Annotated in this window: 53 protein-coding genes and 1 riboswitch (2 of these 54 only partly in view); of the genes, 26 read left to right on the top strand and 27 right to left on the bottom strand. The window is 64.6% G+C overall.

Annotated elements, in window-relative coordinates; translation table 11 throughout:
• A protein-coding gene (locus tag ABB29_RS02300) for a DEAD/DEAH box helicase (RefSeq protein WP_057656996.1) crosses the window boundary here: on the top strand, positions 1-2409 show its 3' portion. It extends 1962 nt beyond the left edge of the window; only the last 2409 of its 4371 coding nucleotides appear in the window; its start codon lies off the left edge, out of view; its stop codon occupies positions 2407-2409.
• A 119-nt stretch (positions 2410-2528) separates the two neighbouring features.
• Positions 2529-3008: an EF-hand domain-containing protein gene (locus tag ABB29_RS02305; protein ID WP_057656997.1), complete on the top strand. Its 480-nt coding sequence runs from the start codon at positions 2529-2531 to the stop codon at positions 3006-3008.
• A gap of 88 nt (positions 3009-3096) precedes the next feature.
• Here ABB29_RS02305 and ku read toward each other — a convergent pair whose 3' ends face one another.
• Positions 3097-4044: a non-homologous end joining protein Ku gene (gene ku, locus ABB29_RS02310; RefSeq protein WP_057656998.1), complete on the bottom strand. Its 948-nt coding sequence runs from the start codon at positions 4042-4044 to the stop codon at positions 3097-3099.
• 240 nt (positions 4045-4284) lie between these two features.
• Between ku and ABB29_RS02315 the strand changes: the two genes are divergently transcribed.
• A complete protein-coding gene (locus ABB29_RS02315) occupies positions 4285-4776 on the top strand; it encodes a pyridoxamine 5'-phosphate oxidase family protein (protein ID WP_057656999.1) in 492 nt (163 codons plus the stop codon).
• 83 nt (positions 4777-4859) lie between these two features.
• Here ABB29_RS02315 and cydX read toward each other — a convergent pair whose 3' ends face one another.
• The 3 genes from cydX to ABB29_RS02325 are packed head-to-tail and all read right to left on the bottom strand — an operon-like array spanning position 4860 to position 7747.
• Positions 4860-4994: a cytochrome bd-I oxidase subunit CydX gene (gene cydX / locus ABB29_RS16010; protein WP_083487368.1), complete on the bottom strand. Its 135-nt coding sequence runs from the start codon at positions 4992-4994 to the stop codon at positions 4860-4862.
• Between the two features lie 11 nt (positions 4995-5005).
• A complete protein-coding gene (gene cydB, locus ABB29_RS02320; protein ID WP_057657000.1) occupies positions 5006-6154 on the bottom strand; it encodes a cytochrome d ubiquinol oxidase subunit II in 1149 nt (382 codons plus the stop codon).
• A 12-nt stretch (positions 6155-6166) separates the two neighbouring features.
• Positions 6167-7747: a cytochrome ubiquinol oxidase subunit I gene (locus ABB29_RS02325; RefSeq protein ID WP_057657001.1), complete on the bottom strand. Its 1581-nt coding sequence runs from the start codon at positions 7745-7747 to the stop codon at positions 6167-6169.
• Between the two features lie 209 nt (positions 7748-7956).
• On the opposite strand from ABB29_RS02325, the gene cydD reads away from it, so the two are divergent.
• Together cydD and cydC are read left to right on the top strand one after the other, a co-directional pair.
• Positions 7957-9747, top strand: coding sequence for a thiol reductant ABC exporter subunit CydD (gene cydD, locus ABB29_RS02330; protein ID WP_425414713.1), 1791 nt, complete (start codon positions 7957-7959; stop codon positions 9745-9747).
• A complete protein-coding gene (gene cydC / locus ABB29_RS02335) occupies positions 9744-11414 on the top strand; it encodes a thiol reductant ABC exporter subunit CydC (RefSeq protein ID WP_057657002.1) in 1671 nt (556 codons plus the stop codon). Before cydD ends, cydC begins: the two co-directional genes overlap by 4 nt.
• Before the next feature lie 3 nt (positions 11415-11417).
• Here the strand turns inward: cydC and ABB29_RS02340 are convergent, their stop codons facing one another.
• Positions 11418-12191 (bottom strand): Crp/Fnr family transcriptional regulator, encoded by a 774-nt coding sequence (locus ABB29_RS02340; protein ID WP_057657003.1) that lies wholly within the window; start codon positions 12189-12191, stop codon positions 11418-11420.
• A gap of 393 nt (positions 12192-12584) precedes the next feature.
• Here ABB29_RS02340 and ABB29_RS02345 point away from each other — a divergent pair, with 393 nt between their 5' ends.
• The 3 genes from ABB29_RS02345 to ABB29_RS02355 all read left to right on the top strand — a co-directional run bounded on the left by ABB29_RS02345 (position 12585) and on the right by ABB29_RS02355 (position 14985).
• Complete coding sequence (locus ABB29_RS02345; protein ID WP_057657004.1) at positions 12585-13982, top strand: DEAD/DEAH box helicase; 1398 nt, start codon at positions 12585-12587, stop codon at positions 13980-13982.
• A gap of 58 nt (positions 13983-14040) precedes the next feature.
• A complete protein-coding gene (gene queD, locus ABB29_RS02350) occupies positions 14041-14397 on the top strand; it encodes a 6-carboxytetrahydropterin synthase QueD (RefSeq protein ID WP_057657005.1) in 357 nt (118 codons plus the stop codon).
• Between the two features lie 195 nt (positions 14398-14592).
• Entirely contained in the window at positions 14593-14985 is a 393-nt protein-coding gene (locus ABB29_RS02355; RefSeq protein ID WP_057657006.1) for a phasin family protein, read from the top strand.
• Between the two features lie 129 nt (positions 14986-15114).
• On the opposite strand, the gene bioD is transcribed toward ABB29_RS02355, so the two are convergent.
• A complete protein-coding gene (gene bioD / locus ABB29_RS02360; RefSeq protein ID WP_057657007.1) occupies positions 15115-15783 on the bottom strand; it encodes a dethiobiotin synthase in 669 nt (222 codons plus the stop codon).
• An 87-nt stretch (positions 15784-15870) separates the two neighbouring features.
• Between bioD and ABB29_RS02365 the strand changes: the two genes are divergently transcribed.
• The 3 genes from ABB29_RS02365 to btuB all read left to right on the top strand — a co-directional run bounded on the left by ABB29_RS02365 (position 15871) and on the right by btuB (position 19027).
• A complete protein-coding gene (locus ABB29_RS02365) occupies positions 15871-16371 on the top strand; it encodes a GAF domain-containing protein (protein WP_057657008.1) in 501 nt (166 codons plus the stop codon).
• Positions 16372-16381: 10 nt separating this feature from the next.
• A complete protein-coding gene (locus tag ABB29_RS02370; protein ID WP_057657009.1) occupies positions 16382-16762 on the top strand; it encodes a TfoX/Sxy family protein in 381 nt (126 codons plus the stop codon).
• Positions 16763-16791: 29 nt separating this feature from the next.
• A riboswitch (cobalamin riboswitch) is annotated at positions 16792-17020 on the top strand.
• 132 nt (positions 17021-17152) lie between these two features.
• Complete coding sequence (btuB, locus tag ABB29_RS02375; protein ID WP_057657118.1) at positions 17153-19027, top strand: TonB-dependent vitamin B12 receptor; 1875 nt, start codon at positions 17153-17155, stop codon at positions 19025-19027.
• 119 nt (positions 19028-19146) lie between these two features.
• Here btuB and dinB read toward each other — a convergent pair whose 3' ends face one another.
• A complete protein-coding gene (gene dinB / locus ABB29_RS02380; protein WP_057657010.1) occupies positions 19147-20214 on the bottom strand; it encodes a DNA polymerase IV in 1068 nt (355 codons plus the stop codon).
• A 206-nt stretch (positions 20215-20420) separates the two neighbouring features.
• Positions 20421-21533, bottom strand: coding sequence for a PLP-dependent cysteine synthase family protein (locus tag ABB29_RS02385; RefSeq protein WP_057657011.1), 1113 nt, complete (start codon positions 21531-21533; stop codon positions 20421-20423).
• Positions 21534-21745: 212 nt separating this feature from the next.
• Here ABB29_RS02385 and ABB29_RS02390 point away from each other — a divergent pair, with 212 nt between their 5' ends.
• From ABB29_RS02390 to ABB29_RS02400, 4 genes are all read left to right on the top strand, one after another.
• Complete coding sequence (locus ABB29_RS02390) at positions 21746-22117, top strand: DUF1622 domain-containing protein (protein ID WP_245622515.1); 372 nt, start codon at positions 21746-21748, stop codon at positions 22115-22117.
• 53 nt (positions 22118-22170) lie between these two features.
• Positions 22171-22689, top strand: a complete 519-nt coding sequence (locus tag ABB29_RS02395) for a MarC family protein (protein WP_057657013.1) — start codon at positions 22171-22173, stop codon at positions 22687-22689.
• Positions 22689-22850: a hypothetical protein gene (locus ABB29_RS16250; protein WP_157062459.1), complete on the top strand. Its 162-nt coding sequence runs from the start codon at positions 22689-22691 to the stop codon at positions 22848-22850. Before ABB29_RS02395 ends, ABB29_RS16250 begins: the two co-directional genes overlap by 1 nt.
• A 133-nt stretch (positions 22851-22983) precedes the next feature.
• Positions 22984-23889: a formylglycine-generating enzyme family protein gene (locus ABB29_RS02400; RefSeq protein ID WP_057657119.1), complete on the top strand. Its 906-nt coding sequence runs from the start codon at positions 22984-22986 to the stop codon at positions 23887-23889.
• A gap of 20 nt (positions 23890-23909) precedes the next feature.
• On the opposite strand, the gene ABB29_RS02405 is transcribed toward ABB29_RS02400, so the two are convergent.
• From ABB29_RS02405 to glmS, 3 genes are all read right to left on the bottom strand, one after another.
• Complete coding sequence (locus tag ABB29_RS02405) at positions 23910-24338, bottom strand: YidH family protein (protein WP_057657014.1); 429 nt, start codon at positions 24336-24338, stop codon at positions 23910-23912.
• Between the two features lie 89 nt (positions 24339-24427).
• The gene (locus ABB29_RS02410; protein WP_083487372.1) at positions 24428-26032 is read right to left on the bottom strand and encodes an arylsulfatase; all 1605 of its coding nucleotides are present in this window, start codon (positions 26030-26032) and stop codon (positions 24428-24430) included.
• A 407-nt stretch (positions 26033-26439) separates the two neighbouring features.
• Complete coding sequence (glmS, locus tag ABB29_RS02415; protein WP_057657016.1) at positions 26440-28266, bottom strand: glutamine--fructose-6-phosphate transaminase (isomerizing); 1827 nt, start codon at positions 28264-28266, stop codon at positions 26440-26442.
• A gap of 194 nt (positions 28267-28460) precedes the next feature.
• Here glmS and ABB29_RS02420 point away from each other — a divergent pair, with 194 nt between their 5' ends.
• From ABB29_RS02420 to ABB29_RS02445, 6 genes are all read left to right on the top strand, one after another.
• On the top strand, positions 28461-29732 hold the full coding sequence (locus ABB29_RS02420) for an efflux RND transporter periplasmic adaptor subunit (protein ID WP_057657017.1): 1272 nt from the start codon (positions 28461-28463) through the stop codon (positions 29730-29732).
• A gap of 36 nt (positions 29733-29768) precedes the next feature.
• Positions 29769-30497, top strand: coding sequence for an ABC transporter ATP-binding protein (locus ABB29_RS02425; protein ID WP_057657018.1), 729 nt, complete (start codon positions 29769-29771; stop codon positions 30495-30497).
• 12 nt (positions 30498-30509) lie between these two features.
• Positions 30510-31811, top strand: coding sequence for an ABC transporter permease (locus ABB29_RS02430; protein WP_057657019.1), 1302 nt, complete (start codon positions 30510-30512; stop codon positions 31809-31811).
• Positions 31812-31825: 14 nt separating this feature from the next.
• The gene (locus ABB29_RS02435) at positions 31826-33052 is read left to right on the top strand and encodes an ABC transporter permease (protein WP_057657020.1); all 1227 of its coding nucleotides are present in this window, start codon (positions 31826-31828) and stop codon (positions 33050-33052) included.
• Between the two features lie 158 nt (positions 33053-33210).
• Positions 33211-34548, top strand: a complete 1338-nt coding sequence (locus ABB29_RS02440; protein WP_057657021.1) for a sigma-54-dependent transcriptional regulator — start codon at positions 33211-33213, stop codon at positions 34546-34548.
• Positions 34545-35873, top strand: coding sequence for a sensor histidine kinase (locus ABB29_RS02445; RefSeq protein WP_057657022.1), 1329 nt, complete (start codon positions 34545-34547; stop codon positions 35871-35873). Before ABB29_RS02440 ends, ABB29_RS02445 begins: the two co-directional genes overlap by 4 nt.
• Positions 35874-35998: 125 nt before the next feature.
• Here ABB29_RS02445 and glmU read toward each other — a convergent pair whose 3' ends face one another.
• The gene (glmU, locus tag ABB29_RS02450; protein ID WP_057657023.1) at positions 35999-37363 is read right to left on the bottom strand and encodes a bifunctional UDP-N-acetylglucosamine diphosphorylase/glucosamine-1-phosphate N-acetyltransferase GlmU; all 1365 of its coding nucleotides are present in this window, start codon (positions 37361-37363) and stop codon (positions 35999-36001) included.
• 58 nt (positions 37364-37421) lie between these two features.
• Here glmU and ABB29_RS02455 point away from each other — a divergent pair, with 58 nt between their 5' ends.
• Genes ABB29_RS02455 through ABB29_RS02465 form a run of 3 tightly spaced genes read left to right on the top strand, consistent with a single transcriptional unit; the run spans position 37422 to position 40807 of the window.
• A complete protein-coding gene (locus ABB29_RS02455) occupies positions 37422-39437 on the top strand; it encodes a hypothetical protein (RefSeq protein ID WP_157062460.1) in 2016 nt (671 codons plus the stop codon).
• Positions 39434-39814: a GtrA family protein gene (locus ABB29_RS02460; RefSeq protein WP_057657025.1), complete on the top strand. Its 381-nt coding sequence runs from the start codon at positions 39434-39436 to the stop codon at positions 39812-39814. The genes ABB29_RS02455 and ABB29_RS02460 overlap by 4 nt, the downstream gene beginning before the upstream one ends.
• Positions 39815-39823: 9 nt before the next feature.
• Entirely contained in the window at positions 39824-40807 is a 984-nt protein-coding gene (locus tag ABB29_RS02465) for a glycosyltransferase family 2 protein (RefSeq protein WP_083487406.1), read from the top strand.
• A gap of 57 nt (positions 40808-40864) precedes the next feature.
• Here ABB29_RS02465 and ABB29_RS02470 read toward each other — a convergent pair whose 3' ends face one another.
• The 9 genes from ABB29_RS02470 to ABB29_RS02510 form a co-directional block, all read right to left on the bottom strand.
• On the bottom strand, positions 40865-41287 hold the full coding sequence (locus ABB29_RS02470) for a F0F1 ATP synthase subunit epsilon (protein WP_057657120.1): 423 nt from the start codon (positions 41285-41287) through the stop codon (positions 40865-40867).
• Between the two features lie 118 nt (positions 41288-41405).
• Positions 41406-42812: a F0F1 ATP synthase subunit beta gene (gene atpD / locus ABB29_RS02475; RefSeq protein WP_057657027.1), complete on the bottom strand. Its 1407-nt coding sequence runs from the start codon at positions 42810-42812 to the stop codon at positions 41406-41408.
• Between the two features lie 52 nt (positions 42813-42864).
• Positions 42865-43728 carry a F0F1 ATP synthase subunit gamma gene (atpG, locus tag ABB29_RS02480; RefSeq protein ID WP_057657028.1) on the bottom strand — a complete coding sequence of 288 codons (864 nt, stop codon included), beginning with the start codon at positions 43726-43728 and terminating at the stop codon, positions 42865-42867.
• 111 nt (positions 43729-43839) lie between these two features.
• Complete coding sequence (gene atpA / locus ABB29_RS02485) at positions 43840-45387, bottom strand: F0F1 ATP synthase subunit alpha (RefSeq protein WP_057657029.1); 1548 nt, start codon at positions 45385-45387, stop codon at positions 43840-43842.
• Between the two features lie 73 nt (positions 45388-45460).
• On the bottom strand, positions 45461-45985 hold the full coding sequence (locus tag ABB29_RS02490) for a F0F1 ATP synthase subunit delta (RefSeq protein WP_057657030.1): 525 nt from the start codon (positions 45983-45985) through the stop codon (positions 45461-45463).
• Between the two features lie 3 nt (positions 45986-45988).
• Positions 45989-46459 carry a F0F1 ATP synthase subunit B gene (locus ABB29_RS02495; protein WP_057657031.1) on the bottom strand — a complete coding sequence of 157 codons (471 nt, stop codon included), beginning with the start codon at positions 46457-46459 and terminating at the stop codon, positions 45989-45991.
• Positions 46460-46549: 90 nt separating this feature from the next.
• Positions 46550-46825: a F0F1 ATP synthase subunit C gene (gene atpE / locus ABB29_RS02500; protein WP_057657032.1), complete on the bottom strand. Its 276-nt coding sequence runs from the start codon at positions 46823-46825 to the stop codon at positions 46550-46552.
• Between the two features lie 85 nt (positions 46826-46910).
• Entirely contained in the window at positions 46911-47735 is an 825-nt protein-coding gene (atpB, locus tag ABB29_RS02505; protein ID WP_057657033.1) for a F0F1 ATP synthase subunit A, read from the bottom strand.
• 10 nt (positions 47736-47745) lie between these two features.
• Positions 47746-48114 (bottom strand): ATP synthase subunit I, encoded by a 369-nt coding sequence (locus ABB29_RS02510; RefSeq protein WP_057657034.1) that lies wholly within the window; start codon positions 48112-48114, stop codon positions 47746-47748.
• Between the two features lie 452 nt (positions 48115-48566).
• Between ABB29_RS02510 and ABB29_RS02515 the strand changes: the two genes are divergently transcribed.
• Positions 48567-49376 carry a hypothetical protein gene (locus ABB29_RS02515; RefSeq protein ID WP_057657035.1) on the top strand — a complete coding sequence of 270 codons (810 nt, stop codon included), beginning with the start codon at positions 48567-48569 and terminating at the stop codon, positions 49374-49376.
• Positions 49377-49555: 179 nt separating this feature from the next.
• Positions 49556-49789: a DUF2061 domain-containing protein gene (locus ABB29_RS02520; RefSeq protein ID WP_057657036.1), complete on the top strand. Its 234-nt coding sequence runs from the start codon at positions 49556-49558 to the stop codon at positions 49787-49789.
• 63 nt (positions 49790-49852) lie between these two features.
• Here the strand turns inward: ABB29_RS02520 and ABB29_RS02525 are convergent, their stop codons facing one another.
• The 6 genes from ABB29_RS02525 to ABB29_RS02550 all read right to left on the bottom strand — a co-directional run.
• On the bottom strand, positions 49853-50524 hold the full coding sequence (locus ABB29_RS02525; protein ID WP_057657037.1) for a DUF6624 domain-containing protein: 672 nt from the start codon (positions 50522-50524) through the stop codon (positions 49853-49855).
• 86 nt (positions 50525-50610) lie between these two features.
• Entirely contained in the window at positions 50611-52422 is a 1812-nt protein-coding gene (gene lpdA, locus ABB29_RS02530) for a dihydrolipoyl dehydrogenase (protein WP_057657121.1), read from the bottom strand.
• Complete coding sequence (locus tag ABB29_RS02535) at positions 52422-53534, bottom strand: mechanosensitive ion channel family protein (RefSeq protein WP_245622517.1); 1113 nt, start codon at positions 53532-53534, stop codon at positions 52422-52424. Before ABB29_RS02535 ends, lpdA begins: the two co-directional genes overlap by 1 nt.
• Positions 53535-53607: 73 nt before the next feature.
• Entirely contained in the window at positions 53608-55050 is a 1443-nt protein-coding gene (locus ABB29_RS02540) for a dihydrolipoyllysine-residue acetyltransferase (protein ID WP_083487374.1), read from the bottom strand.
• Between the two features lie 154 nt (positions 55051-55204).
• Entirely contained in the window at positions 55205-55978 is a 774-nt protein-coding gene (locus ABB29_RS02545; protein WP_170185837.1) for a DUF2884 family protein, read from the bottom strand.
• A gap of 113 nt (positions 55979-56091) precedes the next feature.
• On the bottom strand, positions 56092-56233 hold the end of the coding sequence (locus tag ABB29_RS02550; RefSeq protein WP_057657039.1) for a DNA-deoxyinosine glycosylase. 383 nt of this gene lie beyond the right edge of the window; 142 of the gene's 525 nt are visible here — the last part of the coding sequence; its start codon lies beyond the right edge, outside the window; its stop codon occupies positions 56092-56094.

Genomic DNA, 56233 nt, shown 5'->3' on the forward strand with positions numbered 1-56233 from the left:
CCCTATGGCAGCCGGCTCAACCGGGCCTGGGGGCTGGCCCTGCGCAAGCGCTTCTGCCGCAAGTTCAATTTCGAACTGCAGGCCGCCGCCACCGAGGACGCGATCATCCTGTCGCTGTCGACCAGCCACAGTTTCCCGCTGCTTGATGTGTCGCGTTACCTGCACTCCTCCTCGGCACGCGATGTCCTGATCCAGGCCTTGCTGGATGCGCCGTTGTTTGCCGTGCGCTGGCGCTGGAACGCCACCACCGCGTTGGCGCTGCCGCGCTTTGTCGGCGGCCGCAAGGTGGCGCCGCAACTACAACGGATGAAGTCCGAGGATCTACTGGCCACGGTGTTCCCGGATCAGGTCGCCTGCGCTGAGAACCTGGTCGGCGAACGCGAGGTGCCGGACCATCCGCTTGTCGCGCAGACCGTCGATGACTGCCTGCATGAGGCGATGGACACCGAAGGTTGGCTGCAACTGCTGCGCAAGCTGGAGACTGGCCAGGTGCAGGTGGTGGCAAGGGATTTGCCGCTGCCCTCGCCGCTGGCCGCGGAAATCCTCAACGCACGGCCGTATTCGTTCCTGGATGACGCGCCGTTGGAGGAGCGCCGCACGCAGGCCGTGCAGAGCCGGCTCTATCGCGAGGCCGAATCGGCCGATGAGCTCGGCCGGCTGGATCCCGCCGCCATTGCCGCCGTGCGCGAGGAAGCCTGGCCGCAGCCGCGCAACGTCGACGAAATGCATGAAGCATTGACCTGCATGGGCGTGGCCAGCGACGAGGAGGCCGGCCAGCAGGCGGACTGGCGCTCGTGGCTGCAGGCTTTGATGCAGCAAGGTCGCGCCAACTGCCTGCAGGCAACCCCGTTGCACCACGAGCAAGCCGGGCAACGGTTGTGGGTGACTGCCGAACAGTTGCCGATGCTGCGCGCCATCCATCCCGATGCCACCTGCACGGCTGAAATCGAGGTGCCGGCCGAATATGCGCGACAGACCTGGTCGGCCGAGCAGGCGTTGCGGGATCTGTTGCGCGCGCGCTTGACCGTGCTCGGACCGGTGCCGGCGGCGGCGCTGGCGCAATCGCTGGGGCTGCCGGTGGCCGCGGTCGACATCGCCCTGCTGGCGCTGCAGACCGAAGGCTACGTGATGCAGGGCGGCTTCACCGCGCCCGATGCGGATGAGTGGTGCGAGCGGCACCTGCTGGCGCGCATCCATCGCTACACGCTCAAGCAGCTGCGCCGCGAAGTGGAACCAGTCGAGCCGCGCCAGTTCCAGCGCTTCCTGTTCCAGTGGCAGCAGCTGGACGAAGCAGGCCGCGGCACCGGCCCGGAAGCGTTGGCCGCGGTGTTGGCCCAGCTGGAAGGATTCGAGGCACCGGCGGCCGGCTGGGAAACCGACATCCTGCCGGCGCGGATACAGGGCTACACCAGCAGTTGGCTGGATGATCTATGCACCTCCGGGCGGGTGCTGTGGACGCGCCTGCGTCCGGCCGCCAGCGATGCCGGCGGCCGTGGCAATGCTTCGTTGCGTTCAACCCCGGTAGTGCTGCTGCCACGCCGCCAGGCAGCGCCGTGGACGGCATTGGCTCAGGCAAACCACGATAGCGGTGCGCTCAGTTCACGCGCGCAGAAGGTCGCTGATTTCCTTACTGCGCGTGGCGCATCGTTCTTCGATGACATCGCCGATGACGTGCATCTGTTGAAGACCGAACTGGAAGATGCCCTGGCCGAGCTGGTCATGCGCGGCTGGGTCCACTGCGACAGCTTCAGTGGCCTGCGCACGTTGCTGGTGCCGGCCTCCAAACGCGACGGCAAGCGTCGCCAGCCGCGCCGCCGGCATGGCATGGCGGCCAGTGGCTCGGCCTTGGCCGATGCCGGCCGCTGGGCGTTGATCCGCTCCGGGCAGGCGGCACCCGCGCCAGACAATCGCGCCGAGCTCATCGAACACATCGCGCGAGCGTTGTTGCGGCGCTATGGCGTGGTGTTCTGGCGACTGCTGGAGCGCGAGGCCGGCTGGCTACCGCCGTGGCGCGAACTGGCGCGCGTGTACCAGCGGCTGGAAGCGCGCGGCGAGATCCGCGGTGGACGCTTCGTCCGCGGCATCGCCGGCGAGCAGTTCGCCCTGCCCGAGGCGGTCGCCCAGCTGCGCAGCATCCGCCGCGCCCCGGCCGCCGATGAGTGGATCACGGTAGCGGCCACTGACCCGGCCAATCTGCTGGGCGTGGTGCTGCCGGGGGAACGCGTGGCCCGCGTGCCCGGCTACCGGGTGCTGTATCGCGATGGCTTGCCGGTGGCGACCTGGGCCGCTGGCCAGATCGACTGGTTGCAGCCGTTGTCGGCGGATGAGCAACAAAGCGCCGGCCGCCGGCTGCAGCGCACCGATGCGCTGCGGGTGCCGGCGCTGGGGCTGGAGGTTGCACTGCCCTGACGCTGGGCAGATGTCCGCGTCGCGTGTGTTCATCGGCGGTTGCTGAATGCGATGACGATTTCACCCGTTGGTCACCGCCGCCGGCGCAGGCTCTGCCCGCTGCCTGCAGGAGACCGCTGATGACCACCACGACCCGACACCATGCACTGGCCGTTGCCATGCTGGCGGTAATCGCCATTGGCAGCGCCATCGCCGGCAACCAGGCCCGCAACGCCCATTTCGCCAGCATGGACGGCAACGGCGACGGGGTCATTTCGGCCAGCGAGCACGCCGCGGGTGCGGCGGCGATGTTCACCGCAATGGACAGCGACAAGGATGGCACGGTGACCGCGGCCGAAATGGACGCGATGGCTGCCGGCGGACACGTCGGCAAACATGCGGGCAAAACACCCGCGGGCGACGCGGGCGAGGCCGGCAGTGAACTGTCATCGGCGGAGAAGATCGCGATGCTGGATCAGGATGGCGACGGCAAGCTGAGCCGGGCCGAGCATGAAGTCGGAGCCAGAAGCATGTTCGCCAAGTCCGACACCAACCTGGACGGCAACCTCAGCGCTTCGGAAATGGCCGCGGCGCGCGCCTCGATGATGCAGCACGACTGACACAGGCGGAATCTGCCCGCTTGATTCGGTAGCCGAGCCGGTTCTGCGCCTGACGGATTGCACGACGTCAGCGCTGCCAACCCCAACATCAACCCGCCTTGCGTTTGCTGGCCGCTTTCCTGGTGCTCTTGCTGGCTTTTGTCGTCTTGGTCGCCTTGCTGGCTTTCTTGCTTTTACTGGTCGAGGTGGACCTGCCGGCGGCTTTCTTGGTCGCGCTCTTCTTGGCCGGGGTGCGCTTGTTGCTGGCCAGGCTTTTTTCCAGCAAGGACATGAAGTCGACCACGTTGGTCGCCACTTCCTCGCCACTGTCGGCATCGTCGTCTTCAACCGTCGCGGTTGCACCCTTGGTCTTGATCCGTTTCTGGATCAGCGCCTGCAGGCGCTCACGGAATTCGTCGTGGTATTCCTCCGGCTGCCACTTGCCGGCCATCGAATTGACCAGCTGCTCGGCCATCTCCAGCTCTTTCGGCGAAATGCGGTAGGACGATGCGGTGCCGGTCGGCAGCTTGTAGTCCTGCGGGTCCACCAGCTCCTGCGGGTAGCGCAGCAGCATCATCAGCAACGCATCGTCCAATGGCATCACCGCGCACAGGTATTCGCGGGTACGGATGACGACCCGGCCGATGCCGACCTTGCGCGCCGATGCCAGGGTGTCGCGGAACAGCACGTAGCCTTTCTCGGCCTTCTTCCCGGGTACCAGCACGTAGGGCTTTTCGAAATAGCGCGGATCAATGCTGTCGATGTCGACGAAGGTTTCGACCTCGACGGTTTCATGGCTCTGCGGCGCGGCGGCCTTGATGTCCTCCTGATCCACGACCACGTAGTTGCCCTTGTCGTATTCGTAGGCCTTGATGATCTCCTTCCACGGCACTTCCTCGCCGGTTTCGGCATTGACGCGCTCGAAACGGATCGGCTTGCGGTCGCGCGAATCAAGCATGCGGAAGTGCAGATCCACCTTGCGTTCGCCCGACATCAGCGACACCGGGATATTGAGCAGGCCGAATGACAGGTTGCCTGTCCAGATGGGGCGGGCCATGGGGTGCTCCTGGCTGTGGTCATGACGCCACGGGCTGGTCGACTGCGCCGCGGCGGAAGCCAGACGATAGTGCGGCGGTACATTACCGAAGCGTGAAATAAGACCGGCGCCGCGCTGTGGCATGGTCGGCAGGCACCAAGTCGTTAGCATCAGGCCAAATTGCTGGCCCCGTGGCCACACATCGCGTTTACCCCACTTGGCCTACAAAGGAGTCAATCCCAAAGTCGAGGAAGGCAACCGATGGCCGACAACACCGCCGAAGAACTTGAAAAGAAATTCTGGAAAGCACTCAAGTCCGATCGCACCATGATGCTGGGACTGGATGGCTGCGAAAACGGGCACGTGCGGCCGATGACCGCGCAGTTCGAGGATGACCGCAGTCCGATCTGGTTCTTCACCTCGCGCGACAACGCACTGGTGCAGAAGCTCGGCGCCGGCAAGGCCGCGGTCGCCGCGTTCTCTTCCAAGGGCCATGACCTGTTCGCCACCGTCGAAGGCCAGTTGCTGATGGACAACGACCGGGCCACCATCGATCGCCTGTGGAACCCGTTCATCGCCGCCTGGTTCGAAGGTGGCAAGGACGATCCCAACTTGGCCCTGCTGCGCCTTGATGCGCGCCACGGCGAGGTCTGGCTCAACGAAAACAACATGCTGGCCGGGGTCAAGATGCTGCTCGGCATCGACCCGAAGAAGGATTACAAGGACAAGGTCGCCGACGTCAATCTGGGCTGATCACCAAGGTCGCTTTGGCCAGCGCCCGCAAAAAAGAAAAGCCCGCGCAAGCGGGCTTTTCATTACCCCACGCGAAGAGCGATTCAGCGACCAACGCGCTCGTCATCGGCGCGTTCGGCGTTCTGGCGATCGTTGTCGCGCAGTTCGTACCACATGCCGTTGAGCACCGCGAAACTCGCGGCCAGTCCAACTCCCAGAATCCAGGCGAAATACCACATGTGTCGGCTCCTCAGTAAGCGTTGTGGTTGTCTTGCAGGCCGGCATCGGTGACCTTGCCACGCAATACGCGATAGACCCAGCTGGTGTAGGCCAGGATCAGCGGCAGGAAAATGCAGACTGCAATCAGCATGATGAACAGGGTCAGATGGCTGGACGAGCCGTCCCACACCGTCAGGCTGGAGGCTGGATCCGAGCGCGATGGCAACAGGAACGGGAAGGTGGCGAAACCTTCGGTCAGGATGATCGCGCTGATGGCCACGGTCGATCCGGCGAACGCCAGGCCGGCACGTCCTGTGCGCAACAGCCATGCGCAGGCCAGGGCGCCAGCCACGCCCAGCAGCGGGAACAGCCAGGTCCATGGCATCGCCTGGTAGTTGGCCATCCATGCGCCTGGCGCACGGATGGCCTGTTTCAGCAGCGGATTGGACGGACCGGCAGGGTCGGCGGCCATCACGATGCTGTAGCCCTGGATGCCGGTGGCCAGCCAGATGCCCGCCAGCACGAACAGCACCGCCGTGGCCAGCGCCGCCCAGCTGCCGTAGCGGCGCGCGCGGATGGCGATATCGCCTTCGGTCTTCATTGCCAGCATGCCGGCGCCGTGCATGACCAGCATCGCCACGCTGACCAGTCCGCACAACACCGCGAACGGCGACAGCAGCGCCCAGAAACCGCCGGTATAGATCGGCCGCAGATCCTGGTCAAAATGGAACGGTGCGCCCAGCAGTACGTTGCCCATCGCCACCCCGAACACCAGCGCCGGCACCACGCCGCTGAAGAACAGGCTCCAGTCCCACACGGCACGCCAGCGCGGATCCGCTACCTTGCTGCGGAACTTGAAACCGACCGGGCGCAGGATCAGCGCCAGCAGGATCAGGAACATCGCCAGATAGAAACCGGAGAAGCTGACCGCGTACAGCAGCGGCCAGGCGGCGAAAATGGCACCGCCACCGAGAATCAACCAGACCTGGTTGCCTTCCCAGACCGGGCCGACCACATTCAGCACCACCCGGCGCTGCGCGTCGGTGCGCGCCACCGCCGGCAACAGAGTGGCCACGCCCAGGTCAAAACCGTCCATTACCGCAAAGCCAATCAGCAGGATGCCCAGCAGCAACCACCACAGCAGGCGCAGGGTCTGGTAATCCAGGGGAATGCTATCCATGGGAGGCTCCTGTTACGCCGAGAACGGCGCGTTGGCGGGATTGGCGGCCGGTGGCGCCGACGGCTGCGGCTCGATCAACGCCTCCGGTCCTTTCAGGATCAACCTGCGCATCAACCAGACCTCGACCACCGCCAGGGTGGTGTACAGCAGCACGAAGCCGATAATTGTCAGTACCACTTCGTGCACCGGCAGGCCGGAGGCGGCGAAGAATGTCGGCAGCACGCCATCGATGATCCACGGCTGCCGGCCATACTCGGCAATCAGCCAGCCCGCCTCGATCGCCAGCCACGGCAGTGGCAGGGTGTAGAACGCCAGCTTGAGGAACCAGCGGTACTTGTCCAGGCGCTGGGTCGTCGCCAGCCAGAACGCGGCCATGAAGAAACCGATGAAATAGAAGCCCAGCCCGGCCATCAGGCGGAAACTCCAGAACAGCGGCGCCACCCGCGGCACTACGTCGTTGGCCGCGCGCGCAATCTCTTCGTCGCTGGCGTTGCTGATGTCCTCGCGATAGCGCTTGAGCAACAACGCATAGCCCATGTCGCGCCAGTTGGCCTCGAAGGTGGCACGCGCCTGCGGATCTTCGCGATTGGCGCGTAGCGCCTGCAACGCGTCGTAGGCGACCAGTCCGTTGCGCACGCGTTGTTCGGAGCGTTCGACCAGTTCGCCAATGCCCGGCATTTCGGTATTGAACGAGCGGGTACCGATGATGCCCATCACGTAGGGGATGTGAATCGCGTAATGGTTGGTGCGGGTCTCCTGGTCCGGGATGGCGAAGGCATTGAAGCCCGCCGGCGCCGGCTCGGTTTCCCACATCGCTTCGATCGCGGCCAGTTTCATCTTCTGGTTTTCGCCGGTGACATAACCACTCTCGTCACCCAGCACCACCACCGACAACGATGCCGCCAGACCAAAACTGGCGGCCACCGCCATCGAACGCTTGGCGAAGTCACGGTTGCGACCGCGCAGCAGGTAGAACGCGCTGATCGCCATGACGAACACCGCGCCGCAGACGTAGCCGGCGCTGACCGTGTGCACGAACTTGGCCTGTGCGACCGGGTTGAACAGCACCGCGGCAAAATCGCTGACTTCCATGCGCATGGTGTCGGTGTTGAACACCGCGCCCACCGGGTGCTGCATCCAGCCGTTGGCAATCAGGATCCACAGCGCGGAGAAGTTGGCGCCCAGTGCCACCAGCCAGGTCACCATCAGGTGCTGTACCTTGCTCAGCTTGTCCCAGCCGAAGAAGAACAGGCCGATGAAGGTCGCTTCCAGGAAGAACGCCATCAGGCCCTCGATGGCCAGCGGCGCACCGAAGATATCGCCGACGTAGTGGCTGTAATACGACCAGTTGGTGCCGAACTGGAACTCCATCACGATGCCGGTAGCCACGCCCATCGCGAAGTTGATGCCGAACAGCGTGCCCCAGAACAGGGTCATGCGCCGCCAGATGTCGCGCCCGGTCATGACGTAGACGCTCTCCATGATCGCGATCATGAAGGACAGGCCCAGGGTCAACGGGACAAACAGGAAGTGGTAAAGCGCGGTCAACGCGAACTGGAGTCGCGACAGCTCAACAACAGTCATATCCGGCATGGCGGCGGGCTTCCCGGTGGAATAGAAGTAGTCTGCAGCAAGACATACGCTTGCGAATGCGACGGCTTGTCGCATGCCACCAGTCTATCCCTGGAAAATCAGCGCGCGCCTTGATTCAAATCAATGCGAGCGTGCGTTACCCGGACACACTGGTGCCAACGAGTCAAAGCATTCCTGGCCCTACAATAGCGCGAATTCCTTTTCGTGTCGTGACCTCGCTGAGCACTGTTACCGCCCCCGCCGCACCCCCGCTTGATGGCCCAGCCGACACCGGCGAGGCTCCGCACGACGCACGGCTGCACGCGCGCACGCGCCTGCGGCAGTTGGGCCAGCCGGGGCGTCCGGCACTGCGCAAGGCCATGGCAGCTTCGGTAGTGGCCGGTTGGCTGCTGGTGCCGCAGGCCGCAGCGGTGGCGTGGGTGGTGCAAGCCGCGTTCATCGACCACACGCCGCCGGACAGCTGGCGCCTGCCTTGCGCGCTGATGGCGGTGGCACTGCTGCTGCGGGCGCTGCTGGCATGGTCCAGCCGCCGGCATGCCGATCAAGCGGTGGAAACCATCCGTATTCAAGTGCGCCACCAGCTGGTGCGCAGCATCGCCGCGCGCGGGCCGTTGTGGCTGCGGCGGCAACGCAGTGGTTCGTTGAGCGAAATCACCGCCAGCCATGTCGATGCGCTGGAGGGTTACTTCGCTGGCTTCATGCTCGCGCGCGCCGAAGTGATGCTGGTACCGCTGGCGATCGTGATCGCGGTGTTCAGTGTCGACGTGGTGGTCGGCACGGTATTGCTGCTGACGATGCCGCTGATCCCGGTTTTCATGATGCTGGTCGGCTGGGGCGCGGAAGCGGCCAGCCGCCGGCAACTGCAGGCGCTGGCACGGATGGGCGGCCACTTTGCCGACCGCCTGCGCGGGCTGGGACTGATCCGGCTGTATGGCCAGGGCCCGGCCGAACTGGCCGGGGTCGAGGCCGCCGCCGAAGGCTTGCGCACGAGCAGCCTGAAGGTCCTGCGGATTGCGTTCCTGTCATCGACGGTGATGGAATTCTTCGCGTCGATCAGCGTGGCGATGATCGCGGTCTATCTGGGCCTGAGTTATCTCGGCATGTTGTCCTTTCATTGGACCCAGCCCAGCCTGGCCACGGGGGTGTTCTGCCTGCTGCTGGCGCCGGAGTTCTATGCGCCTTTGCGGCGCCTGGCCACGCACTACCACGACCGTGCCAGCGCCTTGGCCGCAGTCTCGGAAATGGATGAGTTGCTGGCCGAAGACGCGCAGCCGAATCCGGCTTCAACGCCGGCTGCCGGCTGCGGGCCCGATACCAGCGTCGCCGACCCGGCCAGCCAGCGCGCACCGGCCATCCATGCCGCCGGCGTGAGCGTGCGACCGCTGGGCAGCCAGCACCCGGTGATCCAGCAATTGGATTTCGAACTCGCGGCCGGCCAGCGGCTGGCGCTGGTCGGTGCCAGCGGTGGTGGCAAGAGCACGCTGCTGGAAGCACTGGCCGGCTGGTTGCCGCTCGAACACGGCACGCTGCAACTGCAGCCTGCGCGAGCGGAGCTGTGCATCGGCTACGCCGCGCAGCGCCCCTACCTGTTCCACGGCAGCATCGCCGACAACCTGCGCATGGCAAGACCGACTGCAAGCTGGAGCGATATCAAGCGCGCCGCCGATGCCGCCCAGGTCAGCCGCTTTGCCGAACGATTGCCGCAGGGATGGGACACCGCCATCGGCGAGCGCGGCTTTGGCCTGTCCGGCGGCGAGGCCCGCCGCATTGCGCTGGCGCGGGTATTCCTGCGGCAACCGGATCTGCTGTTGCTGGATGAGCCGACCGCATTCCTGGACAGGGATACCGAAGCCGCGTTGCTGGACGCGCTGGACGGGTTCTGCCGCGGTCGCACCCTGGTGATGGCAACGCACAGCGTGCTGGCCATGCGCATGGCCGGGCAGGTGCTGTCGTTACCCGATGGCACGACTGGCTTGCCGCCGGCAATGGAGCTTGCATGAAGAATGGCGATCCCAGTGGCCTGCGCCAGGTCTGGCTGCAACAACGCGGTGGCATCGCACTGACGCTGGCGTTGTTGCTGCTCACCTTGCTGGCCGGTACCGGTTTGATGGGCTTGGCCGGGCACTTCCTCACCGCCGCAGCGATCGCCGGCTCGGCGGTCATCGGCTTCAACTTCTTCGGTCCCTCGGCCGGCATCCGCGGCCTGACTTTCGCCCGCATCCTGTCGCGCTATGCCGAAAAACTGGTCGGCCACGACGTTACCCTGCGCTTTGCCCGTGATCTGCGGGTGTGGTTCTTCGCCCGCGCACTGCCGCTGTCGCCGCTCGGCCTGGGCCGGCACCGGGTCGGTGATCTGCTGGCCCGGCTGGTGGCCGATATCGAAGTGGTCGATGGACTGCTGGTGCGTGCAGTCGGGCCGTTGCTGGCCTTGTCCGGGTTGGCGCTGATTTGCGTGGCGGTGACCGTGTGGCTGCTGCCACTGGCCGGGCTGCTGCTGGCGGTGACGCTGCTGTTGCTGCTGCTGGCGGTGCCGGCGCTGACCCTGCGCCGCGCACGCGCGCTCGAGCACCAGCGCACGCTGTCGCGCGCGGCGCTGCGCAATGCGGTGCAGGAAGGAATCGAGGGTGCCACCGACCTGGCATCGCTGGATGCGATCGACGAGTGGCTGACACGGGTCGATACGCAGGCGCGGCAACTGTCGGCCGACGAGCTGGCACGCAAGCGGCGGTTGGCCAGCGGCGTGCTGGCGCAAGGACTGGTCGTGGCGGCGGCGCTACCGCTGATGTTGTGGTTGCTCCTGGTCCATACCGGCAATGGCGATCTGGACGCTGCCGCCGCCAGTGGCATCTTCTTCATGACCGTGGCCGTGCTGGAAGCCTGCGCCGGCATCCAGCTGGCGTGGCAATCGTGGCAGGCCGCCGATGCCTCGGCCCAGCGGCTGCGCGAAGTGGCCCGGCAGTCGCCGTGGGTGAGCGATGCCAGCCAGACCATCGAGGCGCCTGACGCCGGTAGCCTGTGCCTGCGACAGGTGCGTTTCGCCTGGCCCGGCAGCCAGCGCGAACTGCTGCAGGGGGTGGACCTGACCCTGCCGCCCGGCCAGCGCGTCGCCATCGGCGGCGACAGCGGACAAGGCAAATCGTCGCTGCTGGCATTGGCGCTGCGGCTGTGCGATCCGGACGCTGGTCAGCTCAGCTACGGCGGCGTTGATCTGCGGCAGATGACGCAGGCCGACTGGCATGCACGCATTACCTGGCTGCCGCAGGATGCGCCGGTATTTGCCGGCAGCGTGCGCGACAACCTGCGCCTGGCCGGCGATCACATCAATGACGAGGCGATGTGGCAGGCGCTGGCCAAGGTCCGGCTGGATGATCTGTTCCGCGACCGTGGCGATGGCCTGGACAGCTGGATTGGTGAAAGTGGCGCCACGTTGTCCGGTGGCCAGTCACGGCGGCTGGCGATGGCACGGGCGCTGCTGCGGCAGACGCCGATCCTGTTGCTGGACGAGCCGACCGAGGGCCTGGATCAGGACACCGCCGACGCGCTGATGCGCGATTTCGCCATCGCCAGCGAAGGCCGCAGCGTGTTGATCATCAGCCACGACCCGATGCCGGACGGGGTGGTGCATGTGCAGTACCGGCTGGCCGACGGCCGCCTTCAACCGATCTAAATTTCAGCCATGCATCTGCGCCAGCGCGCGCAGGCCATGTACATCCAGCAGGCTCACCTGTTGCGGCTGGCCGGTCGCAATCAGGCCATCGCCACGCAGGCGGGTGAAGCAGCGGCTGACGGTCTCGATGGTCAGTCCCAGGTGATCGGCGATGTCCAGCCGGCTCATCGGCAGGCACAGCTGCGCCGGGTCCAGGCCCCGGCGACTGCGCCTTGCCGACATGTCGAGCAGGAAGCCGGCCAGCCGTTCCAGCGGGGTCAGCCGCGCCAGCCCCATCAATTTGTCGCGGGTGCCGTCGAGCTCGGCACAGGCGCGGGCCATCAGCTCGCGCTCCAGCGCCGGCTGCTCGGCGCACAGCTGGGCCAGGTCACGCTGTGGAAAACTGCAGACATGGCTGTCGACCACCGCTTCGATGGTATGGCGATGCTCGCCGCCGCGGCCAAAGCCGATGAAGTCGCCCGGCATCAGGAAACCGGCCACCAGCCGCCGGCCATCGGCCAGCAGGCGCACCCGCCGCAAGGCCCCATGGGTCACCGTGAAGGCGTCCCGGCGCGGTTCGCCTTCGCGCACCAACGACTGATCGGCTGCCACCCCGCGCAGCCGCACCTCAGCGGCCAGCGCACGCCTGCACTCGGCTGGCAGGGCCGCACAGACGCCCAGCGCCTGCACGCGGCAGACATCGCAGGGCAGCGGCACCGCGCCGGCGTTACCCGGGCGCATTGTGGTGATGTCATCCACCGGCGCCGACGCCAGGTCGGGCAATGTTGCTGGGGCCATCGGCCATCCTCACGGCAGCACTGGAACCGGTCCATGATAGTTCCTTCACAATGCGGGCTCGCCCCGCGGGTAGCGGCGGCGTTCATCAAGCCCGTTGCCACCGTTCACCTTTGTCTGCTTACAACGGTTAGAATGGGGTCCGTTTGCCAGCGGCCGTTTGTTTCCCCAATGGTCCGCCGTCGCCGGGACAGCCTTGCTGCCCCGCGCCCGCCCCGCTCCGACTTCTTTCGTTGCGCAAACCCGGAACCACCGCCTTGGTGCTTCCGTACCCCCACTCGCAGCGCGGTTTCAGGGAACGCTTCGGGTAAACGCCTTCTTCCGGATTCCCATGCCCGTACCCCTGGTACAGGCATTGCGGATGCGCGCGGCGGGCGGCACAGGAGTTTCATCCGAATGTCTTTTGAATCCCTCGGGCTGGTGCCCGCTTTGCTGCGTGCGCTGGATGAACAGGGCTACACCCAGCCCACCCCGATCCAGACCCAGTCCATCCCGTTGGCCCTGGACGGCCACGACCTGCTGGCCGGCGCCCAGACCGGTACCGGCAAGACCGCCGCGTTCGGCCTGCCGCTGATCCAGCACCTGGCCACCTCGGCCCAGGAAGTCAGCCAGCGCGGCCCGCGCAAACCGCGTGCGCTGGTACTGGCCCCGACCCGCGAACTGGCCGTGCAGGTGCATGAAAGCATCCGCGGCTACAGCAAGTACCTGCGCATCCCCAGCACCACCATCTATGGCGGCGCCGGCATGGGCCCGCAGCTGGACGCGCTGCGTCGCGGCGTTGATCTGCTGGTCGCCACCCCCGGCCGCCTGATCGATCACATGGATCGCCGCAGCGTTGATCTGTCCGGCATCGAAATCCTGGTCCTGGACGAAGCCGACCGCATGCTCGACATGGGCTTTCTGCCGGCCATCAAGCGCATCCTGGCCAAGCTGCCCAAGCCATCGGCCGGCCGCCAGACGTTGTTGTTCTCGGCCACCTTCGAGGAGAGCATCAAGCAGCTGGCGATGGAATTCATGCATGAGCCGCAGCAGATCCAGGTCACCCCCAGCAACACCGTGGCCGACACCATCAGCCACCGCGTGCATCCGGTCGATGGCAACCGCAAGCGCGACCTGCTGTTGCACCTGCTGGCCGCCGACAGCCGCGTGCAGACGCTGGTGTTCGGCCGCACCAAGCATGGTTGCGACAAGCTGACCAAGTTCCTCGAGGCCAGCGGCATCAAGGCCGCGGCGATCCACGGCAACAAGTCCCAGGGCGCGCGTCTTCGTGCACTGAAGGACTTCAAGGCCGGCCGTATCAACGTGCTGGTGGCCACCGACATCGCCGCCCGCGGCATCGACATCGACCAGTTGCCACGGGTCATCAACTACGACCTGCCGATGGTCGCCGAAGACTACGTGCACCGCATCGGCCGTACCGGCCGCGCCGGCGCCCAGGGCGAGGCGATTTCGATCGTGGCCCAAGACGAAGCCAAGCTGCTGCGGGCGATCACCCGCATGCTCAAGCGCGACGTGGAAATCCGCGACGTGCCTGGTTTCGAGCCGCAGACGCCAATCCGCTGGGGCAACGCCCAGCCGGGCACCAGTGAACGTCCGGGCGGCCATCAGGCACCGCGCAAGCACGGCCGTCGTCCGCACACGGCCGGCAACAGCGCCCCCAACGGTGCCCCGCGCCACGCCCATGCCGGTCCCAAGAAGCATGGCGGCGGCCAGCGTGACGGCGGTGCCCGCAAGCCCGGTGGCGGTGGTTTCCGCCGCGGCCAGGGTGGCGGCAACCGTTCGACATCGGCGTAACCGCCCGGGGCCCGTCGACTGACGGGCCCTTCTTCCGTCACTTTCCTATAATCGCCTCATGGACATTTTCAAGGTATTCACGCTCGAAGCCGCGCACCGGCTGCCCAACGTGCCGGCAGGCCACAAGTGCGCGCGCCTGCACGGGCATTCGTTCCGGGTCGAGCTGCACCTGTCCGGCGAGCTGGATCCGCATACTGGCTGGGTGATGGACTTCGCCGAGGTCAAGGCCGCGTTCAAGCCGACCTACGATCGGCTGGATCACCATTACCTCAACGATATCCCCGGGCTGGAAAACCCGACCAGCGAGCGCCTGGCGGTATGGATCTGGGAACAGGTCAAGCCGGCCCTGCCGCTGTTGAGCGAGGTGGTGGTGCACGAAACCTGCACCGCCGGCAGCCGCTACCGCGGACCATAAGCAGACCATTCCTGCGCAAATCCGGGGTGGGAAAGCGGCTACGGCCGCTTTTTTGTTGCCTGGCTGTCACATAAGGACTTGATACTAAACGAATCCTGAGTCCGGCCGGGGTATTTGCCAGCAGGATGTTGCATCGCAACAAAAGCTTCGCTATGCTGCATCGCAACACATAGGCAAACGCCAACGGAGTCCACCATGTCTGCACAGTTCAACGATAGCTTCAGCAACTTCACTCACCAGTTCGCTGCGGTCGCTGCACGCGCAAACCGCCTGGCTCTGGAAAATGCCGAAACCGTCTTCGGCATCCAGCTCAAGACCCTGGAAAAGAACATCGACGCCACCACCGCCTTCTTCGGCGAGCTGGCTGAAGTGCGCGATCCGGAAGCCTTCAAGACCCTGCTGCCGAAGGGCATGCAGATCGCCAAGGACAACACCGAGCGCTTCGTCGCCGCGGGCCAGGAAGTGTTTGGCCTGAACCTGAAGACCGGTGAAGCGCTGGGCCAGCTGGCCAAGTCGCAGTTCGAAACCGTCAGCGAAAGCGTCCAGGCGAACGTGGCCAAGGCCACCAAGAGCGCCAAGACCAAGTAACAAGTAATAACGCGCCTCGGTCCAATGGGCCGAAGTGTCTGACCTTTGCGCGGACCCCTCCCCCGCGCAACCGACCCGGCAGCTCCCTCCCGCTGCCGGGTTTTTTATGCCTTTTCCAACCACGCCGGCTCAGCTGACCGGGTTGAGAAAGGCCGCCAGCTGTTCGGCGCTGGCATCGGGCAGATACGGAAGCCGGCCCCAGCAGGGCGCCAACAGGCGCAGTTTCAACAGCTCGAAATTCTCGTCGCGGCGGGCCATTTCCGGATCCACTTCGTTGGCCACCCAGCCCACCAGCCGTCCGCCATCGGCGGCAATGGCCTGTGCGGTCAGGCGCGCATGATTGATGCAGCCCAGGCGCAGGCCGACCACCATGACCACCGACAGGTTCAGTTCGCGGACCAGGTCCATCTGGTCCAGGCTCGGGCTCAACGGCGCCGCCCAGCCGCCGACGCCTTCGACCACCACGCTGCTGCCGGTGGCCTGCAGGCGCAGGAACGCACGCCGGATGACCTGCAGGTCGACACTGACACCGGCCTCGCGCGCGGCGATTTCCGGCGCCAGTGGCGCCGGCAAGGCATACGGATTGACGTCGGCGTAGACCGGCACCGGGTTGCTGGCCTGGCGCAACGCCACCGCATCGCTGTTCTGCCAACCGCTGCTGGTCAGCTCGCAGCCACTGGCCAGCGGCTTCATGCCGACCGCGCGCGGGCGTTGCCGACGCAGTGCATGCAGCAGCGCGCAGCTGACCTGGGTCTTTCCGATGCCGGTATCGGTACCGGTCACAAACAGATGGTCCATGCTTAACCTAAACCCTGCCGAAACCTAAGGTTTTCATAGTAACTCCCCTCTCACACAAAGCTGAATAAACTCTATACACTCACATTCATGTCCTTTTCCGCCTCGAAACTCACCGGCAGCAAGCCCGAGCAGTATGCGCAATTGCTTGCGCAGGCACGTGCATTGCTGGACGGTGAAAGCGATCGCGTGGCCAATGCCGCCAACCTCTCGGCGCTGATTTTCCATTCGCTGGCGGATGTGAACTGGGCCGGATTCTACTTCCACGATGGTCGCGAACTGGTGGTCGGCCCGTTCCAGGGCTTGCCGGCATGCGTGCGCATCGCCCTGGACAAGGGCGTCTGCGGTGCCGCCGCCCGCCTGCGCCAGACCCAGCGCATCGAGGATGTCGAGGCCTTTCCCGGCCACATCGCCTGTGACGCGGCCTCGCGTTCGGAGCTGGTGGTGCCGTTGCTGAAAGGCGAGCAGCTGATTGGCGTGCTGGATCTGGACAGCCCCATCGTCGGCCGTTTCGATGAACAGGATCAAGCCGGGATCGAGGCCATCGCGCGCCTGTTCGAGGCCAGCCTGGGCGGGGCTGGCCCGACGTGAGCGCGGCCGCATGAGTATCGTCAAGTTGCGCAACATCGGCCCCAAGTCGGCCGCCTGGTTGCGCCAGGTCGGCCTGCACTCGCCCGAGGAATTGCGCCAGATTGGCTCGGTCGAAGCCTTCATGCGGGTCAAGCGCGCCGGCTTCCGGCCCAGCTTGAACCTGCTGTATTCGCTGGAAGGCGCGCTGCTGGATTGCCACTGGCAACAACTGCCCGAAGCACGCCGCGCCGAACTGTTGCAGGCCTATGAAGCGGCCACCGACGCGCTGCCGCCGCCGCGCGGCAAGCCGGCCATCGGCGAAGTCACCACCACCCATCACATGACCGGCGATGACGGCCAAGCGGTCGATGACGATCGGATGGATCGGCTGTTCGATCGCCGCGACGACTGAACCGCGCCAGCCAGCGCCGGCATTGCCGTATACTGCGCGCGCTTCAAGGTGACCTGCCCGCGCAACCGAGCCCGGCCAGGTTGAAACGGGAAGCCGGTGAATTTCCGCCTGACGGAACCATTCCGGCGCTGCCCCCGCAACGGTAAGCGAGTCAAATCCTGGCATCGGCCACTGTGCAACCGCATGGGAAGGCGCCAGGGCAATGTGCGGCCGCACATGCTCGCCAGCCCGGAGACCGGCCTTGGACAGGATCCCTGGATCCACCACTGGTTGCGATGCGGAGGGCATTGCGGCGTGCCGCGCCGCGTGCGTAGTCCGCTGTCTCCCGCCCTCTCCATGCAACTCCACCCGAACCACAGGCGCGCGGGGCGCGCGATGGAGTTGATTGTCATGTCTTACCGTTTTTCCACCCCTTCGCTGCTGGCACTGGCCATCGCCAGCGGCCTGGCCGGCAACGCACGCGCCGACAGCGGCCAGCCCACCGATCTGGACAACGTGCTGGTCACCGGCACCCGCACCGAAGTATCGGTAGCCGACAGCCTGGTGCCGGCGCAGGTCATTGATCGCGCCGACATCGAGCGCAGCCAGGCCGGTTCGCTGGCCGAGTTGCTCAAGGGCCGCGCCGGCATCGGCATCGCCAACCAGGGCGGCCGCGGCAAGATCACCACCGTCAACATCCGCGGCACCGAGTCCGACCAGGTGTTGGTGCTGGTCGATGGCATCCGCATCGGCTCGGCCAGCGCCGGACTGGTCGCCTTCCAGGACCTGCCGGTCGAACAGATCGAACGTATCGAAATCGTCCGCGGCCCGCGCTCCAGCCTGTACGGCTCCGAGGCCATCGGCGGCGTCATCCAGATCTTCACCCGTCGCGGTGGCAAGGGACTGTCACGTCATTTGAATATCGGTGCCGGCAGCGACAACCTGCGCGAAGTCGCCGGTGGCTTCGGCTACGGCGGCGAGCACGCCTGGTTGAACCTGGATGCGGCCTATAGCCAAACCGATGGCTTCAATGCCTGCCGCGGTTCGGCCGCGTTGTTCCAGGGCTGCTATACCGACGAGCCGGACGATGATGGCTACCGCAACCTGTCGGTCAACCTGCGCACCGGCTATCGCTTCAATGATGCCTGGCAGGTCGAAGCCAACCTGCTCAACGCCGATGGCCGCAACGAATACGACAGCAGCTACAGCAACGTCACCGACACCGAGCAGCAGGTCTACGGCGGCAAGTTGTCGTTCACGCCCAGCGATGCGCTACGGGTGGTGCTGAGCGCCGGCCAGAACAAGGACGATGCCACCGACCACTACGAGGAAGAGTTCCGCAGCCATTTCCAGACCCGTCGCGATCAGGCATCGCTGCAGGCCGACATGGCGCTGGGCGAGCATCACCTGCTGACCGCCGGACTGGACTGGCAGGACGAAGTGCTGGAAAGCGATACCGAGTTCGACGTCACCAGCCGCGACAACAAGGCCGCCTACGTCGAGTACCAGGGCCAGTTCGGCGCCCACGACCTGCAGGCCAGCATCCGCCAGGACGACAACGAGCAGTTTGGCGATCACAGCACCGGCAGCCTCGGCTATGGCCTGGCCTTCGGCAGCGGCTTCAAGTTGACCGCCAGCGTGGCCACTGGTTTCAAGGCGCCCACGTTCAACGATCTGTACTACCCGTTCTTCGGCAAGCCCGACCTGCAACCGGAATCATCCAAGTCGGCCAACCTGGGCCTGGCCCAGTACGCGGACGACTGGAACTGGACGCTCAACGTCTACGAGACGCGCATCGATGATCTGATCTCCTACGACTCCAGCATCTTCCTGCCCAACAACATCGACAAGGCACGCATCCGCGGCGCCGAGTTCACCGTTGACTTCAACTGGGCCGGCTTTGATGTCAGCACCCAGCTCAGCCACACCGATCCGCGCAACGACAGCCGCCGCACGCCGGCCGGCGATGACAATCCCAACTACGATCACCTGCTGGCGCGGCGCGCGCAGAACACCGCGCGCATCGATGTCGATCGCCAGTTCGGCGATTTCCGCCTTGGCCTGACCGGCAACGGCGCCAGCCACCGTTACGATGACGCCGCCAACGCGGTGCGCCTGGCCGGTTACGGCACCCTGGATCTGCGGGTGGAGTACGCCATCAATCGGCAATGGACGCTGCAGGCGCGCGCCGCCAACGTGTTTGATCGCGACTACGAAACCGTCGCCTGGTACAACCAGGCCGGCCGCCAGTACGGCATCAACCTGCGCTACCAGGCACGCGACTGAGGCATGCGTGGCGCGGAGCTTGCTCGGCTGCCAGGCAGCGACAATGCAGCACACGATGCCCGGAGAGTAGCGGAGCGAGCTCCGCTCTACCGAAGAAGGAAAGCGGAGCGAGCTCCGCGCTACGGGATGGTGAACAGGCCCGGCTGGATGCCGGTTTCCTCCGGCTCGCTGAAGCCTGACAGGCCGACGCCAACCAATCGATAGCGGGTGCCTGCCGGCAGGTCGACCCGCTCGCGCAGGGCCAGCGCTATTGCAGTCAGTGTCTCCAGGCTGTCCGGGGGCCGATCCGGGGTCAGGCTGCGGGTGAGGATGCGAAAGCGCGAGGTCTTCAGCTTCAACACCACGGTGCGGCCGATGCGCTCGGTCTTGCGCGTTGCCAGCCAGGTTTTTTCCGCCAGCCGCCGAATCGCCGGTTCCAGATCCGCCAATGGCAGATCCTCGGCGAAGGTGTCTTCGGAGGAAATCGACTGGACCGGCTGGTCCGGCTGCACCTGGCGCAGGTCGATGCCCTGCGCGCGCAGATGCAGGCGATGGCCGAAACTGCCGAACTGGCGCGCCAGTTCCAACTCGCCGATGCCGCGCAGGTCGCCCACGGTTTGCACGCCCATCGCCGCCAGCTTGCCCTGCATGACCTTGCCGACGCCGGGAATCTTGGCAACCGGCAGCGGGGTTAGGAAATCGTGCACCTGGTGCGGCCGGACCACGAAGATGCCATTGGGCTTGCGCCAGTCCGAGGCAATCTTGGCGATGAATTTGTTCGGCGCCACGCCGGCCGAGGCGGTCAGTGCGGTGGCCTCGAAAATCTGCGCGCGTATGGCCTGGGCAATGGCCGTGGCACTGGGCAAGGCGGTCTTGGCCTCGGTGACGTCCAGATAGGCCTCGTCCAGCGACAGCGGTTCGACCAGATCGGTATGCGCCAGGAAGATTTCGCGGACCTGCCGCGACACGGCCTTGTAGCGGGCAAAATCCGGCGGCACGAAGATCGCCTGCGGACACAGCCGCTCGGCAGTCACCGCCGGCATCGCCGAGCGCACCCCGAACACCCGCGCCTCGTAGGAGGCCGCGCAGACCACCGATCTGGCCCCGCGCCAGGCCACGACCACCGGCTTGCCGCGCAGTTCGGGGGCGTCGCGTTGCTCGACCGACGCGTAGAAGGCGTCCATGTCGACGTGGATGATCTTGCGCATGGCGATCAGTCTGCCACCGCCGCGTCGCAAACGCCGAGCCGCATCCAGCCCATGCGTCGCCGCTGCAGCAGCGGCGCAAAAAACGACGCCCGGCACAAGGTCCGGGCGCGGTCGACAACAAGGGAGGAGAGAGGGACCTCGTTGCGGTGTCCAGTATCCGCGGCGGTTATTACAGCCATGTGAAAGCGGTCATCCCAATGCCGCAATCAGTCGAATCCGTTGCCGGCCACCGCCAGCCCGGACAGTACCTCCTGGCCCTCGACCGCCTGCTCGATGAGCTGGTCGGCGGCGGCGATGTCGATGCCGCAGCGTTGGTACCAGTCATCCGAGTAATAGCTGTGCGCATAGCGATCACCGCCATCGCAGAGGATGGTGGCGATGGAACCGGCGTGGCCCAGCGCGCGCATGCTCTGCGCGGCCCGCAACACGCCGACGAAGTTGGTCCCGGTCGAGCCACCGACACGCCGCCCCAGCCGCTTGCTGACATAGCGCATCGCCGCCAGGCTCAGCGCATCGGGCACCTTGAGCATGGTGTCGACGCAGCCGGGAATGAAACTGGCCTCGACCCGCGGCCGGCCGATGCCCTCGATGCGCGACCCCTGGGCCAGAGTCATCGTGCGATCGGCCTGGCCCTGCTTGCTGCCGCGATAGAAATCGAAGAACACCGAGATCTCCGGATCCACGCACAGCACGCGGCTGTTGCAGCAGCGGTAGAGCACGTAGCGGCCCAGGGTCGCACTGGTGCCGCCGGTGCCCGGGCTGCAGACAATCCAGGTCGGTATCGGATGCTGCTCCAGCGCCATCTGCTTGAACAGCGACTCGGCGATGTTGTTGTTGGCGCGCCAGTCGGTGGCGCGCTCGGCGTAGGTGAACTGATCCATGAAGTGCCCGCCCAGCTCCAGCGCCAGTCGCTCGGACTCGGCATTGAGCTGGCTCGGGCAATCGACCAGATGGCAGCGCCCGCCCTGGAATTCAATCGCGGCAATCTTCTCCGGCGAGGTACCACGCGGAATCACCGCCACGAACGGCAACCCCAGCAAGCGCGCGAAGTAGGCTTCGGAGACCGCCGTCGAGCCGCTGGAGGCCTCGATCACCGGCGCGCCCTCGCGCAGCCAGCCACTGGTCAGCGCGTACAGGAACAGCGAGCGCGCCAGCCGGTGCTTGAGGCTGCCGGTCGGATGGCTGGACTCGTCCTTGAAGTAGATGGCGATGTCCGGATAACCGGGCAGCGCCATCGGAATCAAGTGGGTGTCGGCGCAGCGGTTGAAATCCGCTTCAATCTTCTGGATGGCGCCTACCACCCATTCGCGTTGCAACATGTGTACTCCAGGAAAACCGGGGCGTTCCGGCCCCCCGGGCAGGGGTCGAAACCGGTGGCTAGTTTAACGACTTATGCGTCACGACCTTGAACGACCCGCCGGCCATCCATGGCCCCGACCATCGGGAAATCTTTACATCCCGCATGCGGTCTTGGGGCAAGATTCAAGGGCGTTCATGGTTGCCGGGCATGTTCCGGCCACGGGAGGGGTTCGTGGAAGAGCTGTTCATCGCGATCAGTGAGTACGTTGCGTTGACCCTGGAGATCCTTTCGGTGCTCACCATCTTCGTCGGTGCCATCGATGCGGTCATCCGGTTGTCGCCCGCGCTGCGCGTGCGTCGCGGCAGCCATGGCGCGCGGCGGGCTGCCTGGCTCAGCTTGGCGAGGTGGTTGTTGCTGGGGCTGGAATTCATGCTGGCCGCTGACATCGTCCGCACCGTCATCTCCCCGGACTGGAACGACATCGGCCAGCTCGCCGCCATCGCGATCATCCGCACCTTCCTCAATTACTTCCTCGAGCGCGATCTCGATACCGCGGAGAAGATGAGCGGCGAGGAGCAAGTCCCGGAACGCGACCTCACCTGACATGCGCGCCTGCGGGCAAGCCGGACCGATCTTGGACAACGGAGGATGCCGCCATGCCCAGCAGCGAAATCGCCTTGGTCCTGGCCAGTGCCACTGCAATGGCGGCGGTGGCCGAATTGCCGTATCGACTCGGTTACGACAATGTCTTCCTCGTCTTTTTCATCACGCTCGGGCCGATCAAGGCGATCGGCGACTACTTCCTCGCCACCCAAGGGCTGACCCGGCGCGAAGTCCTCACACTGGGCCTGAAGGTATTCGGTCTCAGCACCATCACCATCCTTGTCGCCGGTTTGGCGGGCAGCATGATGCTGCACAAGTGGCACATCTCCACGTCGGTGATGCAACTGGTGGCCGGCATCATCTTCTTCGTCGTGGCCATCCGGCTGGTTTTCGCGCAGTACGCGGACCCGCGCAATGAGCTCGCCCCCGTTCCACCGGTGAAATCCTCGACCATGCACCTGGTTTTCCCGGCCACGGTGACGCCCTATGGACTGGCGGCGCTGATCACGATCATGGCCTTGAGCCAGGACAGCGTACGCTCGACCTGCCTGATGGGCCTGCGGTGGCCGTGATGGTGATCAACGTGTTGGCGTTGCTGTCCATCCGATTCATCATGAAATGGATAGGGCCGATACCGCTGAAGGTCCTCAGCGCCGTGCTGGGAATCCTGCAGGTCGCATTGGCGATGCAGCTCATCGTCGGTACGTTGGTCCAGATGGTCAGGCCAGGCTGATGGCGCACCCTCCCGGTGGGCAACGCCCTGCACGAAGACGGCGACGCGGCATGCGTTACCGTAGCGACATCGAACATCTGCACGCGAGGCCTTGGGCTTGAACACGAACCAGCACAGTGAACGCCATGCCGGCATGGTCAGGATCGAGGGAGGAACCTTCCTCATGGGATCGGACCACCACTATCCTGAAGAAGCACCCGCGCACAAGGTGTCCGTGGATGGGTTCTGGATCGACACCCATTGCGTGACCAACGACGACTTCGCCCGGTTTGTCGCCAGCACCGGTCATGTGACCCTGGCCGAACGGGCCGCAGACCCGGCCGACTATCCCGGCGCGGATCCGGCCATGCTGGTCCCCGCCTCGGTCGTGTTCATCCCCACTGCCGGCCCGGTCGACCTGCGCAACTCCTTCAACTGGTGGCATTACGTCGCCGGCGCCGACTGGCGGCACCCCCACGGGCCGGACAGCGCAATCGATGGCAAGGGCAACCATCCCGTCGTGCACGTTGCCTACGAGGACGCACTCGCCTACGCGGCGTGGTGTGGCAAACGCCTGCCCACCGAAGCCGAATGGGAGTTCGCCGCACGTGGCGGCCTGGACGGCGCCGAATTCTGCTGGGGCGAGGAACTGACGCCGGCCGGTCGATACATGGCCAATACCTGGCAGGGCGAATTCCCATGGCAGAACCTGCAGGAGGATGGCCATCTTTGGACGGCGCCGGTGGGTTCGTATCCGGCCAATGGCCATGGCCTGTTCGACATGGCCGGCAATGTCTGGGAATGGACCACCGACTGGTACCAGGAACACGGTGCCATTGCCCAGCATGCCTGCTGCACGTTGGCCAATCCGCGCGGCGGTAGCGCCGAGGCAAGTACTGATCCCCGCGATCCGGCCGTGAAGATACCGCGCCGGGTCATGAAGGGTGGGTCACACTTGTGCGCACCCAATTACTGCCGCCGCTATCGGCCCGCGGCACGGATGGCGCAACCCGTCGATACCTCGACCTGCCACCTCGGGTTCCGCTGCGTCGCCGACTGAGGGATGTACGAAGCCGGGGTTCAGCCGCCCATCACCAGGCTCACGAAGGCAAAGACTCCCAATGCCGCGACCAGGGTGCATACCCACATCGCGAGGTTCCACTGCGAGGGAAGCCCCATCGCACGCAACGCATTGACCCGTCTCCAATGCTGCACCACGGCCAGGCACAACGCCCCCGTACCGATGATGATCATGCCGAGCCCGATCGTGTCGGAAGTCCAGGTCCGTTGCAGTATCCCGCTGACCGGGGCTCCTTTCTGGTCCTCCAGGAACTGGAAGAACTTGACCAGCGTGAAGCCGAAACTGATCATCGAGAACGAAGTCCGCAGCCAGGACATCAACGTCCTTTCAAACGAAAGGAAGCTGCGCTCAATGGCCAGCGCGGTACGCTGTTCAGAAAGCTCGGTGCCATAGTCAGGCCCCGGCGTCGTGTTTGCGGTGGTACTCAAGGCGCCCCCTCTCGTTGTCCAATGAAGGCATGCCGCGCGCGCCGTGGCCTTGGCCACGACGCACGGGATGGTCCTGCGGCACGACCGATTCAGCCGCCGCTGGCTACCTCTTCCATCTTCTCCATCACCTGGTCCAGGCTGAAGCTGGCCGACTTCTGGCGCGGGGGGAATTCCTTGAACGTTCCCAGGAACTCGGCCACCGCGGCCTGCGCCGGCACCAGCAGATAGATGCGCCGGAACATCCAGTCGTAATAGGTGTTGGATGTCTGTTGCCCACGTTCATACGGATCCATCCGCAGGTTGAAGATGTACGGCGTGCGCAAGACGACGAACGGCTCCTGCCATATCTTCAGTGTCGTCTCCTGCCGCTGCTCCATGAACAGCATCTTCCAGTTGTCGTAGCGCAGGGCCGCCACGTCGCCGTCGTCGGTGAAATAGAGGAACGCCTTGCGCGGACTCTCTTTCACTTCGCCGGTCAAGTACGGAAGCAAGTTGTGCCCGTCGAGATGGACCTTGAAGGTCTTCTTGCCGATCTTCAGGCCCTTCTTCAACTTCGTCGCGATGTCCGGATCCCCTGCCAAGGCAAGGATCGTCGGGAACCAGTCCTGGTGACTGATGATGCCGTTGGATTCGGAACCGGCCTCGATGTGCCCCGGGTAGCGGACCATGCAAGGGACGCGGTAAGCGCCTTCCCAACTGGTGTTCTTCTCCGAGCGGAACGGAGTCATGCCCGAATCCGGCCAGGTGTTCATGTGCGGGCCGTTGTCGGTGCTGTACTGCACGAAGGTATCGTCGGCGATGCCGAGTTCATCGATGAAATCGAGCAACTGCCCGATGCACCAGTCGTGGTACATCATCGTGTCGTGGTACTCGGATTGCCAGCGACCGGACTTGCCTTTCCAGTCCGGATGCACGTGCGTCCAGGCATGCATGTGGGTGGTGTTGAACCAGACGAAGAATGGCTCGCCGGCATCATGCGCGGCCTGGATGAATTTCTTGGCAGCGGCAAGGAATTCCTCGTCGCAGGACTGCATGCGCTCCTTGGTCAAGGGCCCGGTATTTTCAATCTTCTGACCCCCCTTGCCGTCCGCCCAGCAATGCAGGACCCCACGCGGACCATACTTCTTCTTGAAGTCCGGGAAGTCCTTGGCATTGGGGTAGTCTTCTTCCTCCGGCTCCTCCTCGGCGTTGAGGTGGTACAAATTGCCGAAGAACTCGTCGAATCCATGCATCGTCGGCAGGTGTTCGTCGCGGTCGCCCAAGTGGTTCTTGCCGAACTGGCCCGTGCGATACCCCAGTGGCTTGAGCGCCTCGGCGATGGTGATGTCCTCGGCCTTCAAGCCAAGTTCCGCCCCTGGAAGCCCGACCTTGGTCAGACCCGTGCGCAACCCGCATTGGCCGGTGATGAAAGAGGCTCGCCCGGCGGTACAGCTCTGTTCGGCATAGGAGTCGGTGAAGATCATCCCCTCCTTGGCGATTCGATCAATGTTGGGCGTGCGGTAACCCATCAGGCCCTTGGTATAACAACTCAGGTTGGCCTGGCCGATGTCGTCACCCCACATCACCAGGACATTGGGTTGCTTCGCTCCCTTTGTACTGCCTTTCGTTGCTTTCGCTGCTTTTGCCGTAGACATTGCCATCTCCAAGTCAATCGTCAGGGGGATCTGCCTCCGACGCTGTCCGCTGGCATTCATGGAACCGGGGAAACACCAAGCAAGGCAACTTCAGAGTTCCGGTTATGGGGGACTTTTCGAAAAGACGCCCACGCCCACGCTACGCCCCACGACATTAATATCGCGTACAAAAAAACCTCGCAAAATCGCGGAATTACGCAGCTCACGCCGGCTGCCTTACGCGGGTAGGCGGCAATAGAAGGCTGCCAGCAGGTGCGCCGAAGACTCAGCCCCGCGCAAGATGCCCGGGAATCGGTTCACGTCGCGCGCGTCGGTGTGCATCCGCCACGGCATATGGCGGTCAACTCCCCGACATGGCGCCAGGGCAGACCCGCAAGGCGCAGGGTCCTTCTGAGGCGCTCAGTAAAACTGTATGCACAGGGCTACGCCGCAGCTGGTGCACCGACAGCGCCATTAACGCCCGGGCATCACTCCACCGTCACGCTCTTGGCCAGGTTGCGCGGCTTGTCGACGTCGGTGCCGCGTGCCAGTGCGGTGTGGTAGGCCAGCAACTGCACCGGGATGGTGTGGATGATCGGGCTGAGCGCGCCGGCATGGCGCGGCGTGCGGATCACGTGCACGCCTTCGGATTCGCTGAAGTTGCTGTCCTGGTCGGTGAACACGAACAGTTCACCGCCACGCGCACGCACTTCCTGCATGTTCGACTTGACCTTCTCCAGCAGCCTGTCATTGGGCGCGATCACCACCACCGGCATGTTGGCGTCCACCAGCGCCAGCGGGCCGTGCTTGAGCTCGCCAGCCGGATACGCCTCGGCATGGATATAGGAAATTTCTTTGAGCTTGAGCGCGCCTTCCAGGGCGATGGGGTAATGCAGGCCGCGGCCCAGGAACAGGGCATCGGACTTGGGCGCGAAACGCTCGGCCCACAGCGCAATCTGCGGCTCCAGGTTGAGCGCGTGCTGGACGCTGCCGGGCAGATAGCGCAGTTCTTCCAGATAGCCGGCTTCCTCGGCCTCGTCGAGCTTGCCGTGCAGCTTGGCCAGCACCACGCTGAGCTGGAACAGCACCGCCAGCTGGGTGGTGAAGGCCTTGGTCGAGGCAACGCCGATTTCGGCGCCGGCGCGGGTGTAGCAGACCAGTTCGCTGGCGCGCGGGATCGCGCTTTCAGGCACGTTGCAGATTGAGAGCGTGTGCCGATGGCCAAGCGACTTGGCGTATTTGAGCGCTTCCATCGTATCCAGGGTTTCGCCCGACTGCGACAGCGTCACCACCAGGTGATCCGGGTTGGCGTAAGCGGCGCGGTAGCGGTATTCGCTGGCGATTTCCACGCTGCATGGCAAGCCGGCGATAGCCTCGATCCAGTAACGCGCGGTCATGCCGGCGTAGTAGCTGGTGCCGCAGGCCAGGATCTGCACGCCGCTGATGCCCTTGAGGATTTCGCCGGCGTTGTCACCAAACAGTGCGGCATCGAAACCCACGTCCATGGCCGCTTCGATGGTGTCGCCCAGTGCGCGCGGCTGCTCGTGGATTTCCTTCTGCATGAAGTGGCGGTACGGACCCAGCTCCAGCGATGCCAGCGACACGTCCGACTGGTGCAGCTCGCGCTCCACCGGCTCATCGTTGCCATCGAAGATGCGCACGCCGTCGCGGCTCAATTCGGCGGTGTCGCCTTCTTCCAGGAACATCACTTGGCGGGTCGCCTGCAGGATTGCCGAGACGTCGGAGGCGACGAAATTCTCGCCCTCGCCAATGCCGATCAGCAGCGGGCAGCCCATCCGCGCCACCACCATCCGCTGCGGTTCGGCACGACTGACCACCGCCAGCGCGTAGGCACCGGTGAGTTCCTTGACCGTGCGTTGCAACGCCGCCAGCAGGTCAGCGCCCTGGGTCAGGTGATGGTGGATGAGGTGGGCGATGACTTCGGTGTCGGTCTGCGATTCGAACTGGTAGCCCAGCGCACGCAGGCGCTCGCGCTGCTCGTCGTGGTTTTCGATGATGCCGTTGTGGACCAGCGCCACGCCCTGGCTGATGTGCGGGTGGGCGTTGGCTTCGGTCACCCCGCCGTGGGTCGCCCAGCGAGTGTGGCCGACACCGACCTGGGCGCTGAATGCCTCGCTTTGAGCGGCCGCTTCCATCTCGGCCACCCGGCCGGTACGGCGCACCCGGCGCACGTCGCGGCCGTCGATCACGGCGATGCCGGCCGAATCGTAACCGCGGTATTCCAGGCGCTTGAGGCCTTCAATCAACAGGGGAACCACATCGCGATTGGCAATCGCACCCACAATGCCGCACATAAGCCACTCACTGTCCGTTGGGATGTCCTGCCGACCATTGTAATGACCGGCGACGACAGCGGTGTCCGGGGGCAGTGTCCGCGGACACCCGGACAGCGGTGTCCGGGCGGGCATGTCTTTGCAAATCAGCTAGTTATGGTTGGCACGCATCCTGCTTTGTTCAGCAGGACTTCCCACTTAAACGCATGCCGCCAATGATTCGGGACACCTCCGCGCAAGACCGTCCAGTGACCACCACCGCCCCCGCTCCGCGACTGCGCCGTTGGGCCCTGCCCGCCGGCGGGGCGCTGCTGGTGCTGTTGCTGATTGCGTTTGCCGCCCGCGGCTGGCTGGCCGGCAGCCAATCAATCGACAGCAGCCGCGTGCGCATCGCCGAGGTCACCCGCGGCGATCTGGTTCGCGACATCAGCGGCGAAGGCCGGGTGATTGCCGCCAACAGCCCGACCCTGTACGCGATCGCCAGCGGCGTGGTGACCCTGCACGTGGTGGCCGGCGACGTGGTCAAGAAAGGCCAGCCGCTGGCGGAAATCGACAGCCCGGAACTGCGCAGCAAGCTGGCCCAGGAACAGACCACGCTGGCCAGCATGGAGGCCGAGGCCAGCCGCGCCAACCTGGATGCCACGTTGACCCGCGCCCAGTCGCGCAAGCTGTTGGACCAGGCCAGGATTGAACAGATCGCCGCCGAGCGCGACCTGCAGCGTTACCAGACCGGATACGAGGGCGGCGCGGTGCCGCAGATCGATGTCGCCCGCGCCGAGGATGAAGTGAAGAAGGCCCAGATCGGCGTGGCCCAGGCAAACCGTGATCTCAGCCTGCAGGGCCAGGGCGCCGGACTGGATGCGCGCAACAAGCGCCTGCTGGCCGATCGGCAGAAGGCGGTGGTGGCCGAGGTCCAGCGCCAAGTCGACCTGCTGACCATCCGCTCGCCCTTCGACGGCCAGGTCGGCCAGGTCCAGGTCCAGCAGCGCTCCAGCGTGGCGCTCAACGGCCCGGTGCTGAGCGTGGTCGATCTGTCGGTATTCGAAGTCGAAATAAAGGTGCCGGAGAGCTTTGCCCGCGACCTGGCCATCGGCATGCCGGCGCGCCTGACCAGCGGCAGCGGCGAACCCTATCCGGGCGAGGTCTCGGCGGTCTCCCCGGAAGTGGTCAACGGCGAAGTCGTCGCCCGCATCCGCTTCAGCGACAAGCAACCGCCCGGCCTGCGCCAGAACCAGCGACTGAGCGCGCGCGTGCTGCTCGATACCCGCAAGAACGTGCTGATGGTCGAGCGCGGTCCGTTCGTCGACCAGGGCGGCGGTCGCTACGCCTACGTCATGGATGGCAGCTCGGCGCGGCGCACCCCCATCGAGCTGGGCGCCAGCAGCCTGAGCCAGGTTGAAGTGCTCGGCGGCCTGAAAGAAGGCGACAAGGTCGTGGTCTCCGGCAGCGATCTGTTCAACGAAGAACCGCAAGTCACCCTGAACTGATTTCCATCTTTCCCATATCCGACGAAGGAGAAAACCATGCTTGAGATGCGCGCCGTTTCCAAGGTCTACCGTACCGAACAGGTGGAGACCCATGCCCTGCGGTCGCTGGACCTGCATGTCCGTGGTGGCGAGTTCGTCGCGGTCACCGGTCCCTCCGGCTCGGGCAAGACCACCTTCCTCAATATCGCCGGCCTGTTGGAGTCCTTCACCGGCGGCACCTACCTGCTCGATGGACAGGATGTCAGTGGCTTGACCGACAACGCCCGCTCCAAGTTGCGCAACCAGAAAATCGGCTTCATCTTCCAGAGCTTCAACCTGATCCCGGACCTCAACCTGTTCGATAACGCCGACGTGCCCCTGCGCTATCGCGGCATGCCCGCCGCCGAACGCCGGCAGCGCATCGAGAAGGCGCTCAGCGACGTCGGCCTGGGTTCGCGGATGAAGCACTACCCGGCCGAATTGTCCGGCGGCCAGCAGCAACGCGCGGCGATCGCGCGGGCGCTGGCCGGCAGCCCGAAATTGCTGCTGGCCGACGAACCGACCGGCAACCTGGACAGCCAGATGGCACGCGGGGTGATGGAGCTGCTGGAAGAAATCAATGCCAACGGCACCACCATCGTCATGGTCACCCACGACCCGGAGCTGGCCGCGCGCGCGCAACGCAACGTGCACATCGTCGACGGCGCCGCCACCGACCTGACCAGCGAACCGCGATTGATTTCCAGCGTTGGACTGGATGTCGATCTGACCCCGGCCCAAGCCTGAGGTAACGCCGCCATGTTCAGCTATTACCTGCAACTTGCGTTGCGCAGTTTCCGCCGCAACAAGGTGCTGACCGCGTTGATGGTGCTGGCCATTGCCCTGGGCATCGGTGCCAGCATGACCACGCTGACCGTGTTCTACATCCTGTCCGGGGATCCGTTGCCCGGCAAGAGCCAGACCCTGTTCTATCCGCAGCTCGAGCCGCAATCGATGGATGGCTACACCGCCGGCGAGGAACCACCGGACCAGTTCACCCGTTTCGATGCCGAGAAAATGTTGCGCGAGAAGAAGGGCGATCGCCAGGCCTTGATGACCGGCGGGGGCGTGGCCATCGAACCTGACAAACAGGACCTGAGCCCGTTGGTGGTGGATGCCCGCTACACCAGCGGTGACTTCTTCCAGATGTTCGAGGTGCCATTTGCTTTTGGCAACGGCTGGAGCGCTGGCGACGACGAGCATCATGCTCGAGTGGCCGTACTCTCCAAGGAACTCAACGACAAGTTGTTTGGCGGCGCCAACAGCGTGGGCAAGAGCGTGCGCATCGAACAGAATGAGTTCCGGGTGATCGGCGTACTGCAGGAGTGGCGTCCGACCCCGCGCTTCTACGACCTCAACATGGACCGTTATGGCGATGTCGAGCAGCTCTTCCTGCCTTTCAGTACCGCCATTGACCTCAAGATGGGCCGCAATGGCTCGATGGATTGCTGGGGCGACAGTGGCGGCGAGGAAACCAGCCTCAACGCGCCCTGCACCTGGATACAGTACTGGGTCCAGTTGGATACACCGGAGAAAGCCAGCCAGTACCGGCAGTACCTGGTCAACTATTCCGACGAACAGCGCAAGGCCGGGCGCTACGAGCGTCCGACCAACGTGCGCCTGCGCAGCGTGATGGAGTGGCTGGACTACAAGCGCGTGGTGCCCAACGACATCAAGCTGCAGACCTGGCTGGCGTTTGGCTTCTTGCTGGTCTGTCTGGTCAACACGGTCGGCTTGCTGCTGGCCAAGTTCATGCGCCGGGGCGGTGAAATCGGCGTGCGCCGCGCACTCGGTGCGTCCAAGCGATCCATTTTTGCCCAGGCGCTGGTGGAAGCCGGCATGGTCGGCCTGGCCGGCGGCATCGTGGGCCTGGGTTTGGCGCTGCTGGGTCTGTGGGCAGTGCGACAACAACCGGCCAGCTATGCCGAACTGGCGCACCTGGATCCGATGATGCTGGCCACGACCTTCGCATTGGCCATTGTTGCCAGCTTGCTCGCCGGTCTGTTGCCCGCCTGGCGCGCCTGCCAGATCACGCCTGCCATCCAGCTCAAGTCGCAGTAATCGGGAGAACCCTCATGGAAATCCGTCCCATCCTCTCAACGCTGCGCCGGCACAAAACCGCCGCCAGCCTCATCGTCATCGAGATCGCACTGAGCTGCGCGATCATCTGCAACGCGTTGTTCCTGATCGGCAGTCGCCTGGAACGAATGGAACGTCCCAGCGGCACGGCCGAGAATGAAATCGTTCGCATCCAGCTCACGGGCATAGGCACAGACAGCGACGCAGATGCCCTGACCCGCACCGACCTGGCCGAGCTGCGCGGAATCCCCGGGGTGAAGGCGGCAACGGTGTTGAACCAGGTACCGTTCGGCAACAGCTCCTGGAACAGCAGTGTCAATCTCAGCCAGGAGCAGACGCATCCGACATTGCATGCCACCACCTACATGGCGGAGGAGCAGTTCATCGACACGCTGGGGTTGAAGCTGATTGCAGGACGCAACTTCACCGCCGACGAGTATGTCACCTGGGCCGCACTCAACCAGTCGGTAGGCGTGCCGGACATCCCCAGTGCGATCATCACTCGCAGCATGGCCGAGAAGCTGTTTCCCGGTGAGAGCGCGGTAGGCAAGGCGTTCTACAGTTGGGGCGACAACCCAATCAAGATTGTCGGCATTGTCGATACGCTGGTGCGCCCCAATGAACCGGGTGGTCCGCAGACCTATGGCTACAGCATGATCTTCCCGATCAGGGCGCCCTACACCCTGGGCGGCAACTATCTGCTGCGCACCAATGCCGACCGCCGCAACGATGTGATGAAAGCCGCCGTCGCGGTACTCGAGAAGAACAGCCCCAATCGCATCATCCTGAAACAGGACACGCTTCAGGAGCTGCGCGCTGCCTTTTACCGACAGGACAAGTCGATGGCGGTGCTGTTGGTAGCCGTCTGCGTGGCGCTGCTGGTGGTGACCGCGCTGGGCATCGTCGGCCTGGCCAGTTTCTGGGTCCAGCAGCGTACCAAGCAGATTGGCGTGCGACGGGCGCTGGGCGCGACCCGTGGCCAGATCCTGCGCTACTTCCAGACCGAGAATTTCCTGCTGGCAACGCTGGGCATCATCCTCGGCATGGCCCTGGCCTATGCGATCAACCAGTTGCTGATGGGCAAGTACGAGCTGCCGCGTCTGCCGCTGCACTATCTGCCCATTGGCGCGATCGCGCTGTGGCTGCTGGGTCAGCTGGCGGTGTTCGGCCCGGCGCGCAGGGCCGCGGCGGTGCCGCCAGCGGTGGCCACGCGCAGCGCATAAGCCATGAAATGCCGGCGCCATGGCTAATGGCGTCGGCGGATGGATAAGGTCCGGTCAGCGGCCAGACACATCCGGCCAGGCCGTGGCCGATGGCCGCCGGTGGTTGACGGCGGCCGCGTTCTCCGATTCCCTACCCTTCTCACCTTCGCCGCTCTGCCATGCCCACGATCCTGATCATCGATGACAACCGTTCGGTCAGCACCGCCCTGGACGTGCTGTTTTCGTTGCATGACATCAGCACCCTGCATGCCGAATCACCGCAGCAGGGACTGCAGCTGTTGCAGCAGGAAGCGGTCGACCTGGTGATCCAGGACATGAACTTCAGTGCCGACACCACCAGCGGCGAAGAAGGCGAAGCGCTGTTTGCCGCCATCCGCCAGCAGAACCCGGACCTGCCGGTCATCCTGTTGACCGCCTGGACCCATCTGTCGACCGCAGTGGAGCTGGTCAAGGCCGGCGCGGTCGACTACATCGCCAAGCCCTGGGACGATCGCAAGCTGCTGGCCACGGTCAACAACCTGATTGAACTGTCCGAAGCACGCCACGAACTGGCACGCCGGCGCAATCGCGAACGACGCAGCCGTGAACAACTGGCCAGCCGCTACGATCTTCGCGATGTCATTTTCGAAGACCCGGCCAGCGAACGCGTGCTCGCACTGGCCTGCCAGGTCGCGCGCTCGGATCTGCCAGTGCTGATCACCGGCCCCAACGGTGCCGGCAAGGAACGCATCGCCGAGATCCTGCAAGCCAATTCGGCGGTCAGCCGGGGGCCTTTCGTCACCCTCAATTGCGGTGCCATTCCGGCCGATTTGATCGAGGCCGAACTATTTGGCGCCGACGCCGGCGCCTATACCGGCGCCAACAAGGCCCGCGAGGGCAAGTTCGAGGCGGCCGATGGCGGTACCTTGTTCCTGGACGAGATCGGCAACCTGCCACTGTCCGGCCAGATGAAGCTGCTGCGGGTGCTGGAAACCGGGCGTTTCGAGCGACTGGGTTCCAACCGCGAGCGCCAGGTCAAGGTTCGCGTCATCAGTGCCACCAACGCCGACCTGCCGGCGATGATCCGCGATGGCCAGTTTCGCGAGGATCTCTATTACCGCTTGAATGCCATCGAGCTGGAACTGCCGCCGTTGGCCGAGCGTCCGGGCGATATCCTGCCATTGGCCGATGCATTCCGGCCGGCCGATAAACCGCTGTCCGAAGCCGCGCGCCAGGCCCTGTTGCGCCACGGCTGGCCGGGCAACGTGCGCGAACTGCGCAACGTCATCCAGCGCGCCGGCCTGCTGGCGATGGGTGATCGCATCGAAGCCAGTGATCTGAAGTTGCCCAAGCCAGCCGCAGTCCGCAGCAGCCAGGTGCAGGAACCCGAGCGCGCCGAAATCCAGCAGGCGCTGCAACGGGCCGGCGGCGTCATTGCCCAGGCCGCGGCGGATCTGGGCCTGAGCCGGCAGGCGCTGTACCGGCGCATGGACCGTTTCGACATTCCGCGCGAATGATCCGTCGCTCGCTCGCCGGTCGCTTGCTCTGGTGGTGCCTGCCGATGCTGGCGGCGGCGATCGCCGTGCCGTTGCTGCTGGACAGGTGGCTGGACTCGCCACTGCTGGTATTCGCCATCTCTGCGATGCTGGTGCTGCCGCTGACAGCCTGGGTGATACGGCATGCCTTGCAGCCGGTGAACTCGCTGTTCCGGGCGCTGTCCGGCAGCGTCAACAGCTATCGCGACGGCGAATACAACACCAGCATCCACTGGCGCGGCAGCGACGAACTGGCTGATCTGATCCATTCGCACGGCGAACTGGCGCAGGTGCTGCGCCAGCAGCGCCAGAATCTGGTCCAGCGCGAACTACTGCTCGATACCATGGTCCAGCACACGCCGGTGGCCATGGTGCTGCTGGCGCCGGGAGTGGATCAGCTGCGGCGGGTGGTGTTTGCCAACGTCGCCGCGCGCAAGCTGCTGCATGGCGGCTGGAAGCTGGAAGGACAGGACTTCGACCAGTTGCTGCTGCAGGCACCGGCGGAAATGCGGGAAGCCATGGGCCGCGGCGGCGACAGCCTGTTCGCGGTCACCCAGGAGGATGATCACGATGAGGAGCAGGTTTACCACCTTGCCCGTCGCCATTTCCGTCTCAATGGCAAGCCGCATGAATTGCTGTTGCTGCGTCTGCTGACCAGCGAGCTGCGTCGCCAGGAAGTCAGCACCTGGAAGAAAGTCATTCGCGTCATCAGCCACGAACTCAACAATTCGCTGGCGCCGGTGGCATCGCTGGCGCACTCCGGCGCCGAGCTGGTGCGCCGTGGCGACAGCCGCCGGCTGGAAGAAATCTTTGCCACCATCGAAGAGCGCGCCCGCCATCTGGAAGGCTTCATCCGCGGCTACGCCCGTTTTGCCAAGTTGCCGCAGCCACAGCTGCAGACGGTCAACTGGGCGGTTTTCCTGGCCGGGCTGGCGCGGCATATTCCATTCCGGCTGACCCTGCACGACCAGGACCTGAGCAGCCGCATCGACCAGACCCAGTTGGAACAGGCGCTGCTCAACCTGCTTAAGAACGCACACGAGGCCAGCGAGCGCGATGATGATGTGGAAATCCACGTGCTGCCGCTGCCGGAATGGATCCGCATCGAGGTGCTTGATCGCGGCAGTGGCATGAACGATGCGGTGCTGCAGAATGCGCTGGTGCCGTTCTATTCGACCAAACGCAACGGCACCGGCCTGGGCCTGGCGCTGACCCGCGAAATCGTCGAAGCCCACGGCGGTCGCCTGTCATTGCACAACCGCCAGGGCGGCGGCTTGTGCGTGGCGATTCAATTGCCAAGTAATTGAGACGACAGGACTACCTTGACCTGCCGCGTGCCTGTAGAGCGGAGCTTGCTCCGCTGGAAAATGCAACGCCCGGAAGATCATGTACGTTATGCGATTAGAAGCGGAGCAAGCTCCGCTCTACGGGGCTATTTCTTCTGCGGGCGATGCCAGCCTTCGATGACGTCCTGACGGGCACGGGCGACGGTCAGTTTGCCGGCCGGCGCGTTCTTGGTGATGACGGATCCGGCGGCGATGGTGGCCTCCTTGCCCAAGGTCACCGGTGCCACCAGCGCCGAGTTTGAGCCGACGAATACGCCATCCTCGATGACGGTACCGAACTTGTTGACCCCGTCGTAGTTGCAGGTGATGGTGCCAGCGCCGATGTTGACCGCGCTGCCGATGTCGGCATCACCCAGATAGCTCAGGTGGTTGGCCTTGCTGCCGACCCCCATCGTGGTCTTCTTGATCTCGACGAAATTGCCGACGTGCACGCCATCGGCCAGCACCGTGCCCGGACGCAGCCGCGCGAACGGCCCGATGGTGGCCGCGCCTTCGCTGCGCACGCCTTCCAGATCGCAATGCGCGCGCACCCGCGTGCCGGGCCCCAGGCGTACGTCCTTGAGCCGGGTGAAAGGACCGACGTGCACGCCATCGGCCAGTTCCACATCGCCTTCAATCACCACGTTGGCATCGATTTCGACATCCTGGCCGACGCGGATGCGTCCACGCAGATCGAAGCGCGATGGGTCCAGCAGGCGCGCGCCCTGCAGGCACAGCTCGCGCGCCGCGCGCAGCTGGTAGGCGCGTTCGAGCTGTGACAGCTGCCAGGGATCATTGGCCCCTTCGGCTTCGATCGGGTCTTCGACCCGGACCATCTCGGCCGGCGTGTACTCGCTGGCGGCGGACGCAAACACATCGGTCAGGTAGTACTCGCCCTGCGCGTTCTCGTTGGACAACTGCGACAACCAGCCCTTCAGCGCGGTGGCGTCGGCGGCGATGATGCCGGTGTTGACGGTGCGGATGCGGCGCTGCTCCTCGTTGGCGTCTTTCTGCTCGATAATCGCGGCCACATGGCCCTCGGCATCGCGCAGCACCCGGCCGTAGCCATTGGGGTCCTCCGGCTCTGCCACCAGCACCGCCAGCCGCCCTTCGCTTTTCAGCAGGCGGCGCAGGGTATCGGCACGACTGAGAGGCACGTCACCGTAGAGCACCAGTACGCGCGCTTCATCCGGCACCTGCGGCATTGCCTGTGCGACCGCATGGCCGGTACCCAGTTGCCGGCTCTGTTCAGCCCACTGCAGGTCACCTTGCGCGGCAAACGCCGCCTGCACCTGCTCGCCGCCATGCCCGTACACCACGTGGATGGCCGCCGGCGCCAGCTCGCGCGCGACGGCGATGACATGGCCCAGCATCGGCTGGCCGGCAATCGGCTGCAGCACCTTGGGCAAAGCGGATTTCATCCGCTTGCCTTCACCGGCGGCGAGAATGATGACGTGGAGTGGACTGGTCATGAGGGCTCCTTGCATGCAGCTGGTAGGATATTTGAAATAACGTCTGAAACGGCAATCCATGGACAAACCTAATGCATTGACGTCACTGTCGATGGCGCTGCTGTGGTCGGGCGTACTGGCAACGCTGGTCGGCCTGGGGCTATACCACGCTTCGCTGCAATGGCATTCCGGTCGCATGCTGGAAATGCTGGTGATAGGCATATTGTTCGCGGGCGCGGGGATGCTGGCCGTGCGCTTGCTTCACTGGCAAGCCGCCACCTGCGTGGCCTTGCTCTTCCTTGTCGTACTTGTGCTTTTTTCTGGCTTGCCCGCTGCAGGGGCGTGCCTGCTGTTCGCACTGGCTGCTATCGCCCTGGGCGTACGCCTGGTCGCCGACGAAAACCCGGCGCTGCAGGGCCTGCTGGGCTGTGCGGTGATCGTCGCCGTGCTGGGCTGGAGCTTGCCGCTACCCATCCATCACCCCTGGGTCTATGCCGGCGCCTGCCTGTTGCTGATAGCCAGCAACATCACCGGACTGCGCCGCAGCCTGGGCGCGGTACCGCGGCAGTGGACGGCGGTGGTCAGCCCACATCCGCGACTGGCGCTGTTCGCAGTGCTGCTGCTTGGCCTGGCCAGCACCGCTTGCTGGTTGCCAACGGCCCAGTACGACGACCTGGCTTATCACCTGAGCCTGCCCTGGCAGCTGCAGGACAACGCCGTGTACCGGCTCGACCCGACTTACCAGGTGTGGGCGCTGGCACCGTGGGCAGCGGATGTGGTCCAGGCCATCCCGCAGGTCATCGCTCGCGCCGAAGCCCGCGGTGCGGTCAACCTGTTGTGGCTGCTGGCCACAGTTGCGGGTATCTGGCGGCTGGCGGCGCAACTGCAGCTGCCGTTTGCCGGGCGGTGGTTGTCGGTGGCGATGTTTGCCAGTATTCCGCTGACCGGGGCGCTGCTGGCCGGCATGCAGACCGAACTGCCGACCGTAGCTGCATTGACCTGGCTGAGCGCCTGGGTGCTGGCACCCAGGCACGGTGGGTTGCGCTGGTGGCTGGTCCTGACGCTGCTGGCCGGCCTGCTGATGGCATTCAAGCTGCTGGCCGGCGTGATGGCAGCAGTACTGGTGCTGGTCGCCCTGCTCCGCCACCGCTGGCCCTCGCCGGCGGGCATCTTGGCGATATTGCTGATTGGCGTGCTGGTGGCAGGGTCCAGCTATCTGTATGCCTACCAGGTTTCGGGCAATCCGGTATTGCCGCTGTTCAACCAGATTTTCCATTCGCCTTATTTCGGCCAGACCGCGTTTATCGATGCGCGCTGGCTGGCCGGCTTCAATCCACGGCTGCCGTGGGACATGACATTTTTCACTGGGCGTTACGTGGAGGCCCATGACGGTGCCGCCGGCTTCATGATGGTGGCGCTGGCCGGTGCCTGGGTGCTGGGACTGTTCGCCAGGCAGACGTGGCTGCTGGCCCTGATCGCCACATGCCTGCTGGCGCTGCCACTGAGCCAGCTGCAGTATCTGCGCTATGCCTACCCGGGCCTGGTACTGCTTTGCCCTGTGATGGTGGCGATGGCAGGCAACATCGATCGCCGCCGCGGTGCCGGCCTGGTCATCGCGGTATGCCTGTTGAATTTCGCTTTCCTGGCCAATGGCCACTGGATGCTGCGCAACGGCGGGGTCAAGCTGGCGATCCTGAACGCCGGCAACGATGAGCCGTTCCTGAAAAAGTACGCACCCGAGCGGCTGTTGGCCGCGCAAATCCGCCAGCGCGGCACAGGCGAGGACAACATCCTGCTGCTGCATCCACAGCGGCCGTTCTTTGCCGAGTTTGGCGACCGCGGCCGCTCGGTTGCCTGGTACTCGCCAAGCCTGCAGGCTGCCGGTGAACGCGCCAATGCCGATGCCAGCGGCGATGGCTGGGTGCGATTGCTGCGCCAGCAGCGCATCAGCGGGGTCATCCTGGTACCGGCATTGCTGCAGCCAGGCCAGACCGCGGCCTTGAAGACGCTTGACGCGGTGCCGGCGGCCAGCATCGGCGATGCGCAGTGGTGGCGCTTGCCAGCCGCGCAGTCACCGATGGAAAGCATGCGATGACCCTTGTGCGTCAAGGCACGCTGTTCGTGCTGATGGGGCTGGTCCAGCTAGCGCTGGATACGCTGGTGACCGTATTGCTGAGCCGGGCGGGAATGCCGTTGGCCGCCGCCAATGTGGCCGGCCGGGTCAGCGGCGCCGCGTTGGGCTTCTGGTTGAATGGCCGGGTGACCTTCGCTCGTGCCGACAGCGTGCTGGGTCGCCGCCAGGCGCTGCGCTTCCTGATCGTGTGGTTGGCGCTGACGCTGGTAAGTACCGCGTTGGTGGCCGGCATCGGCCAGCATGCGACACTGCGTACCGCCTGGCTGGCCAAGCCGGTCGTTGAAGTGATGCTGGCCGGCATCAGTTTCTTCATTTCACGTCACTGGATTTATCGCTGAACGATGCCGATGACCGACTCCTCCGCCATCGCCGTGGTCATCCCTTGTTACCGGGTCCGCGACCAGATACTGCCATTACTGGCCAGCATCGGCCCGGAGGTAGGCTGGATATACGTGGTCGATGATGCTTGCCCGCAACAAAGTGGCGAGCACGTGCGCCGACACTGTCAGGATCCGCGCGTGCAGGTCATCACCCACGCGCAGAACAAGGGCGTCGGCGGCGCGGTCGTCAGCGGCTACCGCGCCGCCCAGGCCAGCGCCGCCAAGGTGGTGGTCAAGCTCGATGGCGACGGCCAGATGGATCCGCTGGACATTCCACGCGTATGTGGATCACTGCTGGCCGGCCATGCCGACTATGCCAAGGGCAATCGCTTCCACCGCATCGGCTTCGTCCGTGGCATGCCCTGGGTCAGGCTGCTGGGCAATGCGGTGCTGACGCTGTTGACCAAGCTGTCCAGTGGTTATTGGCAGATAGCCGACCCGACCAACGGCTACACCGCCCTGCGCCGGGAACTGATCGAAGAGCTGGAACTGGAACGGGTGGCGTACCGGTACTTTTTCGAAACCGATCTGCTGTATTACCTCAACCAGGCCCGCGCGCGCGTCATCGACGTTCCAATGCGTGCGCGCTACCAGGACGAGCCAAGCAGCCTGCGCCCGCACAAGGTCGCCCTGCCATTCCTGGCCGGGCACGCGCGCAATACCCTGCGGCGGATCGCCTACTCGTATTTCCTGCGCGGATTCTCGTTGGCAAGCCTGCAACTGCTCGCCGGCACGCTGCTGCTGATGCTGGGTGGCGCCTTCGGCATCCAGCAATGGCACCTGTCGCTGCAAACCGGCGTGCCGGCTACCGCCGGCACGGTGATGTTGGCCGCGTTGCCGATCATCGTCGGCATCCAGATGCTGTTCTCGTGGCTCAACTTCGACGTCGCCAATGAACCGGCCCATCCCGTGCACCCCTTGTTGCGGCAACGGCAGTCGGCAAGCGGCTGAGCAAAAAAAAACACCAGCCAATGCTGGTGTTTTTCGTTTGAAGCAAGTGGCGGGCGATCAGTGCTTGAGGTTCTTGCGCAGGCGCTCCAGCGCGCTGAGCTGGGCGATGCTCATGGCCAACTGGGCCTGGGCATCTTCGGCACTCATCTTTTCGTCCTGGTGGGTCAGCACCCGCTGGGCTTCTTCCATGGCTGCACGCACGGCGGCTTCATCGATATCCTGCGCGCGCACGGCGGTATCGGCCAGCACGGTGACCACCTGCGGCTGCACTTCCAGGATGCCGCCGGAGATGGCGAAATCCAGCTGCTCGCCGTTGGCCAGCGTCACCACCACCTTGCCTGGCTTCAGGCGGGTAATCAGCGGTGCGTGCTTGGGCGCAATGCCCAGCTCGCCCAGCTCACCGGTGGCCACCACCAACGTGGCTTCGCCGTGGAAGATTTCCTGCTCGGCACTGACGATGTCGCAACGGATGGTACTCATGGAATTCTCTTTGCCGTAGGGCGGGCCCGGGCCCACCATGGGGAACTTCGTGCTGCTCAGGCGGGACATCGCCCGCCTGGGCCAATCCTCTCCCGGTCACGGGAAAGGACTCAGTGCATCAGGCCTTTTCGGCCATCTTCTTGGCCTTTTCGACCGCTTCGTCGATGGTGCCGACCATGTAGAACGCCTGCTCCGGCAGGTGATCGTATTCGCCGTCGACGATGCCCTTGAAACCACGGATGGTGTCCTTCAGCGACACGTACTTGCCCGGCGAGCCGGTGAACACTTCGGCGACGTGGAACGGCTGGCTGAAGAAGCGCTCGATCTTGCGCGCCCGCGACACGGCCTGCTTGTCTTCCTCGGACAGTTCGTCCATGCCCAGGATGGCGATGATGTCCTTCAGTTCCTTGTACTTCTGCAAGGTCTGCTGGACGCGCTGGGCGGTGTCGTAGTGCTCGTGGCCAATGACCAGCGGGTCCATCTGGCGGCTGGTCGAGTCCAGCGGATCGACCGCCGGGTAGATACCCAGCGAGGCAATGCTGCGCGACAGGGTCACGGTCGAATCCAGGTGGGCGAAGGTGGTCGCCGGCGACGGGTCGGTCAAGTCATCGGCCGGCACGTAGACGGCCTGGATCGAGGTAATCGAACCGGTCTTGGTCGAGGTGATGCGTTCCTGCAACACGCCCATTTCCTCGGCCAGGGTCGGCTGGTAACCCACCGCCGACGGCATGCGGCCGAGCAGCGCCGACACTTCGGTACCGGCCAGGGTGTAGCGGTAGATGTTGTCGACGAACAACAACACGTCCTTGCCCTTGCCGCTGGCGTCTTTCTCATCGCGGAAGTATTCGGCCATGGTCAGGCCGGTCAACGCCACGCGCAGGCGGTTGCCCGGCGGCTCGTTCATCTGGCCGTAGACCATCGCCACTTTATCCAGGACGTTGGAGTCCTTCATTTCGTGGTAGAAGTCATTGCCTTCGCGGGTACGCTCACCGACACCGGCGAACACCGACAGGCCGCTGTGGGCCTTGGCGATGTTGTTGATCAGTTCCATCATGTTGACGGTCTTGCCGACGCCGGCGCCGCCGAACAGGCCGACCTTGCCGCCCTTGGCGAACGGGCACATCAGGTCGATCACCTTGATGCCGGTTTCCAGCAGGTCGGTGGCCGAGGACTGGTCTTCGTAGCTGGGCGCGGCGCGGTGGATTTCCCAGTTGTCCGACGCCTGCACCGGGCCGGCCTCGTCAATCGGGTTGCCCAGCACGTCCATGATGCGGCCCAGGGTGCCGGCGCCGACCGGCACCGAGATCGCGCGGCCGGTGTTGTTGGCGACCAGGTTGCGCTTGAGGCCGTCGGTGGAACCCAGTGCAATGGTGCGGACGATGCCGTCACCCAGCTGCTGCTGGACTTCCAGCGTGATGTCGGTGGATTCCACCTTCAGCGCGTCATACACACGCGGTACGTCGCTGCGCGGGAATTCGACGTCAACCACTGCGCCGATGATCTGAACGATCTTGCCCTGACTCATTGTTGCATTCCTCTATGTAAATTCTGTTGGGGCGCCAACATCAGCGCGCGCGTCAAACCGCCGCTGCGCCGCTGACGATTTCCGAGATTTCCTGGGTAATCGCTGCCTGGCGGGCTTTGTTGTAAACCAGTTGCAAGGTATCGATGAGCTTGCTGGCGTTGTCGCTGGCCGCCTTCATCGCGACCATGCGCGCGGCGTGCTCGGAAGCGGTGTTTTCCAGCAATGCCTGGTACACCAGCGACTCCACGTAGCGCGTGATCACGTGATCCAGCACGGTCTGCGGGTCCGGCTCGTACAGGTAGTCCCAATCGTGGCGGGCGACCTGGGTCTCGGCGGCCGGCAACGGCAGCAGCTGGTCGAAAGCGGCGCGCTGGGTCATGGTGTTGACGAAATCGTTGTACACCAGATACACGCGGTCGACCTTGCCCTCGGTATAGGCGTCCAGCATCACCTTGATCACGCCAATCAGCTGGTCCAGCTTCGGCGCATCACCCAGGTGGGAAACGCTGCCGAGCATGTTGACCTTGATCCGGCGGAAGAAGACCGAGGCCTTCTGGCCGATGGTGACCACGTCGACCTCGGCGCCCTTGTCCTGCCACTGGCGCACGTCGCCCAGCAGCTTGCGGAACAGGTTGTTGTTGAGGCCGCCGGCCAGGCCACGGTCCGAGGAAATGATGATGTAGCCGACCCGCTTGATCTCGGACCGCTCGACCATGAACGGGTGCTGGTAATCGGTGTTGGCCTGGGCCAGGTGACCGATGACCTGCCGCATCGCCCGCGCGTACGGCCGCGAGGTCTTCATGCGGTCCTGTGCCTTGCGGATTTTTGAAGCCGAGACCATTTCCAGCGCGCGCGTCACCTTGCGGGTGTTCTGCACGCTCTTGATCTTGGTTTTGATTTCACGACCGCCAGCCATTTTCTCTTCCCGTAGAGCGGAGCAAGCCCCGCTTGGTTTTCCCGTAGAGCGGAGCTTGCTCCGCTGCTGTTTGCCGCAAGGCGGAGCAAGCTCCGCCCTGCGCTTGTTGCCTTACCAGCTACCGGTCTGCTTGAAATCGGCAATGCCCTTCTTGAAGGCGCCTTCGATTTCGTCGTTCCAGTTGCCGGAGTTGTTGATCGAGGTGATCAAATCGCCGGCGGTATTGCTGAAGTGCGCGTGCAGGGCATCTTCGAAGGCACCAATCTTGTTGACCGGCACGTCATCCAGATAGCCTTCGTTGACCGCGTAGATGGACAGCGCCTGCATGGCGATGGACATCGGCGCGTACTGGCGCTGCTTCATCAGTTCGGTCACGCGCTGGCCGCGTTCAAGCTGCTTGCGGGTGGCTTCGTCCAGGTCCGAGGCGAACTGGGCGAAGGCCGCCAGCTCACGGTACTGGGCCAGCGAAATGCGGATGCCGCCGGACAGCTTCTTGATGATCTTGGTCTGGGCGGCGCCACCGACGCGCGACACCGAGATACCGGCGTTGACGGCCGGACGGATACCGGCGTTGAACAGATCGGTTTCCAGGAAGATCTGGCCGTCGGTGATCGAGATCACGTTGGTCGGCACGAACGCCGAGACGTCACCGGCCTGGGTTTCGATGATCGGCAGCGCGGTCAGCGAACCGGTCTTGCCCTTGACTTCGCCGTTGGTGAACTTCTCGACGTATTCCTCGGACACGCGCGCGGCGCGTTCCAGCAGGCGGCTGTGCAGGTAGAACACGTCACCCGGATACGCTTCGCGGCCCGGCGGGCGCTTCAGCAGCAGCGAGATCTGGCGATAGGCCACGGCCTGCTTGGACAGATCGTCATAGACGATCAGCGCGTCCTGGCCGCGATCCAGGAAGTACTCGCCCATGGTGCAGCCGGAATAGGCGCTGATGTACTGCATCGCAGCCGATTCGGAGGCGGTGGCGGCGACGACGATGGTGTGGGCCATGGCGCCGTTTTCTTCCAGCTTGCGGACCACGTTGGCCACCGAAGAGGCCTTCTGGCCGATGGCCACGTAGACGCACTTAATGCCGGTGCCCTTCTGGTTGATGATGGCGTCGATGGCCATCGCGGTTTTGCCGGTCTGGCGGTCGCCGATGATCAGCTCGCGCTGGCCGCGGCCAATCGGAATCATCGCGTCAACCGACTTGTAGCCGGTCTGCACCGGCTGGTCGACCGACTTGCGCCAGATCACGCCCGGTGCCACGCGCTCGACCGGTGCGGTCATCTTGGCGTCGATCGGGCCCTTGCCGTCGATCGGCTCGCCCAGCGCGTTGACCACGCGGCCCAGCAGTTCGTTGCCGACCGGCACTTCGAGGATGCGGCCGGTGGTCTTGGCCACGTCGCCTTCGCGCAGGTGTTCGTAATCACCCAGGACCACGGCGCCGACCGAGTCGCGCTCCAGGTTCAGGGCCAGGGCGAAGGTGTCGTTGGGCAGCTCGATCATTTCGCCCTGCATCACGTCGGCCAGGCCGAAGATGCGCACGATGCCGTCGGACACGCTGGTCACGGTGCCTTCGTTGCGGGCCTCGGCGGCCAGCTTGACCTTCTCGATGCGGGTCTTGATCAGGTCGCTGATTTCAGAGGGGTTGAGCGTGGTAGCCATTTTGATTTCCTGTTAGGCAGGCCGTGGCCCACCATCATGTTCGGCTGGCCGGGGCCTGCCTTCGTGTTGTCGTTTAATCCGCCAGAGCAGTCTGCAGACGGGCCAACTTGCCTTTCAGCGAGCCATCGATGACCACGTCGCCGGCGTCGATGATGGCGCCGCCGATCAGTGATTCATCGACCGCGGTGTCCAGTTCGACGTCATGGCCGAAACGCTTCTTCAGCGCAGCCCTGATGCTCTCCAGCTCCGCCGCCGGCAGCGCGGTGGCCGAGGTCACCCGTGCCTTGACCACATGCTCGGCCTCGGCGCGCAGTTGCTCGTACAGCGCCGCGATTTCCGGCAATGCCTGCAGGCGGTTGGCGTCGGCCAGCATGGTCAGGAAACGGCTGACCGTCTCGCTGGCATCGGCCGGGGCCAACAGGCTGACGGCATCGGTGCCGGCCAGTTGCGGGTTGGGCAGCAGCGCTGCCACCCGCGGGTCCGCCGCCACGTGCGCGGCAAAGCCCAGCGCTTGCGACCAGGCGGCGAGGTTGCCTTCTTCGCGCGCAACCGCGAAAGCGGCGCGGGCGTAGGGGCGTGCGACGGTAAGGGCCTGCATCGATCAGATCTCCGCGGCGAGTTCGTCGAGCAGCGCCTTGTGGGCGTTGGCGTCGATTTCGCGCTTCAACAGTTTTTCGGCACCGCTCACCGCCAGCACCGACACCTGCTTGCGCAGATCTTCGCGGGCACGCGTGGCAGCGGCGTCGATTTCAGCCTGGGCCAGTTCTTTCTGGCGGTTGGCTTCGGCAATGGCCTCGTTCTTGGCGGCATCGACGATCTGGTTGGCACGGGCGTGCGCCTGATCGATGATTTCATTGGCCTTGGTACGGGCTTCTTTCAGTGCCTCGTTGACCTTTTCATGGGCCTGCGCCAAGTCCTTCTGGCTGCGATCGGCAGCGGCCAGGCCTTCGGCAATTTTCTTTTGGCGTTCTTCCAGGGCCGCATTGAGCGGCGGCCAAATGAACTTCATCGTGAACCAGACCAGGATCGCGAAAGAGAGCATCTGACCGAAGATAGTCATGTTGAGATTCATGACGGGTCCTCGACGGTATTCATGATTGGCCGGTCACCCGGCCAAAGGCCCATGGCCGCATTCATCCGAATGCGGCCACTGAGTTGCTTATCAGCCAGCAGCCTGCCGCACGGCGTCCAGCAGCGGGTTGCCGGTGGCCAGGTACAGGGCAATGGCGACGCCGATGATGAACGCGGCGTCGATCAGGCCGGCCAGCAGGAACATGCGGCCCTGCAGCACCGGGATCAGTTCCGGCTGGCGGGCGGCCGATTCAAGGAACTTGGAACCCATGACGGCGATACCGAGACAGGCGCCAAGCGCGCCGAGGCCGATGATGATGCCGATGGCAATGGCGGTCAGGCCTTGGACTTGGGCGATGAATTCCATGGTGTTTCTCCTGGCAAGTACTTATTGATTGAAGGTAAGGGTGAAGCGGAAAACGGGGTTGGAAGCGTGTTGCGAAAATCCTGGATCAGTGGCTTTCACGCGCACCGGCGATGTAGACGACGGTGAGAATCATGAAGATGAAGGCCTGCAGCAGGATGATCAGGATATGGAAAATCGCCCAGGCGGCGTTGGCGACGATGCCCGGCGCCATGGTGATCCAGCTGGCCATCAGGCCGGCGATCAGCATGAATACCAGCTCGCCGCCGTACATGTTGCCGAACAGTCGCATGCCCAGCGAGACCGGCTTGACCAGCCATTCGATGATGTTCATCGCCAGGTTGACCGGCGCCAGCACGATGGCCATGAAGCCGTGCGCATGGAACGGCGCGGTCAACAGTTCCTTGCCGAAGCCCAGGCCGCCCTTGGCTGCCAGCGCATGGCCAATCAGGATGAAGAACACGCCGAAGGACAGGCCGAAGGTGGTGTTGAGGTCGGCGGTCGGCACGATGCGCATGTAGGTATGGTGTGCGGTTTCCTCGCCGGCGATGGTCTGCACCAGCCAGCCGGGCAGATCCAGCGGAATCAGGTCCATCGTGTTCATGAAGACCACCCACATGAAGATGGTCAATGCCAGTGGCGTGATCGAACGGCGATCACCGTGGAAGGTGTCCTTGACCTGGCCGTCGATGAACTCGAACACCAGCTCCACGAACGCCTGGCCCTTGCCGGGCACGCCTGCGGTGGCCTTGCGCGCGTAGAAGGCGAACCAGGCGACGAAGATCAGCCCCAGCACCAGCGCCACCAGCCACGAATCGAGATGGAACTGGCCGCCAAACACATTGATCGTGTTGTGGGTCAGATGGTGGCTGATGTATTCATTCAGCCCGCCGGAATTGGTTGATTCACTCACGAAACAACACCTATTGCCTAATCGAATTCGTCATCACATAGGCGAGCGTGGCAATCACCACCCCGACCAGCAATGGCAGTGGCGGAAGTTCAAATCCAGCCAGCGCAAGCGCCAGGGCCAGAACCACCACACACCATTTCAAAATCATTGCGGCGAACAGTCGACCCAGTGCCGTGCCTGCCCCCACTACCCGGTTACCCAGTGCCAACCGCGCTGCCAGCGCGCCACCGAGTATCACCGCCCCACCCCCGACCAACGCCGCCACCGCCCAAGAACCGTCCCGTGTCAGGAAGACCAGTGCGACCAGCAGCACAGCCACGGTCTGGTAAACCGCTGCGCGCAATGCCAGCCGCCGGCCTGAGGCGGCGGAGTTCAGCACTTGAAAGTCCTACGGATTTGGCGGGTTACAAGGCCCAAGGAGCGCCTCGCCGAGCCGCAAAATTATAGCAGTCGGTTGTTTGAGGGAACAACCGGCAAAGGTATGTGAACCGGGGCCGCTGGGCACAAGGCAGCGGATTGTCGTCAGGACAAGGGCTTAGCTGATTTCGGGGCGCGCGCCTGTTCATCAAATTTTGCGCGCAGCACCGGAACTTTGCGCAAAACCGCCGGTCTGTGACTTACGGTCTGCCTCAACATTCCTCGTCCGAAGCTCCGTCGCAGACCCCAGAAGCCCCGCGGCCCGACGCCCGGGGCTTCGTCTTTTGGTGACTTGATACACAAAAGTGATGTCGCGGCGCAGCACGTCCAGCATCGGTTCAGCAGCTTCACCCGCTTTCCACGATTCAGCTTCGACGCTAGGTGGGTCATCCCCCATCTTTGGAGCGTTACCGCATGTACCGATTGACCTGCCTGTCGCTGGCCATGAGCGCCAGCCTGATGGCCTTTGCCCTGCCCGCCGCGGCGGCCGACAACAATGACCGCTTCACCCTGCGCCTGGGCGCGATGAACGTCGATGCCGATGGCGTGCTGAGCGGCGCCACCCAGGTGCTGGGCGAGGATATCGGGTTTTCCGAGGACTTTGATTTTGGCAGCAAGGAAGTGGTGCCGCGGGTCGATGGCGTATTTCGCTTCGGCAACCGCAACCGGCTGATTTTCGATTACTTCCAGTATGACAAGGACCAGCGCGCGACCCTGGGCCAGGACCTGTCGTACGACGACATCACCCTGCCGGCCGGCAGCTTTGCCAAGGGCAAGGTCAAGTTCCAGCTGGCCAGCCTGATGTATGACTACTCGGTGGTCGACACCCCGACCTTCACCATGGGCCTGCAGATTGGTGCCGAGTGGGCCAAGCTGGAAGGCAACCTGTATGCCGAAGCCGGCGAGTACAGCTACGAAACCAGCAACAGCGAAGACGGTTACGCGCCTGTGGTCGGCCTGCGCCTGACCGCCACCCCGAACGAGCATTGGCTGTTCAATGTGCAGGGCCAGTACCTGGACGCCGACTGGGGCGACTTTGGCGACTACGAAGGCAGCATCAGCCGAGCCAACGCCATCGCCGAATACCGCTTTACCGACAATTTCGGCGTCTTCGCCGGCTACGACTGGTTCAAACTGGATGTCGAACGCAGCGGCAGCGACGGCCTGCTGGGACTTGATCAGCGTTTCAAGGGGCCGGTCGCCGGGGTGACCTTCGCTTTTTGATCGCGATGGCGCGGTGCCTGCTTGGCGCCGCGCCCCTGTCGACTGCCAGGTCGGTCACAGCCGTGGCCAGCGGGCAGCGGACGCAATAGCTGCTGCCTATCGAACCCAGCGGCACAATTCATTGGATTTGGCCGTGCGTCGCCCCATAATGAGATTGATTCTCATTTGGAACGTGTGTCATGACCAAGACCCTGAGCTTCGCCGGCCTGCATTTCAGCGTGGCATTCCTGCTGGGCTGGCTGTTCACCGGCAGCGTGCTGGTCGGTGGCGCCTTGGCGCTGGTGGAGCCGGCCTGCAATACCGTGGTGTTCCACTTCCATGAAAAAGTGTGGAAGCGGATCGAAGCTAGGCGCGCCCAGCGCGCTGGCGACCAAGCCCTGTTGCCTTCCTCGCCGCCGGCCATGGCCGGCTGATCCTGCTCAGCAGCGCTAGTCAGCCACGCTACTCGCTTGGCCCTGGGTCGGCGCGGGCGCGGCTTACATCTGCTTGAGCACGCACGCGTAGGTCGCCGACGGCATCATCCCCATCGCCGCGCGGCGCTGGTCCAGCTCGGCCAGCGGCGCTTGCACCGGTTTCATCTTCATCTGCGCGCCAACGCCTTCGTACTGGCTGCCGTAACGCTGCGGCTTGCCTTGCGCCACCAGCACCCGGTCGGTCAGCAAGGCCAGCTGCTCCTTGCTGATGGCCGCATCCTCGCGTGCGACCAGCACCGCCAGCATCCTTGACTGCAGCTCAGGGTCGGCGTCGGCATGCTGCAGCAGCAACCAGGCCGCTGCAGCGCCGTCAGCACCGACCTGGCTGCTGTCGGGGAAGCCCTGGCGATCGATTATCTGCCGCAGGCGCTGCAGATTGTGCTGGTCCACCTGCTGCCACTGCTGCGTCTGTTCCGGCGTTAACGCGGTACCCGCCGGCATCGCCGCGCGCACCCGCTGGTCCTCGGCCCCCATCTGCAGCAGTTCCTCGCGCAGGGCCGACTGGCTGGGCGTGGCCACGGTAGCCGGCGGTCGCATCTGGGCATTCTTCCCAGCCAGCCATTGCGCGCCACCGGGGCAGGCCGCCAGTAGTTGGCTGATGTCGTTGTCCGTGTCCTGTGCATGCGCCAGGCAAGGCAGCAGCAATATCGACAGGCAAGTGGCCCAGGTGCGCATTGGATCATTCCTTGATGGCAGGCCCTGACTGTAACAAAAGAAAAGCCCCGGCCAGCGGGGCTTTTCATCGCCGCGTCGAGCCGGGCTTATTTCTTTTTTGGAATGTACAGATCGGTGATGGTGCCATCGTGGATCTCGGCCGACATCGCCACCGACTCGCTCAAGGTCGGATGGGCATGGATGGTGTGGCCGATGTCCTCGGCCTCGGCACCCATCTCGATGGCCAGGCCAATCTCGGCCAGCAGTTCACCAGCGTGCACGCCGACAATCGCGCCGCCGATGATGCGGTGGGTGGCTTCGTCGAAGATCAGCTTGGTGAAGCCTTCGGTGCGACCGACGCCGATCGCGCGACCGCTGGCCGCCCACGGGAACTTGGCCACGCCGACCTTCAGGCCCTTGGCCTTGGCTTCGGTTTCGGTCACCCCGACCCAGGCGATTTCCGGATTGGTGTAGGCCACCGACGGAATTACCCGCGCCACCCACTCCTTCTTCTCGCCAAAGGCGACTTCGGCGGCCAGTTTGCCCTCGTGGGTGGCCTTGTGCGCCAGCATCGGCTGGCCGACCAGATCACCGATGGCGAAGATATGCGGCACGTTGGTGCGCATCTGGTTGGTGACCGGGATGAAGCCGCGTTCGCTGACCTGCACGCCGGCCTTTTCCGCATCCAGCTTGGCCCCGTTCGGCGAGCGGCCGACCGCCACCAGTACCCGGTCGTAGGTGCCGCTTTCCAGTTCCGGCTTCTGGCCCTCGCTGGCGCTTTCGAAACTGACGGTGATGCCTTTCTTGTCGGCCTTGACTCCGGCGGCCTTGGTCTTCAGATGAACCTGCACGCCCTGCTTCTTGAGCCGGTCGGCCAGCGGCTTGACCAGATCCTTGTCGGCACCGGGCATCAACTGGTCCATGAATTCGACAACCGTGACCTGGCTGCCCAGGCCGCTGTAGACGGTCGCCATTTCCAGGCCGATGATGCCGCCGCCGACCACCAGCATCGACTTCGGCACTTCAGCCAGTTCCAGCGCGTCGGTGGAGTCCATCACCCGCGGGTCGTCCCACGGGAAGTTCGGCAGTTTCACCGCCTGCGAGCCGGCGGCGATGATGCAGTGCTGGAAACGCAGCAACTGGGTACCGCCATCGGCGATGCTGATTTCCAGCTCGTTGGGCGAGACGAAACGGGCCACGCCGGTGACGGTGCGTACCTTGCGCTGCTTGGCCATGCCGGACAGGCCCTTGGTCAGCTGGCCGACTACTTTCTGCTTGTACTCGCGCAGCTTGTCCAGGTTGATTTTCGGCTTGCCGAAATCAACGCCGAAATCAGCCGCGTGGGCGGCTTCATCGATTACCGCAGCCGAATGCAGCAGCGCCTTGGACGGAATGCAGCCGACATTGAGGCAGACACCGCCCAGCGATTCGTAGCGTTCGATCAGCACCGTGTCCATGCCCAGATCAGCCGAACGGAACGCGGCGGTATAGCCGCCCGGGCCGGCGCCGATGACCACCATCTGGCATTCGATGTCGGCTGCTTTGCCGCTGGCCATCGCCGGCTTGGGCGCGGCCGGTTCGGCCGGTGCGCGCGGCGAGGGCGCCACCGGCGGCTTGGCGGCCGGGGCTTCGGCCTTGGCCGGCGCGGCCGGCTTGGACTCGGCTGCCGCGGGGGCGCCTTCGGCTTCCAGGATGGCCACCACGCTGCCTTCGGACAAGGTGTCGCCGAGCTTGACCTTCAGCTCCTTGACCACGCCGGCGGCCGAGGACGGCACTTCCAGCGTGGCCTTGTCCGATTCCAGGGTGACCAGGCCCTGGTCCTTGGCCACGGTGTCACCCACCGCCACCAGGATCTCGATCACCGGCACGTCGGTGTAATCACCGATGTCGGGTACTTTCACTTCCACCGTATTGGCCATCATTGTTCTCCAGGGTCCGAGGGGGCGGCCTTGTCGGCCTCGGCGTCTTCGCGAATCGCGCGGTGGACATCATCCACCGCGTCATTGCGCGCAGGCGCCTGCTTGTTGTGCGGGTTTGAATCAGCATCGCTCGCGGCGGCGTCCAGCTTCAGCGCACGCAACGCGGCCTTGCCGTCGAGCCCGAACAGGCTGCGCACATGCAGGTCCTGCTGCGGGAACGGAATCTCGATATCGTACTTCTGCAGCGCGCTGTGCAGCGCCCAGTTGTAAGCGGCCTTGACTGCCGAGGGACGCTTGGTGGCATCGGCGGTCAGCCATACCACCAGTTCGAAGTTCAGGCTGCTGTCGCCGAATTCGGTCAGCCACACCTGCGGCTTGCGCTTGCCGTCCAGGGCCAGCGTGAAAGGCACTTCGGCGGCCGCTTCCAGCGCGGCCTGCTTGACCACTTCCTTGTCGGTGCCATAGGCCACGCCAAAAGGAATGCGCTGGCGGCGCGAGACTTCGCGGTGGGTCCAGTTGACCACCCGGCCGCTGACGAATTCGGAATTTGGGACCAGGATGTCGATGTTGTCGTTGGTGACGATGGCCGTGGCGCGGATATGGATGTCGCGCACCTCGCCATGCACGCCGGATTCGAGCTCGACGAAATCGCCGACCTTCAGCGACTTGTCGAACAGCAGGATCAGCCCGGACACGAAGTTGCTGAAAATCGACTGCAGGCCAAAGCCCAGGCCCACGCCCAGGCCGCCGGCCAGCAGGCCCAGCTTGCCCACCGGCACCCCGGCCACTTCCAGCGCCAACCAGGCGCCCAGCGCGAACAGCACGTACTGGATGACCCGCGACAAGGTGTACAGCGAGGCCTTGTTGGTCTGCGGATGACGATTGGCGTAGCGCCCCAGCAAGGCCTTCAGCAGCCACACCAGCACCCAGGTGACGACCAGCACCAGAATCGCGGCAATCAGCTCGCCCACGGTCAGGCCCAGGCCGGAGACGTTGAACAGCTCGCGATTGAGCAGGCTGGCCAGATCCTCGCGCCCCGTGCGTACCGCGCGGTTGGCGATGCTGCCGGCAGTTTCACCGCCGGCAGCGGCAGCCATCCAGTGCATGTTCATCCGATGACATCCATGTAGTGCGCCCGTCGTCCCAGCCGGGAACGCCGGGCGCGGGTCAAGCCGACGCGCTCGATCACAGCAGGACGCGACGCATGTCCGCCATGACCTGCGCCAGGTAGGCGGTGAAGCGGGCCGCGGCAGCGCCGTCGATCACACGGTGGTCGTAGCTCAGCGACAACGGCAACATCAGCCGCGGCTGGAACTGCTTGCCGTCCCAGACCGGCTGCATCGACGACTTCGATACGCCAAGGATGGCCACTTCCGGGGCATTGACGATCGGCGTGAACGAGGTGCCGCCAATGCCGCCGAGCGAGGAAATGGAGAAGCAGCCACCGGACATGTCGGCCGGGCCCAGCTTGCCGTCACGGGCCTTCTTCGACAGCTCGCCCATCTCGCGGGCGATGTCCAGCAGGCCCTTCTTGTCGGTGTCGCGGATGACCGGCACCACCAGCCCGTTCGGAGTGTCAGCGGCAAAGCCGATGTTGTAGTACTTCTTCAGGGTCAGGTTTTCCGCCGCCGCATCCAGCGATGCATTGAACTCGGGGAATTTCTTCAGCGCCGCGGTGCTGGCCTTGATCAGGAACGCCAGCATGGTCAGCTTGACCCCGGCCTTTTCGTTTTCCTTGTTCAACGCCACCCGCAGGGCTTCCAGCTCGGTGATGTCGGCGCTGTCATGCTGGGTGACGTGCGGAATCATCGCCCAGTTGCGGGCCAGGTTGGCACCGGAAATCTTCTTGATCCGCGACAGCGGCTGCACTTCGGTCTCGCCGAACTTGCTGAAATCCACCTTCGGCCAGGCCAGCAGGTTGAGACCGCCGCCGGACACGGCCGGGGCCGTCGCCGAAGAACCGGCGCCGCCGGCCAGCGCGGCCTTGACGTAGCGCTGCACGTCTTCCTTGCTGATCCGGCCACCGCGTTCACTGCCCTTGACCTGGTTCAGGTCAACGCCCAGCTCGCGGGCGAACACGCGTACCGACGGACTGGCGTAGGCGACCTTGTCCGGCATCACCCGATCGGCATTGAACTCGACCGGCGGGCTGTGCGGCGGCGCGGCTTCCGGGTCGATGCCCGGCTTGTCATCGAGCGTGCGCGAGGCCGGCGCCACCGGCGCGGCCTGTTCCTGATCGATGTCGCGCTGGGCCAGCTTGTCGGGCTTTTCCGACACGTCGACCGGCGGCACCTTGGCGCCGGTCTCGGCGGTCGGGGTTTCCTGCTTGGCGGCCGGCGCCGGCGCCGCGGCCGGTTGTGCGGCCGGCTTGGCTGCTTCGCCGCCTTCGCTGGTTTCAATCAGCGCGACCACGCCCCCCTCGGACAGCTCATCACCCAGCTTGACCTTGAGTTCCTTGATGACGCCGGCAAAGGGCGCAGGCACTTCCAGCGTCGCCTTGTCCGATTCCAGCGTAACCAGGCCCTGGTCCTTGCTGACCGTATCGCCGACCGCGACCAACACTTCGATCACCGGGACATCACTGTAGTCACCAATGTCGGGAACCCGTGCTTCCTTGATTTCGGCCATGGGGGGCAACTCCAGCAATTCAAAAAATAGAGGAACCCCTATTGTGGCCAGTCACGCGCCGTGCGCCAACCTTTGCCGCGATATTTTTGGCTGAATGTCACTTGTCGCCGGGACAAAGCGCGCGCAACGGCCCGGATCGCGTGCCAGCGCCGTTTCAGTGCTTGCCGCTGGTATCGCTTTGGTCCGGTGAATGACGCAGCAACTCCAGCGCGCGACCATCGGGCAATCGATACGCCAGCGCATTGTCCAGCCGATCCAGGGCCAGCATCGAATCGCAGAGCTTCTGCGCACGACCTTCCAGCGCCTTGGTCCGGGGCGCCAGCCGCGCCTCGATTTCCTGGTCCAGATTCTGCATCCGCTCGAGACGTTCGCTGTCGCCGCTCAACGCCGCTGCCAGCGCACCGCCGACTATGTCACCGGTCAGTGTCGGCAGGACCTCGGCCACGGTCTGGCCGATGCTCTCGCCCAGCGCCTTCTCGCTGAAATGGGTGGGGCTGATGTCGCGCGCCATCCGCGTATTCATCTGCACGCGCGCCTGCTCCAGCTTCTTGCGGGTCGATGCCGGATCATTACCCAGTCCGGCGGCAACCTCGCCCAACGCACTGAAGGCGATATCGACCGCGTCAGCCGCCACCTCGGCGGCCAACGGCATGGTCTGCCGGAAACCTTCTTCGAACTGGCGCAGGCGCTCGCTGTCGCCAGCGTCCAGCGACACCCACTGGTCATCGACGAAAAGTTTTCCCTGGCGCATGACCAGCGCCTTGGGGCTGGCGTCATCACGGGTGAAGATCAGGCTGCGCTCGTTGAGGGTGACGTCGTAATCGCTTTCGACATCGCAATGGACTTCGGCTGCACCCACGCTCGGCGCCAGCGCGCAAAGCGCCAACGCGAGCAGGGATATCGACCACAGGTTGCTTGACCGCGCCATGCTGCTGCTCCCGACAAAGAATGGCTCAATCATGCCACGCACGCCGTTGCCCGCCCCCTGCCGCAAGCCGGCATGACCTTGGTCATGTCGGCCGCGCCGAGGGGTGACCGTGATCAAGGCCGAAGATACGGCGCCAACGCCTGCCATGCCTGCAGCAGCCGGGTCTGGCTGAAGGAGGCGTTGGCCGGGCTGGTCGATGGCAGCGTCAGGTACTGCAGCGCCGGATGATCGATCACCACGCGCTCGGCAAGATGC

The organism is Pseudoxanthomonas dokdonensis (assembly GCF_001431405.1).
Taxonomy (GTDB): Bacteria; Pseudomonadota; Gammaproteobacteria; order Xanthomonadales; family Xanthomonadaceae; genus Pseudoxanthomonas_A; species Pseudoxanthomonas_A dokdonensis.

Coding starts and splice junctions, on each gene's coding strand:
- ABB29_RS02515 (WP_057657035.1), top strand. CDS start 48,567: ATGTACCGATTGACCTGCCTGTCGCTGGCCATGAGCGCCAGCCTGATG.
- ABB29_RS02540 (WP_083487374.1), bottom strand. CDS start 55,050: ATGGCCGAAATCAAGGAAGCACGGGTTCCCGACATTGGTGACTACAGT.
- ABB29_RS02355 (WP_057657006.1), top strand. CDS start 14,593: ATGTCTGCACAGTTCAACGATAGCTTCAGCAACTTCACTCACCAGTTC.
- ABB29_RS02395 (WP_057657013.1), top strand. CDS start 22,171: ATGCCCAGCAGCGAAATCGCCTTGGTCCTGGCCAGTGCCACTGCAATG.
- ABB29_RS02430 (WP_057657019.1), top strand. CDS start 30,510: ATGTTCAGCTATTACCTGCAACTTGCGTTGCGCAGTTTCCGCCGCAAC.
- ABB29_RS02545 (WP_170185837.1), bottom strand. CDS start 55,978: ATGGCGCGGTCAAGCAACCTGTGGTCGATATCCCTGCTCGCGTTGGCG.
- ABB29_RS02535 (WP_245622517.1), bottom strand. CDS start 53,534: ATGAACATGCACTGGATGGCTGCCGCTGCCGGCGGTGAAACTGCCGGC.
- ABB29_RS02490 (WP_057657030.1), bottom strand. CDS start 45,985: ATGCAGGCCCTTACCGTCGCACGCCCCTACGCCCGCGCCGCTTTCGCG.
- bioD (WP_057657007.1), bottom strand. CDS start 15,783: ATGGACCATCTGTTTGTGACCGGTACCGATACCGGCATCGGAAAGACC.
- cydB (WP_057657000.1), bottom strand. CDS start 6,154: ATGGATAGCATTCCCCTGGATTACCAGACCCTGCGCCTGCTGTGGTGG.
- ABB29_RS02385 (WP_057657011.1), bottom strand. CDS start 21,533: ATGTTGCAACGCGAATGGGTGGTAGGCGCCATCCAGAAGATTGAAGCG.
- ABB29_RS02470 (WP_057657120.1), bottom strand. CDS start 41,287: ATGAGTACCATCCGTTGCGACATCGTCAGTGCCGAGCAGGAAATCTTC.
- lpdA (WP_057657121.1), bottom strand. CDS start 52,422: ATGGCCAATACGGTGGAAGTGAAAGTACCCGACATCGGTGATTACACC.
- ABB29_RS02445 (WP_057657022.1), top strand. CDS start 34,545: ATGATCCGTCGCTCGCTCGCCGGTCGCTTGCTCTGGTGGTGCCTGCCG.
- btuB (WP_057657118.1), top strand. CDS start 17,153: ATGTCTTACCGTTTTTCCACCCCTTCGCTGCTGGCACTGGCCATCGCC.
- atpG (WP_057657028.1), bottom strand. CDS start 43,728: ATGGCTGGCGGTCGTGAAATCAAAACCAAGATCAAGAGCGTGCAGAAC.
- ABB29_RS02410 (WP_083487372.1), bottom strand. CDS start 26,032: ATGAATGCCAGCGGACAGCGTCGGAGGCAGATCCCCCTGACGATTGAC.
- atpE (WP_057657032.1), bottom strand. CDS start 46,825: ATGGAATTCATCGCCCAAGTCCAAGGCCTGACCGCCATTGCCATCGGC.
- dinB (WP_057657010.1), bottom strand. CDS start 20,214: ATGCGCAAGATCATCCACGTCGACATGGACGCCTTCTACGCGTCGGTC.
- ABB29_RS02365 (WP_057657008.1), top strand. CDS start 15,871: ATGTCCTTTTCCGCCTCGAAACTCACCGGCAGCAAGCCCGAGCAGTAT.
- ABB29_RS02370 (WP_057657009.1), top strand. CDS start 16,382: ATGAGTATCGTCAAGTTGCGCAACATCGGCCCCAAGTCGGCCGCCTGG.
- atpA (WP_057657029.1), bottom strand. CDS start 45,387: ATGGCTACCACGCTCAACCCCTCTGAAATCAGCGACCTGATCAAGACC.
- ku (WP_057656998.1), bottom strand. CDS start 4,044: ATGGCCCGCCCCATCTGGACAGGCAACCTGTCATTCGGCCTGCTCAAT.
- glmS (WP_057657016.1), bottom strand. CDS start 28,266: ATGTGCGGCATTGTGGGTGCGATTGCCAATCGCGATGTGGTTCCCCTG.
- ABB29_RS02315 (WP_057656999.1), top strand. CDS start 4,285: ATGGCCGACAACACCGCCGAAGAACTTGAAAAGAAATTCTGGAAAGCA.
- glmU (WP_057657023.1), bottom strand. CDS start 37,363: ATGACCAGTCCACTCCACGTCATCATTCTCGCCGCCGGTGAAGGCAAG.
- ABB29_RS02440 (WP_057657021.1), top strand. CDS start 33,211: ATGCCCACGATCCTGATCATCGATGACAACCGTTCGGTCAGCACCGCC.
- ABB29_RS02425 (WP_057657018.1), top strand. CDS start 29,769: ATGCTTGAGATGCGCGCCGTTTCCAAGGTCTACCGTACCGAACAGGTG.
- ABB29_RS02495 (WP_057657031.1), bottom strand. CDS start 46,459: ATGAATCTCAACATGACTATCTTCGGTCAGATGCTCTCTTTCGCGATC.
- ABB29_RS02325 (WP_057657001.1), bottom strand. CDS start 7,747: ATGCCGGATATGACTGTTGTTGAGCTGTCGCGACTCCAGTTCGCGTTG.
- cydC (WP_057657002.1), top strand. CDS start 9,744: ATGAAGAATGGCGATCCCAGTGGCCTGCGCCAGGTCTGGCTGCAACAA.
- ABB29_RS02420 (WP_057657017.1), top strand. CDS start 28,461: ATGATTCGGGACACCTCCGCGCAAGACCGTCCAGTGACCACCACCGCC.
- ABB29_RS02465 (WP_083487406.1), top strand. CDS start 39,824: ATGACCGACTCCTCCGCCATCGCCGTGGTCATCCCTTGTTACCGGGTC.
- ABB29_RS02400 (WP_057657119.1), top strand. CDS start 22,984: ATGGTCAGGATCGAGGGAGGAACCTTCCTCATGGGATCGGACCACCAC.
- ABB29_RS02340 (WP_057657003.1), bottom strand. CDS start 12,191: ATGGCCCCAGCAACATTGCCCGACCTGGCGTCGGCGCCGGTGGATGAC.
- ABB29_RS02520 (WP_057657036.1), top strand. CDS start 49,556: ATGACCAAGACCCTGAGCTTCGCCGGCCTGCATTTCAGCGTGGCATTC.
- queD (WP_057657005.1), top strand. CDS start 14,041: ATGGACATTTTCAAGGTATTCACGCTCGAAGCCGCGCACCGGCTGCCC.
- ABB29_RS02525 (WP_057657037.1), bottom strand. CDS start 50,524: ATGCGCACCTGGGCCACTTGCCTGTCGATATTGCTGCTGCCTTGCCTG.
- ABB29_RS02455 (WP_157062460.1), top strand. CDS start 37,422: ATGGACAAACCTAATGCATTGACGTCACTGTCGATGGCGCTGCTGTGG.
- ABB29_RS16250 (WP_157062459.1), top strand. CDS start 22,689: ATGGTGATCAACGTGTTGGCGTTGCTGTCCATCCGATTCATCATGAAA.
- ABB29_RS02345 (WP_057657004.1), top strand. CDS start 12,585: ATGTCTTTTGAATCCCTCGGGCTGGTGCCCGCTTTGCTGCGTGCGCTG.
- ABB29_RS02435 (WP_057657020.1), top strand. CDS start 31,826: ATGGAAATCCGTCCCATCCTCTCAACGCTGCGCCGGCACAAAACCGCC.
- atpD (WP_057657027.1), bottom strand. CDS start 42,812: ATGAGTCAGGGCAAGATCGTTCAGATCATCGGCGCAGTGGTTGACGTC.
- ABB29_RS02460 (WP_057657025.1), top strand. CDS start 39,434: ATGACCCTTGTGCGTCAAGGCACGCTGTTCGTGCTGATGGGGCTGGTC.
- ABB29_RS02305 (WP_057656997.1), top strand. CDS start 2,529: ATGACCACCACGACCCGACACCATGCACTGGCCGTTGCCATGCTGGCG.
- cydX (WP_083487368.1), bottom strand. CDS start 4,994: ATGTGGTATTTCGCCTGGATTCTGGGAGTTGGACTGGCCGCGAGTTTC.